Source organism: Kamptonema formosum PCC 10802 (assembly GCF_000332335.1).
Classification (GTDB): domain Bacteria; phylum Cyanobacteriota; class Cyanobacteriia; order Cyanobacteriales; family Oscillatoriaceae; genus Oscillatoria.
The window spans coordinates 3,175,840-3,233,510 of record NZ_KB235948.1; the positions used below are offsets into that span (position 1 = coordinate 3,175,840).

The 57,671-nt window shown below is 52.6% G+C and carries 44 protein-coding genes, 1 other RNA gene and 3 pseudogenes (1 of these 48 running past the window's edge); 17 read left to right on the forward strand and 31 right to left on the reverse strand.

The window, feature by feature from the left end:
• Together OSC10802_RS54400 and OSC10802_RS0113630 are read right to left on the reverse strand one after the other, a co-directional pair.
• Positions 1–1,474: DUF4114 domain-containing protein (locus OSC10802_RS54400; RefSeq protein ID WP_044170126.1), on the reverse strand; the 1,474-nt coding region annotated here is incomplete at its 3' end.
• Positions 1,443–1,760 carry a PPC domain-containing protein gene (locus OSC10802_RS0113630; protein WP_017717317.1) on the reverse strand — a complete coding sequence of 106 codons (318 nt, stop codon included), beginning with the start codon at positions 1,758–1,760 and terminating at the stop codon, positions 1,443–1,445. The genes OSC10802_RS54400 and OSC10802_RS0113630, both read right to left, overlap by 32 nt.
• A gap of 1,001 nt (positions 1,761–2,761) precedes the next feature.
• Here OSC10802_RS0113630 and OSC10802_RS54405 point away from each other — a divergent pair.
• Positions 2,762–3,538 (forward strand): annotated as a pseudogene (locus OSC10802_RS54405) (IS4 family transposase); the annotation flags it as partial.
• A gap of 131 nt (positions 3,539–3,669) precedes the next feature.
• Here the strand turns inward: OSC10802_RS54405 and OSC10802_RS49750 are convergent.
• The 4 genes from OSC10802_RS49750 to OSC10802_RS0113660 form a co-directional block, all read right to left on the reverse strand.
• Complete coding sequence (locus tag OSC10802_RS49750; protein WP_155967708.1) at positions 3,670–3,939, reverse strand: hypothetical protein; 270 nt, start codon at positions 3,937–3,939, stop codon at positions 3,670–3,672.
• A gap of 9 nt (positions 3,940–3,948) precedes the next feature.
• Positions 3,949–4,149 (reverse strand): hypothetical protein, encoded by a 201-nt coding sequence (locus tag OSC10802_RS0113650; protein ID WP_017717321.1) that lies wholly within the window; start codon positions 4,147–4,149, stop codon positions 3,949–3,951.
• Positions 4,150–5,203: 1,054 nt separating this feature from the next.
• Positions 5,204–5,374, reverse strand: a complete 171-nt coding sequence (locus tag OSC10802_RS52935; RefSeq protein ID WP_017717322.1) for a hypothetical protein — start codon at positions 5,372–5,374, stop codon at positions 5,204–5,206.
• A 124-nt stretch (positions 5,375–5,498) separates the two neighbouring features.
• Positions 5,499–7,070: a glycosyltransferase family 39 protein gene (locus OSC10802_RS0113660; protein ID WP_017717323.1), complete on the reverse strand. Its 1,572-nt coding sequence runs from the start codon at positions 7,068–7,070 to the stop codon at positions 5,499–5,501.
• 89 nt (positions 7,071–7,159) lie between these two features.
• Here OSC10802_RS0113660 and OSC10802_RS55620 point away from each other — a divergent pair, with 89 nt between their 5' ends.
• Entirely contained in the window at positions 7,160–7,285 is a 126-nt protein-coding gene (locus tag OSC10802_RS55620) for a hypothetical protein (protein WP_255349138.1), read from the forward strand.
• 160 nt (positions 7,286–7,445) lie between these two features.
• On the opposite strand, the gene OSC10802_RS0113670 is transcribed toward OSC10802_RS55620, so the two are convergent.
• Positions 7,446–9,731: a GumC family protein gene (locus OSC10802_RS0113670; protein ID WP_017717325.1), complete on the reverse strand. Its 2,286-nt coding sequence runs from the start codon at positions 9,729–9,731 to the stop codon at positions 7,446–7,448.
• Positions 9,732–9,756: 25 nt separating this feature from the next.
• A complete protein-coding gene (locus OSC10802_RS0113675) occupies positions 9,757–11,259 on the reverse strand; it encodes an SLBB domain-containing protein (RefSeq protein WP_017717326.1) in 1,503 nt (500 codons plus the stop codon).
• Positions 11,260–11,692: 433 nt separating this feature from the next.
• On the opposite strand from OSC10802_RS0113675, the gene OSC10802_RS0113685 reads away from it, so the two are divergent.
• The 7 genes from OSC10802_RS0113685 to OSC10802_RS0113710 all read left to right on the forward strand — a co-directional run bounded on the left by OSC10802_RS0113685 (position 11,693) and on the right by OSC10802_RS0113710 (position 19,483).
• Positions 11,693–13,036 carry an O-antigen ligase family protein gene (locus OSC10802_RS0113685; protein ID WP_017717328.1) on the forward strand — a complete coding sequence of 448 codons (1,344 nt, stop codon included), beginning with the start codon at positions 11,693–11,695 and terminating at the stop codon, positions 13,034–13,036.
• Positions 13,037–13,202: 166 nt separating this feature from the next.
• A complete protein-coding gene (locus OSC10802_RS0113690; RefSeq protein WP_017717329.1) occupies positions 13,203–14,546 on the forward strand; it encodes a flippase in 1,344 nt (447 codons plus the stop codon).
• A gap of 42 nt (positions 14,547–14,588) precedes the next feature.
• Positions 14,589–15,524: a hypothetical protein gene (locus OSC10802_RS0113695; protein ID WP_026098454.1), complete on the forward strand. Its 936-nt coding sequence runs from the start codon at positions 14,589–14,591 to the stop codon at positions 15,522–15,524.
• A gap of 34 nt (positions 15,525–15,558) precedes the next feature.
• Positions 15,559–16,008: a glycosyltransferase gene (locus OSC10802_RS56460; RefSeq protein ID WP_155967713.1), complete on the forward strand. Its 450-nt coding sequence runs from the start codon at positions 15,559–15,561 to the stop codon at positions 16,006–16,008.
• A 71-nt stretch (positions 16,009–16,079) separates the two neighbouring features.
• Positions 16,080–16,694 (forward strand): CP12 domain-containing protein, encoded by a 615-nt coding sequence (locus OSC10802_RS0113700; protein WP_017717331.1) that lies wholly within the window; start codon positions 16,080–16,082, stop codon positions 16,692–16,694.
• Between the two features lie 310 nt (positions 16,695–17,004).
• Positions 17,005–18,012, forward strand: coding sequence for a pentapeptide repeat-containing protein (locus OSC10802_RS0113705; RefSeq protein ID WP_017717332.1), 1,008 nt, complete (start codon positions 17,005–17,007; stop codon positions 18,010–18,012).
• A 544-nt stretch (positions 18,013–18,556) separates the two neighbouring features.
• Positions 18,557–19,483, forward strand: coding sequence for a pentapeptide repeat-containing protein (locus OSC10802_RS0113710; RefSeq protein WP_017717333.1), 927 nt, complete (start codon positions 18,557–18,559; stop codon positions 19,481–19,483).
• Between the two features lie 94 nt (positions 19,484–19,577).
• Here the strand turns inward: OSC10802_RS0113710 and OSC10802_RS49765 are convergent, their stop codons facing one another.
• A complete protein-coding gene (locus OSC10802_RS49765; RefSeq protein ID WP_155967719.1) occupies positions 19,578–19,742 on the reverse strand; it encodes a hypothetical protein in 165 nt (54 codons plus the stop codon).
• A 70-nt stretch (positions 19,743–19,812) separates the two neighbouring features.
• Between OSC10802_RS49765 and OSC10802_RS40085 the strand changes: the two genes are divergently transcribed.
• Both OSC10802_RS40085 and OSC10802_RS0113725 read left to right on the forward strand, forming a co-directional pair.
• Positions 19,813–20,619, forward strand: a complete 807-nt coding sequence (locus OSC10802_RS40085) for a fasciclin domain-containing protein (protein WP_017717335.1) — start codon at positions 19,813–19,815, stop codon at positions 20,617–20,619.
• Positions 20,620–21,478: 859 nt separating this feature from the next.
• Positions 21,479–22,270 (forward strand): DUF5131 family protein, encoded by a 792-nt coding sequence (locus OSC10802_RS0113725; protein ID WP_026098455.1) that lies wholly within the window; start codon positions 21,479–21,481, stop codon positions 22,268–22,270.
• A gap of 82 nt (positions 22,271–22,352) precedes the next feature.
• Here the strand turns inward: OSC10802_RS0113725 and OSC10802_RS0113730 are convergent, their stop codons facing one another.
• The 6 genes from OSC10802_RS0113730 to OSC10802_RS0113750 form a co-directional block, all read right to left on the reverse strand.
• Positions 22,353–26,204, reverse strand: a complete 3,852-nt coding sequence (locus OSC10802_RS0113730) for a hydantoinase B/oxoprolinase family protein (protein WP_017717338.1) — start codon at positions 26,202–26,204, stop codon at positions 22,353–22,355.
• 183 nt (positions 26,205–26,387) lie between these two features.
• Positions 26,388–28,241, reverse strand: a complete 1,854-nt coding sequence (locus OSC10802_RS0113735; RefSeq protein WP_017717339.1) for an alpha-amylase family glycosyl hydrolase — start codon at positions 28,239–28,241, stop codon at positions 26,388–26,390.
• A gap of 403 nt (positions 28,242–28,644) precedes the next feature.
• A complete protein-coding gene (locus OSC10802_RS0113740; RefSeq protein ID WP_017717340.1) occupies positions 28,645–29,085 on the reverse strand; it encodes a hypothetical protein in 441 nt (146 codons plus the stop codon).
• Between the two features lie 205 nt (positions 29,086–29,290).
• A complete protein-coding gene (locus OSC10802_RS0113745; RefSeq protein ID WP_017717341.1) occupies positions 29,291–29,698 on the reverse strand; it encodes a phasin family protein in 408 nt (135 codons plus the stop codon).
• 50 nt (positions 29,699–29,748) lie between these two features.
• An RNA gene (gene ffs, locus OSC10802_RS45410) (signal recognition particle sRNA small type) lies at positions 29,749–29,845 on the reverse strand.
• Between the two features lie 23 nt (positions 29,846–29,868).
• On the reverse strand, positions 29,869–30,135 hold the full coding sequence (locus OSC10802_RS0113750) for a YciI family protein (RefSeq protein WP_017717342.1): 267 nt from the start codon (positions 30,133–30,135) through the stop codon (positions 29,869–29,871).
• Between the two features lie 85 nt (positions 30,136–30,220).
• Here OSC10802_RS0113750 and OSC10802_RS0113755 point away from each other — a divergent pair, with 85 nt between their 5' ends.
• Positions 30,221–30,808 carry a 2'-5' RNA ligase family protein gene (locus OSC10802_RS0113755; RefSeq protein ID WP_017717343.1) on the forward strand — a complete coding sequence of 196 codons (588 nt, stop codon included), beginning with the start codon at positions 30,221–30,223 and terminating at the stop codon, positions 30,806–30,808.
• 182 nt (positions 30,809–30,990) lie between these two features.
• Here OSC10802_RS0113755 and OSC10802_RS0113760 read toward each other — a convergent pair whose 3' ends face one another.
• A complete protein-coding gene (locus OSC10802_RS0113760; protein WP_017717344.1) occupies positions 30,991–32,286 on the reverse strand; it encodes a RuBisCO small subunit-like domain-containing protein in 1,296 nt (431 codons plus the stop codon).
• Between the two features lie 532 nt (positions 32,287–32,818).
• Between OSC10802_RS0113760 and OSC10802_RS49770 the strand changes: the two are divergent.
• The 4 genes and pseudogenes from OSC10802_RS49770 to OSC10802_RS47615 all read left to right on the forward strand — a co-directional run bounded on the left by OSC10802_RS49770 (position 32,819) and on the right by OSC10802_RS47615 (position 38,290).
• Positions 32,819–33,622, forward strand: a pseudogene (locus OSC10802_RS49770) (Rpn family recombination-promoting nuclease/putative transposase).
• Between the two features lie 205 nt (positions 33,623–33,827).
• Positions 33,828–35,465, forward strand: coding sequence for an NHLP bacteriocin system secretion protein (locus tag OSC10802_RS0113770; protein WP_017717347.1), 1,638 nt, complete (start codon positions 33,828–33,830; stop codon positions 35,463–35,465).
• Positions 35,466–35,611: 146 nt separating this feature from the next.
• Positions 35,612–37,855 (forward strand): annotated as a pseudogene (locus OSC10802_RS56465) (NHLP family bacteriocin export ABC transporter peptidase/permease/ATPase subunit).
• Positions 37,856–38,167: 312 nt separating this feature from the next.
• Positions 38,168–38,290 (forward strand): bacteriocin, encoded by a 123-nt coding sequence (locus tag OSC10802_RS47615; protein WP_017717351.1) that lies wholly within the window; start codon positions 38,168–38,170, stop codon positions 38,288–38,290.
• A gap of 398 nt (positions 38,291–38,688) precedes the next feature.
• Here the strand turns inward: OSC10802_RS47615 and OSC10802_RS0113790 are convergent, their stop codons facing one another.
• The 15 genes from OSC10802_RS0113790 to OSC10802_RS0113870 form a co-directional block, all read right to left on the reverse strand.
• A complete protein-coding gene (locus OSC10802_RS0113790) occupies positions 38,689–39,108 on the reverse strand; it encodes a type II toxin-antitoxin system VapC family toxin (protein ID WP_017717352.1) in 420 nt (139 codons plus the stop codon).
• A 4-nt stretch (positions 39,109–39,112) separates the two neighbouring features.
• On the reverse strand, positions 39,113–39,391 hold the full coding sequence (locus OSC10802_RS0113795) for a type II toxin-antitoxin system Phd/YefM family antitoxin (protein ID WP_017717353.1): 279 nt from the start codon (positions 39,389–39,391) through the stop codon (positions 39,113–39,115).
• Between the two features lie 296 nt (positions 39,392–39,687).
• A complete protein-coding gene (locus tag OSC10802_RS0113800) occupies positions 39,688–42,348 on the reverse strand; it encodes an NHLP bacteriocin export ABC transporter permease/ATPase subunit (RefSeq protein WP_026098457.1) in 2,661 nt (886 codons plus the stop codon).
• Positions 42,349–43,125: 777 nt separating this feature from the next.
• The gene (locus OSC10802_RS0113810; RefSeq protein ID WP_017717356.1) at positions 43,126–44,637 is read right to left on the reverse strand and encodes a response regulator; all 1,512 of its coding nucleotides are present in this window, start codon (positions 44,635–44,637) and stop codon (positions 43,126–43,128) included.
• 235 nt (positions 44,638–44,872) lie between these two features.
• Positions 44,873–45,901: a chemotaxis response regulator protein-glutamate methylesterase gene (locus OSC10802_RS0113815; RefSeq protein ID WP_026098458.1), complete on the reverse strand. Its 1,029-nt coding sequence runs from the start codon at positions 45,899–45,901 to the stop codon at positions 44,873–44,875.
• Between the two features lie 2 nt (positions 45,902–45,903).
• Positions 45,904–48,960, reverse strand: a complete 3,057-nt coding sequence (locus OSC10802_RS0113820; RefSeq protein ID WP_017717358.1) for a hybrid sensor histidine kinase/response regulator — start codon at positions 48,958–48,960, stop codon at positions 45,904–45,906.
• A 17-nt stretch (positions 48,961–48,977) separates the two neighbouring features.
• Positions 48,978–49,700, reverse strand: coding sequence for a chemotaxis protein CheW (locus OSC10802_RS0113825; RefSeq protein ID WP_198525116.1), 723 nt, complete (start codon positions 49,698–49,700; stop codon positions 48,978–48,980).
• 224 nt (positions 49,701–49,924) lie between these two features.
• Positions 49,925–51,781, reverse strand: a complete 1,857-nt coding sequence (locus tag OSC10802_RS0113830) for a HAMP domain-containing methyl-accepting chemotaxis protein (RefSeq protein WP_017717360.1) — start codon at positions 51,779–51,781, stop codon at positions 49,925–49,927.
• 93 nt (positions 51,782–51,874) lie between these two features.
• Positions 51,875–52,111, reverse strand: coding sequence for a hypothetical protein (locus tag OSC10802_RS0113835; protein ID WP_017717361.1), 237 nt, complete (start codon positions 52,109–52,111; stop codon positions 51,875–51,877).
• Complete coding sequence (locus OSC10802_RS0113840) at positions 52,092–52,568, reverse strand: chemotaxis protein CheW (RefSeq protein WP_017717362.1); 477 nt, start codon at positions 52,566–52,568, stop codon at positions 52,092–52,094. The genes OSC10802_RS0113835 and OSC10802_RS0113840 overlap by 20 nt, the downstream gene beginning before the upstream one ends.
• Positions 52,569–52,630: 62 nt before the next feature.
• Positions 52,631–52,897 (reverse strand): hypothetical protein, encoded by a 267-nt coding sequence (locus OSC10802_RS0113845; RefSeq protein WP_017717363.1) that lies wholly within the window; start codon positions 52,895–52,897, stop codon positions 52,631–52,633.
• A 29-nt stretch (positions 52,898–52,926) separates the two neighbouring features.
• Positions 52,927–53,802 carry a ParB/RepB/Spo0J family partition protein gene (locus OSC10802_RS0113850; RefSeq protein WP_017717364.1) on the reverse strand — a complete coding sequence of 292 codons (876 nt, stop codon included), beginning with the start codon at positions 53,800–53,802 and terminating at the stop codon, positions 52,927–52,929.
• Positions 53,803–53,968: 166 nt separating this feature from the next.
• Positions 53,969–54,301, reverse strand: a complete 333-nt coding sequence (locus tag OSC10802_RS0113855; RefSeq protein ID WP_017717365.1) for a ribulose bisphosphate carboxylase small subunit — start codon at positions 54,299–54,301, stop codon at positions 53,969–53,971.
• Positions 54,302–54,421: 120 nt separating this feature from the next.
• Positions 54,422–54,832 (reverse strand): RuBisCO chaperone RbcX, encoded by a 411-nt coding sequence (gene rcbX, locus OSC10802_RS0113860; RefSeq protein WP_017717366.1) that lies wholly within the window; start codon positions 54,830–54,832, stop codon positions 54,422–54,424.
• Between the two features lie 306 nt (positions 54,833–55,138).
• Positions 55,139–56,569, reverse strand: coding sequence for a form I ribulose bisphosphate carboxylase large subunit (locus OSC10802_RS0113870; RefSeq protein ID WP_017717367.1), 1,431 nt, complete (start codon positions 56,567–56,569; stop codon positions 55,139–55,141).
• 440 nt (positions 56,570–57,009) lie between these two features.
• Here OSC10802_RS0113870 and OSC10802_RS0113875 point away from each other — a divergent pair, with 440 nt between their 5' ends.
• Positions 57,010–57,671, forward strand: the 5' end (the start) of a protein-coding gene (locus tag OSC10802_RS0113875; RefSeq protein WP_017717368.1) for a serine/threonine protein kinase. The gene runs 1,099 nt beyond the window's last position; the window shows 662 of its 1,761 coding nt (coding positions 1–662); it begins with the start codon at positions 57,010–57,012; its stop codon lies beyond the right edge, outside the window.

The following is a 57,671-nucleotide window of genomic DNA, read 5'->3' on the forward strand; positions in this document are numbered from 1 at the left end:
CTTCTAGAGCGCCAGGAGCCACCATTACCATCGAGCCATCAGAAGCTCGCACCACACCCCCAGTATCTCCCAAAGTTGCCGGTCCGAGTTGCGGATTTTCTACCCGTATTGGAATAACTTCCACCGCAGAACCGTTGCTAACCGTTACAGTGGCGTCCCCCGACTTCAATGCAGTAACTAAACCGTCCTCACTCACGCTCAAAACTGAGGGGTCACTCACCTCATATCGCGTCCCCGACTCATCAGTGTTTAAGTTAGACGAATTGGATAATCCGTTTACCTTCACCGACAATTGCCGAGTCCCCCCAACCGGCAGAGAAACCGCATCGGGATAAGGATCTAACCCATAGATTTGAGCCAGCGCCACACTAAATTCTACTTCACTGACAGCACTGCCTGAATCATTGGTCGCCGCCGGCTCAAGGGTGAAGCGAATCCCCTTAAACTCCGACACATTGCCATTTTCATCTATCGCCCGCAAATAAAGGGCGTGACTTCCCTCTGGCAGCGCCCCGCCAAATATTTCCTCTAAGGCGTCGCGGTCTAATAAAAACGTTCCATCCTCATTGAGACGGCTGGCAATCTCAGTAAAACTCTCCACCGGCATCCCTTCAAAACCGGCACGCAAGCTGAAAATCCCGCTGACATCAATAACAGTACCCGCAATCGCCGGGTCAGAGGTAATCCCATCTGCAGACTCCTCACCCGTATCGTTCTCTAGATATGCCGCAATTTCTGGCGGTTCGGTGTCCGCTGAATTGATTTCATCTAAAATTTGTCCCCCCAAAACTGTCCCGCGCCAGTCTAGGGATGGTACAATTACATTATTTACCGATGGGGCTGTGCCCGTCGCACCGGCGACCTGAAACATCACATCGTTGTAATCCTTATCCGCACCGGCATTCACCTGCATATCTTCAAAAGCGAAAGCGTAACCAGTGCCGGTGACATCAGCTATTTGCCCTGAATTGAAAGCATCCCTGGGGTCAGCTGTGGCTAATGAAAACAGGGGGCGTCGCGTGCCGGTCAGTGCCGGATTGTTAAAGACATCCTGTATCCTATTCCGGGGGGCTAATATAATCCCAAACTCATCCCCGGGATTCATAGATACTGTCTTGACGCCCTGATATGTCCCCTTATTCCAATTTTGCGGCTCAGCCCCCAAAATCCCGGCCAACTTAGCCCCTTCTGTGAAGTCAGAGATGACGGTATGCCCCTCAGAAGAATTACTCAGCGCCCGCCGCGCGGCTTCTTTGGCAAAGGCACTGTAATCGTTCAGGAAAGCCGACATGCCCTTTAGGTTAAAGATGCCTACCTCTCCCTCATAGAAGCCGCCATCAAATAGATAACTTATATCGACTTTACCTGTTGGGCCTACTTTAAACACTCCCGACTCAAAGGGGTTATTATTGCTAGGGGATAGTGACTGACCTGTGAGCGGGTCAGTGTTGGTTTTGGGACTCACTTCCAGCATATACGTCGCCGCTCACCCGAGAGATTTCAATCGAGTAGTCCCCCGCAATTAAGGCATCGGCATTAATCACTTCTGGACTTGTTCCGCTATTAGATGATGTGCGCAGTACAGAGCCGGTGCTGTCCAGCAATTTTATATCGGCATCGGCGCTCAATTCGCCCACAGACAGACTGAAACTCCCCGGTGCGTCCAGAGTAAGCCGGTAAATGTCTGTTGGGTCGGCGCTCAATACATTGCCGACATATGTGGAGCTGCTGTCTAACGAGCCAATGTTGAAGTCGGACATCACTCACCTCACCTGCAAAGTACGCACCATCAAGTTGCAGTGTCAGTAACTGCTCGAATCTCTCCGTCACACCTGTCGGGAGCGGCTGACTTGTTTTTTACTGTAGCGAGTTTTTTTTTGGCTGTCAAACTTCTGCGCTCTCCCCCTCTGACCCTGGGATTTTAATAATTTATCTTTTTGATTAGTATTTCTAATCTTTGCGGGTGAGCGCCTGAAGCCCCGGTCTTTGTTATGATTAAACAGCCGTAAATTAGAAATATACCCCGCACCGGCACCCCCTCCGCACCCCCTGAGGGAGCGTTTTTAGCACGCCTGAGGGCGGAATCATTAAAAAATTAAATAATTCTTAAGCGGAATTATTAGAAATTTCTATAGCCGCCCGCCATGCCAGCCGGCACACTGCTGCATAACACCCAAAAGGTGCCGGTGTCAAGGGGGAATCTCTTAAAAAAGACTCTTCTCAATCAGCTCTTGCCGCTAGAGCACCTGTCTAAAGGGCCATCGACCGCAGGCGCGGCGCGTCTATAGCGCTGCTGCACGGCGGCAGGGATGGTAGGGGCAACTCCCGTCGCGACTGTCCCGAAAGGATGACAGGGCGGTCTGGTGCCCGGTCCGCGCCGGTGTTAGGAGGCCGGCCACGGGGGGCATCGGTGTCAACTTAAGCAAAAAGAGGGGGAGCTGCGAAAATTGGGCCAAAGCCTCTCCTCATCGGGGCAGTTACCCTTCGCCTCGCAGTGCCGGCGGCACGAGAAGCTGCGAAAACTGGGCCAAAGCGTCTCCCGAGCGGGGCAGTTGCCCTTCGCGTGGGAGTGCCGGCGGCACGAGAAGCTACGAAAACTGGGCCCAAGCCTCTCCTGCAAAGCAGACTATAGCGATATTTTGCGTGAAGCATCACGCTAATATAGAAAGCCGGTGTCAATAACCTCCTTTCTGTCCAAGTTCAAGATAAAATTCACTCTTTTTCGGGAGACACTGACTTGGGGTTTTGGCTGGATTTATAGATGATGGTGGTGTCAGCCAGAAACCACTGTCCGGTAAGTGTATGGTATACCGAAGATGCGGCAGCCAATGAGAAAAAGTTCACCGACCAATTGCTGAACTGGCTCCCAGTGGGGGGACTACTGATTTTCGATTTAGGCTTTTTTAAGTTTCCTGGGTTTGATGCCTTTACCAATGAACAAAAATTTTTTGTCACCCGGCTGAGGGAGAGAGCAGATTAGCGTGTCATCCGCTGCCTGTCGAGTTACACTACAGGGATGAGATTATCCCAATGGGGCAATATCGTTCTAATCCCTGCAAGCATCCCGTCCGCTTAGTTTCGGTGTGGTGGGGTCAAGCTTGGTACAATTATCTTACAAACGTACATAACCCGAAGTTTTTATCTCCGCAGCAGGTGTGTGAATTATATAGGCGTCGCTGGCGTATTGAGGATGCTTTTTTGTTGACTAAACGTCTTTTAGGGTTAGCCTATCTCTGGATGGGGGATAGCAATGGGATTCAAATTCAAATCTTTGCTACTTGGATTTTATACGCTGTTCTCAATGACTTGTGCCTGCAAGTGGCCCTGGCCCTCAATTAACCTTTGGAACGGATCTCGGTCGAGATGGTGTTTCGGGGTTTGTACCATTATGCTCAAGCATGCTTTGCGGGATTCAGATTGTGAGTTACTTAGCTATCTAGTGGAACGTCACAAACTTTTAGGGCAGGTATTGCAGGAGCGCAAGCGTCATCGAGATAATGTCGCTCGCGCTGCTGAAATCTGGGGCGAGGCTCCTTAAGTTGACACCAATGGGAGTTCCCCCGCCCCTACTGGCGATGGGAAAACCGGTTGGTTTGGCGAGATCAGTGCTACAGCTGTTATGCCAGGTTGACATAGATAGTATTTTTTCCCGGCGACCAAATGCAAAAGTCAGGGGCGATGGGTTTTGCCGGCATAATGAGCCGGCGCTCTCGATGCTTGTGAGAGGGGAGCGCTGCTGGGGCGCAGCAACTGCTGACTTTTCTCAGTGGGCCCACTGGAATTGAGGGAGGCGATCACAAGGGTTGCCCCCGCGCCGGCGTCCCTGAGTGGGGCCAACTTGGAGCGTGCCGGCCTGATGGAAGGCGCAGCGGGCCGGTGCCAATCTGAAAGGGGCAAGAATGCCGGCAGGGCACCGACTGGGGACTTCAGGCATTTCAATCCACAATCTCAATCCACAATCCTCACCCATCCCCGGCGCACGTTGTAGATCAGCCGGTTGATGATGTCGTGTTCATTTTCGCTAAGGGAGCCCTTTAGTAGTGCAGCCTTGAGCAGTTGCCGGTCAGTGCGAGTTACGACATTAGAGAACATGACCTGACCGTACAGTTCTTCGAGCGTGACTTGGTAGAGATAGTTGGGAAATTGCATTGTTCTTACGGAAAGTGGTTATTTCCAAGACACCGGGCGATCTTAGTAATTTGGGCGGTTTCCCCATGAGCCTGGGCGATGGAACCAGTTGCGCAGGGGCGATAATATACATCTATTTTGAGGGTTGAAGTCTTCAGCTACTGTGATATTAATCCTTTCATTTTGTGATTCACATCGCCCTGACCAGTGACATAAATCCTGAGGTTTTGTGATTTCAGTCGTTTAAGGTTGGTGAGAGGAATCATCTGCGTAGCTGATTTGAGTCCTTGCAAATAGGCGACACCAGTGTTTGGGGTGGCTGATGTCTGCCTCTGAGGGCTTCAGACCAATTACCTTCGTTGAGTTGAGCGTTATTAATTGCAGGCTCCGGATGTAAAGTTGCCGCACGCCCAACACCGGGCACTTGAGCCGGCAACACCAAGAAGCCGGCATGGTAGCATTCGCAAAAACACTGGTGGGTGAGGCAACCGGCTGTGATTGCTGTGCGCTACAGCCCCCTTGGGTAACTGTGGGTAACGCTGGGGGTGCCGGCGCTCTCGCTACTGGGGGCTGCCCCACAGAAACAGAGAAAGCCGCTCTCGATATTAGCCTTATTAATTGTAAGCTCCGAATATAAAGTTGCCGCACGCCCAATATCGCACCGGGCACTTGAGCCGGCAGCACCTAGAAGCTGGCATGATAGCATTGGCAAAAACACAGGTGGCTGAGGCAATCGGCTGTTTTGCTGTGCGCTGCACCCCGCTTGGGTTGCTGTGGGTATAGCACTAGGCACTTAGGTTCGTACATTTCGGCCTCTTTTGCACCCCCCCAGTCCTGCTCCTATTGTCCTAACCCATATTACTACTGGAATATAGACGTAGGCCAGCGTCTGGCTGCCCTGAAGGTCTAATGTTCTAACCTAAGTGCATACTGCTATAAAGGTAGGGGTGCCGGCTCTCCTGCTCCCGGAGGCTGCCCCACTGAGACAGGGAAAGCTGCTCATAGATTAGCAAAGGAAGCGAATATCCTTAAGGTTCCGCCACCGCGCCGGTCAGACAGATCCGCCGGTAGCAGGTTATTGAAGCTGACCGCACATCAGTACGGCCAGCCCGGACATGACGCGACATCTGCCTGACTTCGCAGTTTGGTAAAGCGTCAGGGGGAGCATCCCAGGTTTGTAAATAAGCTCTTTGCGTGCGTTATCCCTCTCCTGTCGCTTTGGGGCAATTTGACGAATTTGCGTCATTTCAGACAACGACAGATCGGGCTTTGACCCCGGGGAAGACAAAAGGGGGATACAGCAAAATTAGCTGCAAGTGCCGGCTGGCCATAAGTCTTGACCTGCGAGCGAGAAACTGAATCTAAATGGCTCAGGAGATTTTGACTAATTTCCACAGCCAGATTCTCGGCTTTTTTGGGTAAATCGGCTCTATCTTAGAATTCGGATTGACTTCCAAAATTTGGGTGCGGAAAGTCAGGGAAGGTCTGTAGACAAAGACGTTTGTGAACTCGGGAGAAATCTTAGGTGTGTTTGGGTTAACTGCCAGCTGAAACCGAGAGTTATGGTTGAGCAGATAGCTGAGAGAAACCACATTACCGAGACTGGCTTCAGAGAGGTTGCTTATCACCAGAGGGGCAGGTGCTTGGTTGATGATGCGAGCGATTTTTGGATTGTAATATCCCCATTCCTTATTCCACCAGGTGTCGGCTTGGGAACTAATCGCACAGGAGAGGACTCCACTCGATAGCAGCGCAACCGCGAGTATTTGCCACAGCTTCTGTCGCCGGCTGTTCCAGGAGCTGAGTTTAGTGGCGAAGAAGTAAGCAACAGCAAGCTGAAGACCTAAATAAGAAGGGAGGAGATACCGGCTCTTGGTTGAGCGGATACCTCCCCAAATTATATCTGGCAGGATTAGGGCTAGCGCCGTTACAGCGATCGAGGTCAGGATAAAGAGCCAAATGTGTTTGGGGGTGTGGCGGCAGAGACAATAAATCGCACAGGCGAGGAGAGCTAATATAATTAAAATGCCTGGAATGAGGGGGATAAGATATATTAATGGGGCGTCAGATTTCAGGCCAAAATCAAAAAAAAGGCGGCTGATATTAGCCGCCCAGTTTATTATCAAAAACTGAACATTGGTTTGGAGGCCAAGCCAGCTTGTTGTAGTAGCAACTTTTGCTGAGTTAGCGATGGCGATGGCAATCCAAGGCAGGAAAGTTAGTAGCGCAGCGCCAGAGGCTAGCAGGAAGGCAGTTCCCCTCGCACTCACTCGCCAGCGTTCGCCGAACCCGACATATATTCCATGTCCAATTACAACCAGCACGGACAAAAAATGAGTGTAAAGTCCCAGGGAAACTGTAGCGGCATAGATGCCCCAACTGGAGACTCGTTTAAGCCGCATCGCTCGGAGGAGTGAGGCGTTTGCTAGCAGGACTGTTACTGTCCACAAACTGTAGGGTCGGGCTTCTTGAGCGTACAGCACGTGGAAGGGGGAAACGGCTAGAAGTGCGCAGGCGACCCAGCCGGTCAGAGAGGACTGAAATAATTCTAAGCACAGCCAGTAGATGCAAGGAAATGCTAGCAAACTGATCAGGGCAGACAAACTCCTCGTGACGGCCACAGAATGGCCAAAACCCTGAACCCAGAATCGCGCTATCACAAAATAGAGGGGCGTCAGCTGAGGTTCTTCTTGCGCCAGTCCCTTAATGGTATCGGTGACGCTTTTTTCTGGATTGGGGCGCTGATATTTCTGTAAGTCTTCGATGGTTATTACCTGACCCCGGGCGACTTGCTGAACTGCTTCTGCCTCGGTGTAGCCAGAAATCCGCAATGAGGTAAAAACTTCATCGTACCAGTAGAATTTTCCGTCCAGATTGAAAAATCGGAAAAATATTCCGACGGCCAACAGGACGGCGATTAGAAGCCGTAATTTGCTTGTCATGTATAGCAGTAGCCACTTAGGTGAGGACATTCCGGCTCCAAAAGCTCCCCCGCTCCAAAAGCTCCCCCGCTCTTCTGGTCCTAACCAATATGACTGCTGCTATATCAGCTGTAAACTGCGGATTGGCAATCAGAGGGCATGGGGCCAGTCTGCAGGCGCAGCTGGGGGAGCGGGGGGAACCTGGTGGCGGCGGTGCGGACCGAGCGCCGCATTAGAGGCGACACCGGCGTTCGTAGATGCGCGGCAAGTCGAGTGTCGTGTCCAACGGGAACTCACCCACGATTCGCCGGTGGAAAATCTGCCCTGATTGGCATGGGGTCTGGGGTTTTTGCCCGCTCGATCTGGCGCAGGGATGCGGTGCCTGCTTCGATGTGACTAGCGGTGATAGGAAGCGGAGGCTCTAGGGGTGTACCCTTTAGCGCCATTGGCCACTACACCTAAGACTGAGGCTCCAGAAATTTTTAATCCATCGAGTGCTTTATCTACCATAGAGCGGTCTGTTTTGTCAAGCCCGACAACCATGACCATGCCATCTGTGTGAGCGGCTAGGATGTTTCCGTCTGAGAGGCCCGCGAGGGGGGGTGTGTCGTAGATTACCAAGTCAAAAAAGGCTTGAAATTGCTCCATGAGATAGAGCATCTTTTTGGATGAGAGGAGTTTGATCGGGTCATTAGGGATCGGGCCGGCAGTCAGGACAAAGAGGTTGTCCTCTCCGGGCAATTCTTCTGACCAGACGCTGTGGGAGCGCTGGATAACATCATTGAGACCGATGTCTGAAATGATGGCATCGCTGAGCCCCCGGACGTTGGGTATGCCCAACCGGGTGTGGAGCTGAGGCCGGCGCAGATCGGCGTCCACCAGCAAGACGCGCTGACCGATTGCGGCTGCGGTCTTGGCCAGGTGGATAGCAACAGTAGATTTACCATCTCCGGGTGCGGCGGAGCCGATGGCCAGAGAGCGGACAGGCATCTGAGGGCTCAGCAAACGGATATTGGTGTAGAGAGAGCGGAAAGCTTCCAAAAGGGGAGAGCTGGTGTACGGCACCGCCTTGCGGGCCTTGCCGAGCAAGAGAGTGCGGCCAGAGGCGGGGGCCACACCGGCAGCCTCTGGGACAGGAGCGATTTTATCGAGTCCCTTGGCCAAAGGAATCACCCCCAGTAGGGGCAGTTTAGTTGCGCCTTTCACTTCTTCGGGGGTGTGGAAGACGGTGTTGAGAACCTCTACGAGGAAACCGACCCCGATGCCCAACAGGGTGCACAGGATCACGGCGATAGCTAGCTGGCGGGAAGTTTGTTTAACGGTAATAGACACTGGCTGGCCTGTTTCATCGCGGATGATATCGGGCTTGGCAATGATTTGCCAGTTCACTTGCTGCTGGGCGGCACCGAGCTGCAGGGCCTCTCGCTTTTCTAAAAATAGCTTCAGGCTATCCGTTGCCACGGACAGTTCTCTGTCTAAATCGCCGTACTGGCGCAGGACGGTTGGAAATTGTGTGATTTGTTGATTTAGAGAGTCCTCTTGTTCGGCCAGGACTTTCTCGCGAGCCTCTAGTTGCTCTACTTGGTCTGCAATATTTTTGACGGATCTTTCAGCTTCTCGCTGCAGCAGGAGGCGCAAATTTTGCTGCTTTTCCCGCAAATTCTGCATGGGCGGGCTGTCTTCACGAAATTGGGCTGAATCTGCTGCCATTTGAGCTTCTACTGCATTTAGCTGTGCTATTAAGGTTTCGTAAGCCTTTGGGTTTATCGCTAGTAGTCCGATAATGTTGCCGCTATCTAGCTGCTGTTTTGCATTCTGGTAAAACTGTCTTGCCTCAGCGAGTTGAGCCTGAACGTCGATTCGCCGCGTCTGCAGAATGCTCACTTGATCGGCCTGGCTTCTGCTGGTTATTTCAGGAAGGGTTAGGCGGGACTCCTGCCGCAGCTTTTGCATCTGTCCTTGGAGTTGATCCACTCGCTCCTGCAGTTTTGGAAGCTGGGAGTCTATAAACTTTATTGCCTGATTGATGGTTGTCAGGCGCTCTTGTGTGATGTAATTTAGGTAATAGTCAGCCACTTGCTCCAAGACCCATTTTATTTTTTTCGGATCTTCCTCTTGGTAGCGGACATCTAGAAGTTTTGTGCCAGCTTGTTTCCCATCTCTTTCATAATTGACACGGCTAATCATCAGCGCTGACACCAGGGATTTATAACTAATGTCTGGATACTTTGCTTTCATCTTTTCTACCAGGGGTGTCAGAATTTCTGGGCTTTTTAAAACCCGAATTTGAGTTTGGTAATCCACCAAACTTGTTTCTTCGACCGAGGAGCCTATTTTGCTCAGGTCTGCCACCCCTTCATTAACGCTTTGAGCCTGCAAGTAGAGCCTAGCCAACCGGCCTTCAGCAGTGACCGGCTCAACCAGGACCCTAAACGCGCCTTCATACACTCTAACAATCTTCTTCGATTTATAGATGATGACGCTGCTGGCGAGCGCGGTCATGGCGATCGCCACGCCGGCCATGACCAGTGCTCTGCGGCGCACGACACCAAACAGCCAAGCCATGTCCAGCGTTTGCTGGTCACTTTCTTCGACAGCCGGTGGGGAGAGCTGAGGCAAGGAGCGAGGCTGCTGGCCATTCCGCTTGCTGGAAATTGGCTGAAACTGGTAGTCTGTATCCATGTTTTTTTTATCTCCTCCCTGAAAATTAATTGGTATTCAGCTTAATAATTCCCAAATTGTTAAGCAGCCCCAAAACTACATTAGGAATGCTGAACAGTGCCAGTACGCCCGAAGCTGTAGGATTTACTGCAGCGTTCACGCTGTCCACGAACCGGGTCATGCCAGTTCGTCTTACGACTATTATGTCGTTATTGCGCATTACGGGATTGGTTCCCTCACTGATTCCTTGGGCAAGATCGATTTCCACAGTGCGTTTAGAAACCGTGCCATCAAAATTGAGGCGAATCAGTTCCACAGACTCCTTCTGAGCTCGACCGGGCGAGAATCCTCCCGCTGTTAGCAGCGCTTGATTCAAGGTTGTGTTCGGTGGGACTCTCAGCACTCCGGGACCTCTAACTTCTCCTATTACACTCACTTGAATCACAGGGGGAGAAAAGCTAGCCTCAGCTAATTGAGTTATTTCTGCCGGGTTTACCGCAGTTGCAGTGGGAACGAGAATTGAATCTCCGCTTTGAACGATGGTGTCTTGATTGACATCCCCCGTCTGCAACAGCTGCCACAGGTCCACATTAAAGATTTGTTCGGCACCGGCTTTTGTGGGCCGGCGTATCTGAACCTGGCGAATATTAGCCAGTGGCTTGATACCCCCAGCCAGCTGAATGGCCCGTGTCACCGTTGGCAGCCCAGCGTTTCTGATGTCCACTGTCGTGTTTCCTCCGAGCAAGACATAGTTGCCTGGACGGAATACTTCCCCCAACACAGCCACATTGCGAGGTTGGTCTACGGGGGTGGCGAAGCTAGCATCTGCTAGTTGGCGTGCTTCTCCCAGGTTGATGCTGGTTGCCGTGGGCACAAAGATGGCGTCCCCATCCCGCAAGGTGATGTCTTGAGTCAGATTGCCGGTCTGCAGGTATTGCTGGAGGTCGAAAGAGATGACTTGCTCTGGCCCTAATCCGGGCCGCCTGCGCAGCTGCACCCTGCGAATATCGGCGGCTAGGGTAACACCCAGAGCCTTTTCAAGGGCCTGCACCAAAGTTGGGAATTGAACCGAAGGTCTGTTGCCGCCGCCGGATGCCAGGGGGAGTGAGTAGGAGCCTGGACGGTTCACCTCCCCGGAAATCCAGATATTTAAAGGACGTGTGGCCTGGAGGCTCACCGTAATCAGGGGACGTTTGAGGAAGCGTGAGTAGGCGGCTGAAACAGCATTGGCAGCCTCCTCCAGTGTCAGGCCCTGGACGGATATGCTGCCAATCAGGGGCAGCTGTATTGCGCCACCTGCCGGAATCTGGTACTCGCCACTGAACTGGGGCAAGTCGAATACATCAATGCGGATGTTGTCACCGCCTCCTAAGGTGTACGTTCCCGGCGGCTGTTGGGCCGGGCTAGCATTAGGTGGTGCTGGGGGAGAGTTTGGCACAGTTGGCAGCTGAGCCAGGACAGGAGATGGGCCAGATGTGGCCATGAATGCCATGACGGTCAGAGCCGCAACCGGTTGGGTGATGGGTTTAGGGAAACCTGCACCGACCATACGCTACATCCTTTGCTTGATTCTTTCAATTTAACCTCCTCTGGAGGAAACTGCCAACTTGGGGCCACAGGCAGTGGCGCACCGTTCTCGGGCCGGTGAAATAGGGTACACTGTAAGGAGTGCGTCAAGTGGCCTCAAGATAGACCGGCTTGACTCTCCCTGACAAACTGCGCCGTGGTTCCTCGCAACTAATGGCGCAGCGGGATCGAGCATATACCTTTTTCCCCAACCCTTGCGCGGTCAGGGATTCTCTCTTGGCGTTTCCCCTGGAAATTGCTAGCATTTTACGGGGCGTGCGCAAAGCGTGCATAGCAGTGAGCGAGCCGGTAGAGAAGGGGGGGTTAGGGCTAGCATGCGAGCCAGCCTCCTTTATTACTCCTATCATAATTGTCGCCGATGATTTCCCCAATTTACAGGATGAGGGCCCGGGGTTATGAAAGAAATTCTTAAAGATCCTTTTCTCCTATCTATTATAATAGGTATGTCGGCTATTTATATATTGCTAACATATAATGCTGCAGCGAAAAACCCCAGGATGTCTTTAGGATTGGGTAGATTTTTTGCGGGCATATTTCTGTTTGCAATATCCGGTGCTACTGGGGTAACAGTAATGCCTTTCAAGAAGTTGCACCCCCAAAACCTTGCTAATTTTAATACCACGCCGATGACTATAATTATGCAGCTCGGCATATATGCGGTATTTCTTATTATTTTGTCTCCCCGACTTAGCCAGACGTTTAAAAACCTACTTCAAGTAGGAGTGAGCGTAATTATATCCGCCCCATACCTGGCAGTTATTTTATCCCTTATCAGCCTATCGTTTTTTTGGTCTGACACCCCAACACACACTATTAAAGCTAGTTTGGTTATTTTAGAAACAGCTGGAGTAGCTATTTATATTGGCAAGCAAAACAAGTGGGATGAACTCTATCCTTTTATCCGATATGTAAACTTATTTGTGCTTCTATACAGTCTGACAAAAACCTCGCCAACTGCTGAGGGGAATTGGACGGGTATATTGGGTCACAAAAACCAGTTTTCATTTTTCATGGCTCAAACTGCTGTTTTGTGGCTTGTGCACGCCATATATTCACCGAAGCAGCGAAATTTTTCTATTATTATATTTATGCTGGCATTGATTGGTCTGCAAAAAGGAGGGAGTGGGGCGAGTAAAGTTTTAGTTCTTGTATTATTTAGCCTGTGGGGCTATCTTGGGGGGATCAAAAAAATGCCGGTCAGGGTGGCTTTTGTGTCCTTCATACTTTTTCTCATAGTAAGCATTTCTTTGGGGATGGTGATATTAAACAACTTGGAGGCAATTGTTGTAGATGGTCTCGGGAAGGATATGACGCTGACTGGGCGCACGGAATTTTGGCCCCAGATAGTTGATAAGATAAACCAGCGTCCATTACTAGGCTATGGGGTGGGTGGCTTTTGGCAACCTTGGCGAGGTATTGACAATCCTGCTGCTAACATTATAATAGTTAAAAGCCAATTTAAGCCCCCCCACTCTCACAACGGCTTTTTAGATTTGGCCTGTGACTTGGGGTGGGTGGGGTTAGGCTTATTTGTTATTTCCTTCTTCATTAATATTGCTAGGGGAGTTGTCTATCTGACTCGCGCTAAAATGCCTGAGGCTGGCCTGCCGCTTCTGCTGTTAACGTATATACTTATGACGAACCTTACCGAAACCGGTGTTTTTGCGGTGTCCAGTGTTTGGTTTTGGTATATAGTAGTAACAGTTCGCTTGAGCCTGGACACTGCAGGGAAGACATAAGCGCGAAAATTGCTCCGGAAACCAGTTTTGCTATAATTGGGGCACGCACCGGACAGGCCAAGCTGCAGCCGCCGAAAGGGCCGGTGATGGCAGAGCCGTTCCTGTGCGCAGTTGGTGCCCGCTCATCCAGTCCTCAACTTTTTTTGTACCAAATTGTAAAATTCAGATGTTAGACAAGCTCACTAGGGTAAGTCAAAAGTTCAGCCCGGGTCTGCGCAAGATTATCAGCAACACAGCTTGGCTGTTTGGGGAAAAAATCCTACAGATGGGCCTGGGTCTGCTGGTTGGGGTCTGGGTTGCTCGCTATCTCTCACCGGAAAAATTTGGCCTGCTCAACTACGCCATCGCCTTTGTGGGGCTGTTCAGTCCGATTGCTACCCTGGGGTTGGGTCAGATCGTGGTGCGCGACCTGGCCAAAGACCCGTCCTGCAAGGAGGAAACTCTCGGTACAGCCTTTGTGCTAAAACTGCTTGGCGGCATCGTGACATTGCTGTTAACGGTTGGGACGGCTGTCCTGCTCAAGCCTGAGGACACCCTGACTCAATGGTTGGTGGGGATTGCAGCAACAGGGACAATTTTTATGGCTTTTGAGTGCATAGATTTCTGGTTTCAGTCCCAAGTTCAATCAAAATATACTGTTTGGTCTACGAATTCAGCATATTTGCTGATTAACGGGGTCAAGATTGCACTGATCCAGATGGGAGCGCCGCTAATTGCGTTTTCTTGCGCCCTGACGGCAGAGAAGGCTATGGGAGGGGTGGCCCTGGCGATTACCTATCACACAAAGGGCCATTTCCTGAAAGCTTGGCGATTCAGTTTTGCCCGGGCCAAGTACCTGCTAGTGCAGAGCTGGCCGCTGATTCTGTCCGGCTTCGTGATTATGATATATATGCGGATAGATCAGGTGATGCTGGGGCAGATGAGAGACAATACCGAGGTGGGAATTTATTCGGCAGCGGTGAAAGTGTCCGAACTGTGGTATTTTATTCCCGGGGCCATCGTCCAGTCCGTTTTCCCGTCGATTGTGAAAGCCAAGGAAATTAGTGAAGCTGTGTATGAGGAGCGGCTGCAAAAACTTTTTGATATAATGTCGTTAATATCTTACTCTGTGGCCATCCCCCTTACCATTTTTTCTGGCCAGATTGTCACACTCCTGTATGGACAAAAGTACGCGGCATCGGCTCCCTCATTAGCGGTTCTCATTTGGGCGGGACTGTTTGTCTCTTTGGGGCTAGCAAGAAGCCCTTCACTAATAACAGAAGGTTTGATGAAGTTTTCTGCGGCCACAGCAGCAGTGGGTGCTGCTGTTAATATGGTATTTAACTTTTTGTTAATTCCCAGCTATGGAGGTCTGGGGGCAGGGATTGCTACTGTAATCGCCCAAATGGTAGCTGCTTACGGAGCGCACGCACTTTATCCAAAAACGAGAAAGATTTTTATTAAGCAGACCAGATCGCTGCTCCTGCTCGATCTGATTAAAGATTTACTGAAAAGAGCGCGATCCAACTAGATGACCCTCCTGCGCCTAGGTAAAATAGAGGAGTATGCTAACATGTCTGATTGGCAGTTGAAAACCCCTGTCGTCTTCATCATCTTCAAACGGCCAGATACCACTGAGAAAGTATTTGAGGCCATTCGCCAAGCTAAACCAACCAAGCTTTTAGTAATTGCTGACGGCTCCCGCGAGGATCGCCCCGGGGAAGCGGAAAAGTGCGCTGCTGTGCGTGCGATTATTGACCGCGTTGATTGGGACTGCGAAGTTTTGAAAAATTATTCGGAGATTAATTTAGGCTGTAAGGATAGGGTTTCCACTGGTTTAGACTGGGTTTTCAATACAGTTGAAGAAGCTATTATCCTGGAGGATGACTGTTTGCCCCATCCTACCTTCTTCCGCTTTTGTGAGGAGCTACTGGAGAAGTATCGAGATGATAAACGGGTGATGTCTATCTCAGGAACTAATTATCAGTTTGGTCGTATCATAACAGAGGAGAGCTACTATTTTTCGATTTACAGCCACTGTTGGGGGTGGGCTAGTTGGCGCAGGGCATGGCAATACTATGATATAGAAATGAAGCTATGGCCAAAGCTTCGGGAGGGATATTTTCTGATGAATATATTAGGAGACTATCATGCAGCCCAAGCTTGGGACAGCGCCTTTCAATGCTCATATGACGGCACAGTAAATAACTGGGGTTTTAGGTGGACATTCTCTTGCTGGATTCAAAGTGGACTCCATATAATTCCGGATGTTAATTTAGTTTCTAATCTGGGATTTGGGCAAGAAGCAACTCACACTGGAGGGGAAAGTAGCGTGTACAGTAACATGCCGGTGCAAGCTATGACATTTCCTTTAAAACATCCACCCTGTATGCTCCGAAATTTTCAAGCTGATCGATTCACACAGAATACATATTACGATTACAAGCCGAGCTTGTTCAGGCGGATCGAAAGGAGAATCAAGAAAATTTTAGGATTAAAAAGTCTTTGATTTTTTTTAGTTCCCTGTGCTGACTTACTCCTAGATAGTTTGGGAGAGTAGATTTAACGCAACGGGATTAAAAGATATCGTCGAACACCGGCAAACCGGCTACCTAGCGCGACCTTATGAAATTGAAGACTTAGCCCTAGGAATTGCCTGGGTGCTAGAAAACCCAGACCGGCATCAAAAACTCAGCCAGCGCGCCCGCCAAAAAGCCGAACAAGAATTCACACTAGAACTGCAAGCTCGCCGCTACTTATCTCTCTTTACCGAAATCCTCTCACCGGCTTGCTTCCCCAGCCCCGAACTAGGCCAACTTCCGGGGATCGTATTTGCAGTAAAGACTTTTATTCCTTACAAAAGCCGGTCGCTTATAAAGACACGCCAGTCGCCTCCCGAAAGCCCAAAGAAAGCGAACCGTCAGTGCCACCTTAAACCGGCACCGGCACCCCCCACCGGCACCCCGCACGCAAGAGGTCATTTTTACCTATGATCTAAACATGCCCGATCCGGGATCTGCCGGCACACCGGCCCGCTCCCAAAACTTCCTATGGAGAAACAGCCATGATGAAAGCCCAAGATATCATGACCGAAGACGTGGTCACCATTCGGGGCTCCGCTACCGTAGCCCAAGCGGTGGCGCTGATGAAACTGAAAAAACTCCGCGCCCTCATCGTGGATCGCCGCCACGAACAAGACGCCTACGGGATCGTCACCGAAACCGACATTGTTTACAAAGTCGCCGCCTACGGCCACGATCCCAAAAAGGTGCGGGTCTACGAAATTATGACCAAGCCCTGCATCTCGATCAATCCCGACCTCGGCGTGGAATACGTAGCCCGGCTGTTTGCCAACACCGGCATCCGCCGCGCCCCAGTCATCAAAGGCGAACTGCTCGGCATAATTTCCGTCACCGACATCCTCACCAAGAGCGACTTCGTAGAGCAGCCGAAAAGCCTCCTGCTCGATCAGCGAATCCAGAAAGCCGTCGAAGAAGCCCGCGCCACCTGCGCCGAGAAAGGCCCTACCTCCAAAGAGTGCGCCGCAGCTTGGGATATTGTAGAGGAACTGCAAGCCGAGGCATCTCACCAGCGGGGCCAAAAGCTCGTAAAAACGGCCTTCGAGGAGTATTGCGACGAGAATCCCGACGCTGCAGAAGCTCGCATTTATGAGGTATAACCTCCAACGCGCCTAAAAACAGGCCGGAAAATTGGCACCTGGCTGGCACCGGCTCCTTGAGAGGGCACTTCTCCTTTGGCCACTGCTGGGTGCCGGCAAGCCCGGACGGTGCGCTAAGTCTGAATTGCACCGGCAACCGGCAATCGACTAGCAGCCAAATGCCCACCTTACCAAGCTAGCTTCTCGATCCCCTCTGGCTGCGAAGCCTCTCCACTCCCAAATCTCTTGCCGAACCCTGCGATCCCCGCTCGATATTCGGGAATCCTAGAAATTACATAGAACTATCGCGAGTGAGTCAGAGGTAAGCAGTATGGATGCGGATGAACTGCTGAAGCGATATGCAGAAGGGTACAGGGATTTTAGGGGAGCAAATCTGCCAGAGGCCAACCTGATCGGGGCAAATCTGATCAGCATCAACCTCACACAAGCCAATCTGAAAGAAGCTTCCCTGGCCAGGTCAGACCTGAGCCGGGCCTTCCTCATGGAAGCAAAATTAATGGGAGCCTTCCTCTACGGTGCCGACCTGAGTTTTGTCAAGCTCAAAGGCAGCAACCTCATGGAAGCCGACCTGACAAAAGCGGATCTCAGAGGCGCTCAACTGGCCAATGTGGATCTGGCAGGCGCTAAATTGAGCGGCTCTATCCTCAGCTGGGTCACTCTTTATCGGGCTAATTTACCGGGTGTCAACCTGTGCGGTGCCAACCTCAATGGCATCAACCTGCGCTCGGCCAACCTCACCGGCGCTAACCTCAACTGGACGAACCTCAGTGGGGCCAGATTGAGCGGAGCCACACTCAAAGGGGCGCAGCTCAACGGAGTCAAACTGAGTCGGGCATTTCTCAACGGGCTCAACCTGGAAGGCATCAACCTCAGCGGCATCGATCTGAGTTCCGCCAAATTCAGCGGGGCCAAATTGCACGGTGCCAACCTCATCGGTGCCGACCTGACGGAGGCTCAAATGCGGTTTACCGACTTGGACGAGGCAAACCTCAAAAATGCCGACCTGCATCAAACCAACCTCAGAGGCGCTCATTTCAATGAAGCCAACCTGATGAAAACCGACTTGCGGGAAGCGGACTTGAGGAACGCAGACCTGAGAGGGGCCAATCTGAACTTGGCAAACCTCACCGGCGCGGACCTGAGTGGGGCGAACTTGCAGGGAGCTTACCTGTGGGGGGCAGAGCTGGATGGGGCCAACTTGACCGGTGCGGACCTCCGGGGGGCCAGCCTGCGGGACGCATCCCTGACCGGAGCAAACTGGCGGGATGCTATCCTTGATGGGGCCGTGATGCCGGCTGGCACGCTCCGCTGCGCCTAAATTGCATAAACACGCTTTCGCAGAAGTTAAGGGGTTTGTCAAACCCGCTCGCGCCGGCGAGCGGAAAGCCATACGCTAAGAAGCTCGCGGCGCAGGCCAGTGGGGGCGGAAAGCCGGCTCGGGAAGCAAACTCCTTGCCGGTTAAAGTCTGACGCCACAAGTTTAAACTCATTTAAAGTGACCAGTAATTTAAGAGGATAAGGTAGGCGAATTAATTGTAACATCTTCCCCGCCGGTGAACCCTGTTTCTTTCATACAGCTGGCTTGTTTGCGCTCTGTTTTTTTCTGCCTACCTGTTTATATCACTTTCGGGTGCGTAGATTTTGGCCGTAAGGGGCGGGTCGTTCCAAAATTCCGAAATATATGCCGGTGGCAAAAGTTTGCAGTGAGGTTCAGGTTTGTAGGGAGAAATGTCGGGGAATGTCCGGCGATTCAATTATCTAATCGTCACACCGGCTCGAAAAGTTAAAAAATTGACTGCCCTCGACTGGGGCAACATCAGGGCTGAACTGACGAAGGTTGAGCTGAATTCGGGGAAAATAATATGGAACCTGTGGAATTGCTGCAGCGGATCGCAGCAGGAGAAAGAAATTTTAGTGGGGCAAATTTAATCGGGGCTAACCTAGAAAGAGCCTGCCTGTTCTGCGTCAATTTGTCGGGGGCAAATCTTGCGGGGGCGAACCTCAGTCGAGCTTTTCTAACGGGGGCAAATCTCAGTGGGGCATTCCTGCAGCGAGCCGATCTGAGTTATGCCAAAGTCAACGAAGCCAGACTGACCGGCGCAGACTTGACAAAAGCCAACCTGAAAGGAGCTTTTGCGGTTAAGTCGGTGTTCTCAGGCTGCTCCCTCAGTGGGGCAAACCTCGCGGGGGTCAACCTGCGGCTGTCTAATTTGGAAGCGGTTAACTTCTGCGGGGCGGATTTGCGGGGAATCAATTTGCGCTCGGCTAATCTGAGGCGAGCCAATCTGAATTGGGCCAACCTCTGTGGGGCCAGATTGAGCGGTGCCACTCTGCGCGGAGCGCTATTAAATGGGGTGAAATTGAGTGGAGCTTACCTGAATGGAGTGGATCTCAACGGTGCCGATCTCGATGGGGTGAACTTGAGTGAGGCAAAACTGAGTGGAGCCAATCTCAGTAGGGCAAATCTGTCAGCGGCTAACCTGAGTTCCGCCTATCTGCGCGTGGCGTTCCTGTCTCGCTCGAACTTTCACGCCGCCAACTTGCACCGGGCGTCGCTGACTAAGGCCGATTTGTGCGAAACAGATCTCAGCTTGGCAGATATCTCGGAAGCGAATCTGAGTGATGCGGATTTGACTGGGGCCAACCTGACGCTGGCAAATTTGTCTGGAACAGACCTGACTGGGGCTTGCCTGCGGGACGCCGAGCTGTGGGGCGCTAGTTTGAATACAGCGCAACTGCGCGGTGCCGACTGCAGTCGGGTGGCGCGGGGCGCAGATGGAAGTGGCTGACTTTTTTATTTGAGTTGTGAAACCGCAGAAACCCGGTTTCTTTAAGAAACCGGGTTTCTGGCCCCCCACAGTTCTCACAAACCATTTAGAACCGCTATATCTGCCCCGCTGGCGTCTCAGGAAATTGGGCCACCCAACCGGCATCTGGCGGCGTACCGGCGTGCGAGCGCCCAGTCGTCACGCGCAGAGCAGATTTTACCAGAACGCCGGCGGGGCTGCTGTTGCCCAGATTGCAGAAAAAACAAAAAAACAATCGCACTGCTTGACTTTTATATTAATCTTTGTAAAATCGTCTGCATAACACTCTCTCGGCACAGAAGCCAGCCTTTATGAAACCCATCAACCAGATGGCCAAACTGATTCTAGTTGGACTCCTCAGCTTGAGCAGCCTTGTGGCTCTCTCTGCATGCCACCAAGATGTCTCCGAGAGCTCCAGCAAGCAGGCCACTGAGAATTCTACTGCTGAGAGTCAGCCAGCAAGCACCGCCTCGTCTGCCGCAGCCGGGACTACAGCCGCTGCGCCGGCAACTGCACCGGCAGCTGGGATCAAAACAGCAACCACCGCAACCACCGCAACCACAACCCCAGGAAGCACAACCCCAGGTATGGCAACCGCGCCGGCAGCCACAGCCACCACAGCCGCTACCCCGGCAGCCACAGCCACCACAGCCGCTGCGACAGACGCCGGCAAGACAAATGTGGTGGATCTAGCAGCGTCTAGCGGTGAATTTACAACTCTGGCAAAAGCAATCGAAGCTGCGGGACTGACTGATACATTAAAAGGAGCTGGCCCTTATACCGTCTTTGCCCCCACAGATGCAGCTTTTGCGGCTCTGCCGGCAGGAACCCTAGAAAAATTATTGCTGCCAGAGAATAAAGAAACATTAAAGAAAGTTCTCACCTACCATGTGCTGCAAGAGCAAGTGACTTCCAAGGACATCAAGCCTGGAGATGTGGCCACTGTGGAGGGAAGTACGGTTAAAGTCGAGCAAACTGGCAGTGAAGTCAAAGTCAACGACGCCACAGTCACTAAGCCAGACCTACAGGCGAGCAACGGAGTGATTCACGCCATTGATAAGGTGATTATCCCTCCGGATGTTAAGGCAACTCTCGAATCTGGCAGCCAATCTAACTAAAAGCTTTAGCGTTAATAACGCCTCACCTAACCCCCCACACCCCTCTTCCCGACAAAGGAAGGGGGGTTTTGACTTCCCTCGGTGCGACAGGAGTCTTTGAGGGACTGAGAAACCCGGTTTCTCAGTCCCTCACTAATATGAGAAAGGCTATATTTGACTCATCGTCCAGGCAGCTGACGCTCACAACCTAAACGGGGTGCCTTTCGAGAAACCGCCAACCGAGATCGTCAACTCGCCGCCATATGCGAATCGCTACGACTGCACCAGCACCTATTCCCTGGAACTGTAAAGAAAAGCTAGCGCAGCAGATAAGCCGGTGGGAAGCAGAAAATGCCAACAGTCAAAGTTGAATTACAGCTGTCTCTCGAAGCGGAGGGAAATCGTTCGCGCTCGCAGATTTAAAGTTATAGCAGTAGGCAGTTAGGTTAGGACGTAGGACAGGCGTCTCGCCTGTCCCAGATATCTTCAGGCCCGGCGTTAGCGCAGCGGCGCGTAAGCGCTACGCCGTACCTACGTCTAGACTTCGTATCAAGCGTGTCCTAAACAGACTGTTTATTGCTATACAATCTACCAATTTTGAGGATTAAAAATTAGCCCAGGCACGACTTAGCGGTTTGTTCGCGATGTGGCGGCGGATTTATTTCGGGGTTCTGCCGGTGCCAGGAGTTATCTGTGAGCCCGCCCCTACGGACAATTTAGCTGAGAAACACGGCTAGCAGCGTTGATTTTTGATTCAACTTGAGATAGACTTGAGATAGAGTAGTGCGATTACTGCGGAACTTCTAAGGATTGCAGAGCGGCCCAAACCGTTCTCTTCCCGTAAAAGAAGAACCTACTGTTTTAGTGGTAAAATCAGTGTATGTCTAGCATTCATACGGGTATCGAGTGGACTGATAGAACATGGAACCCCACGACTGGCTGCAACAAAGTGAGTCCGGGTTGCACGCACTGTTATGCGGAAGCGCTGACGAAACGTTTCCACACAAATTTCCCTCAAGGCTTTAAGCTGACGCTGCACCCAGAGCGCTTAGAAGAGCCTAAACGCTGGCGCAAGCCGAGCCGTATTTTCGTTAATTCGATGAGCGACCTCTTCCACGAAGAAGTGCCGGTTGAATTCCTCAAACAAGTCTTTGATATCATTCGTGAAACCCCTTGGCACATCTATCAAATTCTGACCAAACGGCATGAGCGCCTGCTTGAGCTAGCCGGTCAATTAGATTGGCCTGAAAATATTTGGATGGGCGTGTCTGTGGAGAACCAGCACTATGTTCAGCGTGTTGATTGTTTGCGAGAAGTGCCCGCAACGGTGCGATTCCTGTCATGCGAACCGCTTTTAGGCCCTTTGCAACTGGATCTTACAGACATTCACTGGGTTATTGTTGGTGGCGAGTCTGGGGTAAAACACCGTCCTATGAAAGTAGAGTGGGCGCAGAGCATCCGCGATCAGTGTCAGGAAGCTGAGGTGGCCTTTTTCTTCAAGCAAGTTGGCGGAAGAACACCCAAAGCTGGAGGGCGGCTTCTGGATGACAGAATTTGGGATGAGATGCCAGAAGCCTGGGCTCTGCACCGCCAGCAATGGGAAGGGCGCACTGTGGGAGGGTTGCGGAAATCAAATAAAGCCGGTCTTACGGCTTCTTCGGTGGGAATGTAACTCTCACCTCGTCTCCAAATGTGTTCTTCCGTCGTTGAGTACCAGGTGGATCGGCTGTGATTTTCCCTTGCTGCTCGACTGCCTACTCCTTCAGCACGCCATACCCCCCACCGCCTGGCGTCTCAATCGCAAACACATCACCGGCACCCATCTCCACAACCCCCGAACTCCCCAATTCCCCCACAGATCCATCCCGGCGCTCAACATAATTCCGCCCAACAGCAGCATCACCCCCTCCATTCAACCCGCAAGGCGGAATAAGGCGACGCCCCGATAAAATCCCAGCCGTCATTGGTTCCAGAAAACGCAGCCGGCGGATCGCCCCATTCCCGCCACAATAGCGCCCAATTCCCCCACTATTTGGGCGAATCGCAAAACTTTCCAAAAGCACCGGGAAACGCCATTCCAGCACCTCCGGATCGGTGAGGCGAGAATTCGTCATATGCGTGTGAACCGCATCCGTGCCGGCGAAATCAGCCCCCGCACCCGACCCCCCGCAAATCGTTTCATAATATTGATAGCGCTCATTCCCAAAGGTAAAATTATTCATCGTTCCCTGCGACGCAGCCATCACCCCCAGCGCACAGTACAGCGCATCCACAATATTCTGCGAAGTCTCCACATTTCCCGCCACCACCGCCGCCGGATAGCGCGGATTCAGCACGCACCCCTCAGGGATAATAATTTCCAGCGGCTTCAGACAGCCGGCATTCAAAGGAATATCGTCCCGCACCAGCGTGCGGAAAACATACAGCACAGCCGCCTGACAAATAGCAGCCGGTGCGTTAAAATTGTTGGGGAGTTGCGCGGACGTGCCGGTGAAATCAATTTTGGCGCGGCGACTCGATTTGTCGATAGAAATCGCCACTTTAATCTGCCCACCGGCATCCATCGGATAACTAAACTCCCCATCTTTCAAAACCTCAATCGCGCGGCGCACCGACTCCTCAGCATTGTCCTGCACATAACCCATATAAGCCCGCACAGTCTCCAACCCATAGCGCCCCACCATCTTGCGCAGTTCCAGCACTCCCCGCTCATTCGCCGCAATCTGCGCCTGCAAATCCGCAATATTTTGCCCCGGATTCCGCGCCGGATACTTGCCAGATGCCAGAAGTTCCAGCACCTCTTTTTCCCGGAAACACCCCTCCCGAACCAGCAGGAAATTGTCAATCAGAACCCCTTCCTCCTCCACCGTCGTGCTGTGCGGAGGCATAGATCCCGGAGTAATCCCCCCAATATCCGCGTGGTGCCCGCGCGACGCCACATAAAACAGAATTCGCTCACCGGCATCCTCAAACACCGGCGTAATTACCGTAATATCCGGCAAATGTGTCCCGCCATTATAGGGATTGTTCGACACATAAACATCCCCCGCCTTAATCGTATCACCTTTCGCCGCAATCAAAGCCCGCACACTCTCACTCATCGAACCCAAATGCACGGGAATGTGCGGCGCATTCGCAACCAGCTGCCCGCCCCCATCAAAAATCGCGCAGGAAAAATCCAGCCGCTCCTTAATATTCACCGAAGAACTCGTATTTTGCAGCGCAATCCCCATTTGATCCGCAATCGCCCGGAACAAATTATTAAAAATCTCCAACATCACCGGGTCGGCTTTTTTATTCTCGTTCCCAGGCTCAGCCGGGAAACGATGTTTCTGAGGCTCCGCCTCCTCTAAGGCAACTGAACCCTGACTGAGAAACCGGCTTTCTTTCCCCAGACTCCCCTCTTCCTTAATAGAAAAAAAGTTGGGAGTGAGAGTCACACCGGCATTGCGGTTCAAAATCAAATCATTGCGCTCAGTCAATTTCGCTTGCCAGCCCAATTCAAGAACATTCGTCCCCGTCCCCTCTACAATAATAGCCGGCCCAATAACACAATCTCCCGGCTGCAAATCCTCCCGCCGAAACACCGGCGTCTCCCGCCACCCACCTGCCGCATACATCCGCACCATCTCCACCGGCACAGGCGAGACGCCGGCACGGCGAGACATACGAGGCACAGGCGTTTCGCCGACGCTGCGGGACACCACCTCAACCGAAACCGCCTCAACAATCAGCCTCTTCTCCGGGGCAACAAACCCGTAACGCTGCAGGTGCGCCCCCTCAAACCGCACCCGCATCTCCCCAACATCCCCAAAATCCACAACCAGAGGCGCATCCGTCCCCTCATACCGCAAATGCACCCTGCGAAAAACCTCTTCCTTGGCACTCTTGGTGTTTTGCCGGTTTAATTCCCGCCTCCCCTCCGCTTCCAACTCAACCAAAACCCCATCCAACACCGGCACCAATTCCTCAGACAGCCTCTCCTCAACCGCCCGCTGCCGGATTGCCCGCACATCCGCCAAACCCATCCCATACGCTGACAGCACCCCAGCAAAAGGATGGATAAACACCTGTTTCATCCCCAGCGCATCCGCGATCGAACAAGCGTGCTGGCCGCCCGCACCCCCAAAGCAGCAAAGCGTATATTCCGAAACATCATACCCCCGCTGCAGGGAGATTTTCTTAATCGCACTCGCCATTTTTTCCACAGCAATTGCCAGAAACCCAGACGCCACTTCCTCTGGCGTTCTTCCATCCCCAATTTCCGCCGCCAGTGCCGAGAACTTTTGCCGCACCACCTCAACATCCACCGGCAAATCCCCATTTTGCCCAAACACCTTCGGGAAAAAAGCCGGTTGAATCTTGCCCAACATAACATTGCAATCCGTCACCGTTAATGGGCCGCCTTTGCGATAGCAAGCTGGGCCAGGATTGGCCCCCGCAGATTCTGGCCCGACGCGGTAGCGGGAGCCATCGAATTGCAGAATCGAACCCCCACCGGCAGCGACCGTGTGAATGGCCATCACCGGTGTTCGCAGGCGCACACCGGCAATTTCCGTCTCAAATTCCCGCTCGTACTCCCCGTTATAGTGAGCGACATCCGTCGAAGTCCCGCCCATGTCAAAGCTGATGATTTTCTCGAACCCCGCCAGGCGAGAAGTCCCCACCGCCCCGACAATTCCGCCTGCCGGTCCCGACAGAATACTGTCTTTTCCCTGGAACTGGCCGGCATCCACCAACCCGCCGTTAGATTGCATAAACATCAGGCGCGGTGCCAGAAACCCGGTTTCTTCAAGAAACCGGGTTTCTTTGTCTTGCGGAGATCCCAGAAACCGGGTTTCTCCCAGAAACCGGGTTTCTCCCAGGGTTTCTCTGTCCTGCGCTTGCGCCTGAAGCTCACCGGCAACCCGCTCCACATACCGGCGCAGAATCGGCGACAAATAGGCGTCAACCACAGTGGTATCCCCCCGGCTCACCAGTTTCATCAGGGGGCTGACTTCATGAGAGACGGATACTTGACTAAACCCTATTTCTTGTGCTATAATCTTTAATCGCTTTTCGTGGTCGGGGTAGCGATAGCCGTGCATCAATACAATGGCGCAGGAGCGGATACCGGCATCGTAAGCTTCTTGCAAAGACGCCAGAGCAGTCGTTTCGTCTAGCGGCATGAGTTCCTCGCCGCGAGCGGTGTAGCGTTCTGCGAGTTCAATGACGCGCTCGTAGAGCATTTCTGGAAGCACAATCTGGCGGGCGAAAATATCTGGCCGGTTTTGATAGCCAATGCGCAAAGCGTCGCGGAAACCTTTCGTGATGGCTAGCACCGTGCGGTCGCCTTTGCGCTCCAGCAGGGCATTCGTGGCCACCGTGGTGCCCATTTTTACCACTTCAATCTGTTCTGCCGGCACCGGCACTCCAGGGGGAATTCCCAAGATATCCCGAATCCCCTGCACCGGCGCGTCAGTGTAGCGTTCGGGATTTTCCGAGAGCAGCTTGTGAATTACCAATTGGCCATCAGGGCGTCGGGCCACGATATCGGTAAATGTCCCGCCCCGGTCGATCCAGAATTGCCAGCGAGTTTCAGTGTGCGAGCCGGTCGTTGAATGCATGGCAGCCAATCATCACCCCTATTATCTAGCAAAAGTTATTATAGCGTTTTTCAGTTGGATGAACGTGTTTGCCTAGAAACCCGGTTTCTTTCAATGCGTAAGTTATAAAATTGTTACGCATATAATGGCGCGGACACGAGGAGAGCGCTCCCCGTGTCTGCTGCGAGATCGCCAAACTGTTCTCTAAGCGGTTTTCACCGTCCAGATGCGTCCGTAGTGGCTGGGGATCTTCAACCAGTATTCAGAATAACTTGGGACATTGGGCAAGTTATCTATTCCGTGCAGTTCTTCCTGATAATCGCCACTAATTGGGAACCAGAACGGCACCCACTGTTCCGAATCGCCAAAGTTGTGAGCTACCAGGCTGAAGCTGTTGCCGTGTTGGCGAGAGAAAAGCAGGACGTTCTTGGACTGGTAGCGGTCATAGTGGTTGTAGAAGAAATAGTTGCCATATTGGAATTGGGGCTGTTCGCGGCGCAGTTTAATCAGCTTGCGCACTAAGGAAATCACGATCTTGCCAATCGAATCGTAGAAATAGTCCCAGCGGACAGGGCGGAACAGCATCACCCGCCCAGAACCAGCCTCCGGGAGGTAATAGTTCTCACCGAGCTCCTGACCTTGCCAGAGCATGGGAATTCCTTTGCCGGCGAGCATGGCTATCAAGTACGGCTGGACTTTGTACCACAGGTCGCGATTGCCCTCTCGCAAGAGATCGCTATCGCGATTCATCGTGCCGAAGTTGCAGACAAAGCGGGAGTGGTCGTGATTCTCAATATATTGCAGCGCGGTTTTGGCGATTTTGTCACTGTTGGCTGTGACTTCTGCCGGATAGCCGTCAAGACCGAACCGAAAGCCGAGATCGGTCACGCGATCGCGATCTCCATAAGCCACCGCCTTAGATGCTCCCAGTGTCTCGTTTTGCCAGGTACAGTTGCTATAGGTACTCCAGAGAATTTCCTGTGGCGCTTCCAACTGCTCAGCACACTGAATGAGATGGATAGCACCGCTGTTAAAGAACTTCTGCCAGTGTCCGCTGTCGTCCTTCTTTTCTTTGACCGTTTGGTAGGTGTGATAAGTCAGGTTAGCGTAGCCTTTTCCCGCAGCGCCGTCCCAGTAATTGGGCACGCAGTCGTAGCGGAAGCCATCGACGTGATAGCAGTCGAGCCAGTGGAAGTTGACTGTGAAGAAAAAGTCCTGGGTTAACTGCCGGTTAAAGTCGGTACTTTCGCCAAAATAATCCTTAGCGAAGGCACCCATGAATGGGTTATTATTGTAACCCAGGTTCCTGTAAACGTAGCTGTAGGGAAAACTGTCGCTGGTGTGACCGTAAACAGCATCCAATATCACGGCAATCTTTCTTTGGTGCGCCGCGTCAATGAATTTTTGGAAATCTTTCCTCTTGCCAAATCGCTCATCCACGCCAAAGTAGCCAATGGGCAAAAATCCCCAGTCTACGGTCATGGCCACGTTGGAGACCGGCATCACCTCAATGCAGTTAATTCCCAGATCCGCCAGATAATCCAGCCGCTCAATTGCCCTGTCGATATCTCCGCCGAACTCGCTAATCATCAATTCGTACATCACCAGCTCGTTCAAGGCAGGAGTTTTCCAAACCTGTTCGCTATCGCTCCACACATAGTCTTGATATCCCAGGGTGAAGGCGGACAGCTTGCCGGTGCCAAACTCTCTGGCAAACGGGTCGATAATCCAGTCGATTTCTGGGTTATTGGGGTTATTCAGGCAATACCGGTAGACGTACCTTCCAGGACTTCCCCATGCAGATTTGGGGTGCCGCTTATCGCGGCTATTTATCTCTACTTTTACCGCCCAATAATCCCCATACTCTTCCTCTATTGAATCAGCGAGATCGAACTCACTTGGCTGTATATCTTGCAGGAATTGATCAGCTTCGTGGATCACTTTTACCCGCAGCTTATTTCCGTCCTTACTGGAAACCCAAGGCAAGAAAAGTCCAAATTCCATGACGCCACTTTCGACTTCTCGCGCCCCAAGTTTATTCAAAGGCAGAAGTTTCATTGCCAAAATCCTTTGTTAGCTTCTTTTGTTATTGTTGCTCCCCTCTTGCAGGGGACAGTCATTTAAATTGAATGCAACCCCGAGCTTCCTGTAGCGCCAGCAGGATGATTGCTGGAGCTAGTAAACCCCACACACATTCTCCCTGTGCGGTTGAAAGCACCCCGGCTCTAAAGATAGATTTTCCGCGATCGGAAGGCGACAGTTTCGCTTTCCTATAACTCTAGCATATTGCTGCCGCACAGTTAGGTGCTATTGCTAAAATAAACCTTAAGAATTCTGAAGTTCATTCTTAACCGCCCCCACTCGCAAGAAGAGTGACGCCGCGCCGGCACGAGCGCAGCATTGAAGGCGTTTGGGCTAAAGCCCAACTACAAACCTTCCTGCTGCGGTTGCCATTTCCAGGTTAAAATGGATTGTCTGGAGAGTCATCTGGATAGTGGGATTCCCAGTCGGGGCAACTCTCACCTTCCCAACCGTAGGGGTGCATGCCGCAGACAAGCAAATTGCCCCCATAGACATAACCGTGGTAGTGCCGGCAGCCCATACAGACAGGATTTTTGTCCAGTTGTGGCTCCACATAGCTGACGAACTGCTCCGGCGGGGAAGCCGTGTCAAATTGTTCGATTTCTAGATAAACATCAATCACCGGCTCGACGAGCTGACTCAAAAACTGGTCAAGCTCTGTTACCAGGGTGATTTGCACTTGTTCTGTGATTTCTTCAGAGATCTCGAAGAGCGAGTCTACCACTTCGATAACTTCTTCAGTCACTTCTTGGAAAAACTGCTCTACCTCGCGAGATGCTGTCTCCAGTATCTCAAAGAAACTTTTTTGCCACTCTTCCATTGGGATCTGACGGTTGCTCAAGAAAGACTGCGAGAAGGTGCGGTAGCGCCCACCTGAGTGGGTTCCCCAGCACCTCTGTATCCATTGTCAGCGCTGACTGGGCTAGGTGGGGCGTTACATTTCTTCACAGAGCCCGTCCCCCACAGAGGGGGAACTTGCCGGCCTGTTTTGTGCCACCGGCATCTCTGAGCTGCGTGGGCCAATCCTAATCCCGCTGCAGCCGGCGCAGTTCCTCCTGCAGCGCTTCTACCTGCTGGCGCAGGCTGTCCACAGGTTGCCCCTCTGACTTTGAGGGATCTTCATCATCGAGGATCTCAATGCGGCGGGGCTCAGTGCGGGTTTCTCCCTTTTCTGGCTCAGCTTGCGGCTGTTGGGCGCGGGCGATCATGTCGTCAACGAACTTGCGCCCTTCTTCTGCAGTCATCTCACCCCGCGCCACCATTTCATCTGCCAGCTTTTGCGCTTGGGTTCGCAGTTGCGCCAGTGTGCTGCCGGCTTTCTCACCGGCATAGGAAGCTAGCCCAACGCCCAGGTAAAAAGCTTTTTGAACAATATCTCCTAAACCAGCCATTGCAACCGAGGCTCCTGAAGGAATATCTGATGATTCCAGCATACGAGGAAAGCTGGCCAATTGCCCACCGGCCTCAGCAGGGCGTAAAAAAAAGTGGCCCGGAGGCCACGCCTATCCCAAGCATCCCGTATTGCTGCTACCTTCCGGTCCTGACAAGGTTTGGGCGTTGAAATCGCGTAGATCCGAGCCACTCTTAATATAGCACAGTTTTTTCACTCCGCAACCACTCGCCACTCAAAAAGTTGATATTTTACGCAGCCATTTTTTACCAGCGGGTCTTGGGCCACGATCTCCTGGGCCTCTGCTAGGGACGCCGCCTGGAACAGCAACATGCCGCCGCCCCCCTGGGCCCAGTAGCCGGTGCGCGCCTTGTGGCCCTTGGCAATCAGCTCGCGGACATAGGCTTTGTGCGCCGGCACGTGCTCGTCAAAGGCCGGCTTATCGACGACGCCCTCTTCAATCTTGACAAACCAAGGCATTTTGGATTTTGGATGCAAGGATTTTAGATTTTAGATTTTAGATTTTAGATGGGGGACTTTTCCCTCTCCCTTAAGATATCAGCCTATGGACAGGTCTAGCCGCCTCTTCTTTATCGCCCTCCTGCCGCCGCAGGACTTTCAAGAGCGCGTCACCGGCATCAAGCAGCACTTTGCCGACAGCTACAGCAGCCGCGCCGCGCTCAAGTCCCCCCCCCACATTACCCTGCAGCCGCCGTTTGAGTGGCCAGCTGACAGGCTGCCGGCGCTGGGAGAGTGCCTGAGTGTTTTTGCTCAACCTCGTGTGCCGGTGCCGGTGATCCTCTCCGGGTTTGCAGCCTTTCCCCCCCGCGTCATCTATATAAATGTCCTCAAATCACCGGCACTGCTCACCCTGCAAGCCGAGTTAATGGCCCACCTGGAAACCGAACTGGGGATTACAGACCCCAAGTCGAAAGGACGCCCCTACACTCCCCACATGACGGTTGGCTTTAAAGACTTGAGCAAGCAAAACTTCAAGGCAGCGTGGGCAGAATCTAAAGACCGGCCCTTGGAATATAACTTTATGGCCAGCGAGCTGGTGCTGCTCACTCACAATGGAAGCAGGTGGGACATCTGCGCCGAGTTTCCCTTTCCACCGGCTTCCCAGGCGGAGGCTGGGAATCCCCCCCTTTGAGGCCAAACTGAACAAGGTGAAATATCCGCGTTTTGGCTTTGGGACAGGCGAAACGCCTGTCCTGCGGGGTATGTTCGCAGAATGTCTAAAGTACATGCCAGAAACCCGGTTTCTTTAAGAAACCGGGTTTCTCAGTACCTCAAAAAGGATGAAAACGGCTATAAACAATTTGGCTAGTGCTATTAGCCATTCGGTCTTTGGACAATTGTCTCCACAACCCGCCGCTTGGCTTTGGGTTCGATGCCAATTAAGCGCACATACTCCCCGCTGTGCTCGCTGAGGCACTGTTCCAGAGCGGCGATCGCTTCCGACTCCTGACCGGCAGCTATCGTCGCGCAACTGTTCCAAGAATTCGTCCGGAACCGGCGCTCATCCACATACTCGACGCCAATCCGGTAACCGCCGGTCACAAGCTGCTGCACCTGCTGCTGCACCTCTGCGCTCAGTCGCGAACTCTGTGCGTGTCCATTACTCGGCTGTCCGTTTGCCGGTGCCGGGTGGGGGGTGAGCGGGCCGGCAGAACCATTACCCGCGCCTGACTGCGGCGCTATTTGAGTGCTGGGCGCACTGCCTTGCTGAGCGCTCTGTGCACCGGCTCGCAGCACTTGATTGTACTGTCGGGCTAGCCCCATTTCCCGCACGCGATCCTGTTCCCGAACCATCAAATTGCCAAATTCGACTAAGCGAGACAAACTGAAATTCGGCTTGGGAAATGTTGGCGGGCCGTCGGCACTCTTTACCACACGAAATGATACTTTGTCAAGCCCTACTTGGTAGATAAACTGGCGGATTTGTTCGTCGTAAATGCGAGATCGCAGTGCGCCGAAAAAGTCAATCGCCTGATTGGGGAAAGTATCCACAAGTTGTTCAATTTCGCTGGCAGAGAGTCCGTCTGGGGCAAAAATGCCGGCGACAATGCCTATTTTATCTTCGCGGTCGGGCTCCCAGTAGAATTTTTCCATCCGCCCGTCGCGAATCAGGGGTTCGTAGAGGGTGGAAAAGTCATTGCCGGTGACGAGAATGGGGACGCGGTGGATGGGGGTTGCGTCATAACTGCCGGGGAGTTGCACGTTGGTGGGGTTGTCGGCAATATTCATCAGCGTGCCATTGACAAGCTGGGTGTTGACGGTGTATTGCGTGGTGGCGTCGAACCGCCCCGCACCGGCATCCAAGTCGTTAATCATCAGCACGGACATTTTACCGCGCACTTTAATCAGTTCGGCAGCTTCCCGGTAGCGCAGGCGGATCAGGCGTGCGGGATCGCCGGCATCTGGACTTTCCAGTTCGCCGGCGGACATGTGAACCACCTCGACGCCCATTTTCTGGAAGATGAGCTCGCACTGAAAAGATTTGCCCTCTCCTTTGCGCCCGTGAATGCCGAGGATCAGGGGAACGCGCAATCCGGGAAGGTCCAGGAAGTTTTTGGTGATGTGAACTGCTATTTTGTCAAGAAAGCGGGGCGAGATGTAATAGGTCATTGCGATCTGCTGTTAGTGAGCGCTGGAAATACCCTTCTTGTTATGATTTTATGACATAACCGGCACGGCTGGGAGGGAGTCTCCCATTTTCGCACATATATCCTGGGGATTAGAAAGAGACTGTTGGCGAATTAATGAGTGATTGTACCCCCGCGCCCGTGGGATATCGCTTAATTGGTTGGAGAGAAGGGGGCGGAGCCTGCTTTCAGGCGTTCCCAGCATCAGGCTGGGAACGAGGCAAAGACTAAGCCGAAATCATGGAATTTGTTGGCGCACAGAGATGCCGGTCGTGACGGGCCGCGAAGTCGAGAGTAGTTCAGGATGATGTTGTTAGGGTCAGCCCGCAAGCTACTGCGAGTGCCAGCCGGTCGCCCAGAGGTTGTCAACTTTTGTTAATAGGCTGCCGGCAGTATAAATTTACATATATTCGTTGTTTTTTGCGGTTCGCACTTGGTAAAATAATCAATAGAAATAGAGGGCGTCAGACCTTAAAACGATAGTAAAGTGAGCGGATATAGTTCAGGGGTGTAGTGTGAGAACTGACTCAATTTTTTATCGGCTGTTCCAGACTTTACCGGGCAGCTTCTTTGAACTGATTGGCCAGCCGGCTGCCGAGGCGGCTGCCTATGATTTCGCCTCTGTTGAAATCAAGCAAACGGCTTTCCGGATTGATGGCGTGTTTGTGCCGGTGGCCGGCACTGAAGGCTTGCCGGTTTACTTCGTGGAAGTGCAGTTTCAACTCGACAGTGACTTCTACCGGCGCTTTTTTTCGGAAATCTTCCTTTACCTGCGCCAAAACAGAGTTGCAGACCGCTGGCGTGCTGCTGTACTGTATCCCAAAAGGAGTGTGGAGTCAAGCGACACCGGCCCCTATGAGGAGTTGCTGGGGAGCCGGCTCGTGCAGCGCTTGTACCTGGATTAGTTAGGAGGCGCAGCGGACCGGTCGGTGGGACTGGGAATTGTGCAATTAATTGTAGAGGCGGAAGCCACCGCTGTTGACCGGGCTCGCCGGCTAGTCTCCCAAGTCCAGCAGGAACTGGAGAGTGACGCCAGCCAGCGAGAAATTGTAGAATTGATACAGACTGTCCTGCTGTATAAATTTTCAAAATTAAGTCCCCAGGAGGTACAACAGATGTTGGGATTAGAGGAGTTTAAACAGTCAAGGCTGTATCAAGGAATCAGGCAGGAAGCCTTGGAAGAGGGCAAGCAAGAAGGCCGCCTACAGGCCAAGTTAGAAGCTGTGCCCCGGCTGCTAGAGCGCGGCTTTAGCGTGGGGGAAGTAGCCCAGATATTGGGGTTGGAGGTGGAGCAAGTCAGGCAAGTGGCCCCACAGTAACCGGCTGTGGGCTGTGGTAAGTTGAGGGGCGACCGGCGAGTGCTAACCCGCCGGCTTGCAGCTTTCCTTCACCTGAAGCTCACGCCACAGGTTGTGAAATTTTCTTAAGGGACTGCCGGCTGCAGGCATTTTGGGATATAATCGGGCGATATCATAGAGTTCAAGCAACTTTTAAAATAGAGCGCAATGATTTCCGAAGTGTACAATGGGTTTTAATCCAGACAGCCAAAACAAGGACACAAAAAGGAATATTTTCCGACCGGCGTCTCTAGAGCGCCTGTCTTCGCCAGAGCGTCTCGACCAGCTGATGCAGGTGCTCGCTCCTCAAGATTGGCTGGCTGTCGCGGTTTTTGGGGGTTTGGCAATTATCGGTTTGGGATGGAGCGCTGTCGGTCGCATTCCCATCACTGTGGAAGGTCGCGGTATCTTTATGCAGCCCCGTCAAGTTGTCGAGCTGCAATCTTCTATTGGCGGACAGTTAAAATCTGTAAATGTTAAGAACGGACAGTGTGTTAAGAAAGATGAAGTGCTGGCGACTGTCGAGCCGGTGGAGCTGCTCGAACAGTTAAGGCTGGCTAAAGAAAAGCTGGAGCTGTTGCAAAGACAAGAGCGGGATGCAACACTGGTTTCTGGGCAGCGGATGGAATTGGAAAAAAGCGCGATTTCGGCGACGCAAGCGAGTTTGCAAAAACGCTTGCAAGACGCTACAGCGCTGACTCCTGTTCTCAAAGAAAAAAGTGCCGGTGCGATTGAAAAACAGCGCCTTAGTCTGGAGCAGCGCTTAAAGGAAACTCAAGCTTTCGCTCCCGCACTGAAAGAGAAGGGACTGACAGCGCTCGCGCAACAGCGAATCTCTCTGCAGCAACGCTTAAAAGATGCAGAAGCTCTAGTGCCCCTACTCGAACAAAGACTCCAGAAACGCCGCGAACTGGCCAATTCAGGAGGCATATCGACAGACTCGCTTTTACAGGTTGAGCAAGAATACAAAGAGGGAATGCAGAAAATAGCTGAGTTGCAAACTCAGTTGAAAGAGCTGGATTTGACTGAAGCTCAAACTCAGCAAACCTACGAAGATAGCGTCAATAAAATAGGCGAGATGCAGGCGCAGTTGCAAGAGCTGGAAGTGCAGCGGGCCAAAAGTGAGCGCGAATATTTAGATAACCTGAACGCAATTAGGGACATAGAAACTCAATTGCAAGAACTGGAGACTAAAGCCAAACGCCTGGAGCAAGAAAGTCTGGAAACGTCAAGTCAGCGGCAAAAAGAAATTCAAGAAGTCAGCCGAGGCATTAGTAAGCTGGAGCGGGATATCTCCGAAAACAGCCGCATTTTAAGCGCTCAAGAGGGCTGCATTTTAGAATTCAGTGCTGCTCTGGGACAAGTGGTTCAGCCTGGGAGTCGATTGGGCAATATGCGGGTAGGAGGTGAGGAGAATATGGGGCTAGCACTGGCTTATTTTATGATTAAGGATGGCAAGCAGATTAAACCGAAGATGTCGATTCATATAACTCCGGATACGGTACAGCGAGAGCGATTCGGCGGGATTGTCGGGAAAGTGACTGGCGTTTCCCCTCTCCCCGTGACTCCAGAAGGAACGGTTGCTGCGATTGGCAATTCTCAGGTGGTGAAAAATCTCATCGGCGAGGCGGGTACGGCTATTGAAATTACGGCTGAGTTGGAAACTGACCCCCGCACGCCTAGCGGGTACAAGTGGTCTTCTTCTAAGGGACCGGACTCGAAAATTACGTCAGGAACGACGGCGACTGTGCGGGTGACAGTTGAAGAGCGAGCGCCGATTACTTTCGTGCTGCCTTTCTTGCGCGAACTGGCTGGGATGAATTAATATTAACCTAAGGAAAGCACCGAATGAGGCAGAGCCTCCAAAGCAGCGTTCCCAGGCAGAGCCTGGGAACGAGGTTATTGGCCATAAGAAGCGTTTTGCCAGTTCGTGCAGTTCAGACAAATCAATATTATTTGAAGACTCAAACTATGCAATCTGTAAAAAATCTATTCAACCCAAACAAAAAACCAAAATACTACAACACTCGCGCTAAAACTCCGACTGTATTGCAGATGGAAGCTACTGAGTGCGGGGCGGCGGCTTTGGGGATTGTACTCAGCTATTACGGGCGAATTGTGTCTTTGCCGGAACTGCGAATTAGTTGCGGCGTCTCTCGCGATGGTTCTAACGCTTTGAACCTGATTAAGGCGGCTCGCAGCTACGGAATGGTGGCGAAGGGCTTAAAGAAGGAAATCGAACCTCTGCAAGAGTTAAAGCCGCCTTATATCGTGTTTTGGAATTTTAATCACTTTCTGGTGGTGGAGGGGTTTGTCGGGAATCGCGTCTGGCTCAACGATCCGGCAACAGGTCCCCGCAGTGTGACGATGGAGGAGTTTGACGAGAGCTATACCGGCGTTGTCTTGGTGATGGAACCGGGGCCAGATTTTGAAAAAGGCGGGCGCAATCCCAGTATTGTTAGGGCTTTATATTCTCGCCTGAAGAATTCCTGGAAGGAACTGCTGTTTTGTGTTATAATTGGGTTTCTGTTGGTGATTCCCAGTTTGGCGCTGGCGGCTATGAGCCAGGTGTTTGTCGATAGCGTGCTGATTCAAAGGCGCTACGAGTGGCTGAAACCTGTGTTGCTGGCGATGGGAGGGCTGGCACTGGTGCAAGCGGCGATGAGTTTTGTGCAGTTGCGCAAGCTGAGATACTTGAATTTGCGCTTGTCCATCAGCATGACGGGGCAATTTTTCTGGCATATATTGCACTTGCCGGTGAGTTTCTACGCCCAGCGTTTCGCGGGATAAATTAGCAGTCGGATTGGGATTAATAATAAAGTTGCCCGGGTGCTGTCGGGGCAGTTGGCGAGAACGGCAATCGATGCTGTGATGGTGTTTTTCTATGGGGCGGCGATGCTGGCTTATGACTGGGTGCTGACTTTAATCGGTGTGGCGGCGATTGCGGTTAATATAACTTTTGTTCAGCTTATGGCCCGCCAGTGGAAGGATTTAAGTTTGCGGCTGTCTTACGATAGCGGCAAGCTGGCGGGGGTGGAAATTGCGGCGCTGCAAAGTATTGAAACGATTAAGGCGGGGGGGCTGGAGTCGGATTATTTCGCTCGCTGGGCGGGATATTACTCGAAAGTAACTACAGCCCAGCAAGAAATGAGGCAAAATCAGCAGTGGCTATCCCTGCTGCCGCCGCTGATGTCGTCTCTGAGTTCGATGGCGCTGCTGGTGGTTGGGGGGTTGCGGGTGATTGACGGACATTTGACAATTGGCATGCTAATTGCTTTTCAGGGGTTGATGAGCCGGTTTCAAGAGCCGGTGAATACTTTGGTGGGGTTGGCGACGACAATTCAAAACCTGGATGGGGATATGAAACGGTTGGATGACGTGCTGCGCCACCCCACCGATCCGGCGCTGGATGTGGGGGAGGGTTCGCCAACTATCCACGCTACAGCAGATATTTCCGCTCAATCCGCCCCGACTTGGCCCGCAGACCGCTATCGCTTGCAGGGATATGTGGAACTGAGCAATATCACTTTTGGCTACAGTCGGGTGGATGCGCCGCTGATTGAAAATTTCAGCTGCACGCTGCAACCGGGACAGCGGGTGGCCTTTGTGGGCAGCAGCGGTTCGGGCAAGTCCACGCTGTCGAAACTGGTGACTGGGCTTTACGCACCTTGGGAGGGCGAGATTTTGTTCGATGGGGTGAGTCGGCAGCAGATTCCCCGTCCGGTGATGGCCAATTCTCTGGCGATGGTGGAGCAGGAGATTTTTCTATTTGAGGGGACGGTGAGGGAGAATTTGACGCTGTGGGATGAGACGATTCCCGATGAGCAGTTAATGAGGGCGTGTCGGGATGCGGCGATTCTGGATGTGGTGATGGCGATGCCGGGGGGGTTGAATGGCAAGTTGCTGGAAGGTGGGGCCAATTTGAGTGGGGGACAGCGGCAGCGGTTGGAGATTGCTCGCGCTTTGGTGAACAATCCGGCGATTCTGGTGATGGATGAGGCGACTTCGGCGCTGGATGCGGAGACGGAGAAGCGGATAGATAGGAATCTGCGGCGGCGCGGGTGCACTTGCATTATTGTGGCCCACCGGCTGAGCACGATTCGGGATTGCGATGAGATTGTGGTGCTGGAAGGGGGGAAGGTGGTGCAGCGGGGAACGCATGAGGAAATGAAGGGATGCGATGGCCCTTATGCGCGGTTGATTGGGGCTTCGTGATTTTATGGAGATATTGAGGGCGTTGTGTGAAGTTGCGGTAAAGTTCCAGAACGCTCATCCGGCGTGAAATCCTCGTGAGAGTCAGGTAGGAGAGGGGTTTTCATCTATGTAAAGTTTTTGTGAAGATGAAAAGTGCTTCGGAAGAACAGGGAACAGCCGGGTTGGGGCCGGCGGTTACTCAATAAAAATACTTAGGTTTGGCGAAGTTTCTGTAGGGAAAAGTTCAGTGAATTTACTGTTGTCGGGGGGGGGGAGCAGCCATAATTGGATGAACAACTCAAAAATAAATTCCATCCCACATAAGGACAAAACATGAAAGCACGCAATTCTAAAATCGAACAAAAGAACCTGTCAGCTAAAGAAGCCCAAGTAGAAGAGCTGTCGGAAGACCAGTTGGCAGCAGTTTCGGGCGGTGCCGCCCCTGGTCACTTATGATGATCCACACGATAGCATAATATTAAATCATCCCCAAGGCTTTTGTCAAGGACTTGGGGGTGATTTTTAATTTCCCCCCCTCCCTTTCCCATACTGGGCACTCCCCGATGCGCCACTTGTGGATTCCCGCATTCGCGGGAATGACATCCCTTTGTAGAATAAGTCATATTATGAACGGTTGCGACGGCATTGTAGAGATACGCGATATAGCGGTTCTCAGTTTGATGTACTTATGGTACATAAACCCGATTTCGTAGTGCCGGTGGCACTGTGCCCGCCCCTGCCGTTAGCGTAGCGGCTCCGTTAGGAGCGGTTTCTCCTTAGCACACTAATCTGAGAGACGCGATAAATCGCGTCTCTACAAGAGTTTTGCAATAAGGATGCCACCGGAATTGATATCAGAGATTGAACCAATTTTCAATTTTAAGATTTTCAAACCCCGCATAATCGACAACGTTGTTTGTTACCAACGTCAAATTATTTACCCGAGCGATAGCTGCGATTTGTCCATCTGCGTACCCCGGAGTTTTGCCGATTGCTGTCAGTCTGGCTCGTTCGCTCGCGAACCACTCAGCCGCTGCCATATCATAGGGGAGGATAGGAATTTTTTGTTTGACTTCTCTCAATAAATAGGCTTCAATAATCAGGCGTTTATTTGACTCGACTGGTAGGCGATAACAGCCAAATAACAATTCATGGAAGACAACTGTGGCGGTGGCGATCGCGCCCGATTCTTGCTGTAGCATCCTGAGAACGGCTGGATTTGGGCGAGGGCGCAGGGGTTCCGAGAGGATGTTAGTATCTAATAGAAAGCGCATAAATCTAAAAACTTGCCTCCCGTAATGGTGATTTATCCCGCACTCCAGCAAAAATTTCATCAGGGTTGATTTCTGCTGTCTCTACGTTATATTCCTGCCGAAAATGTTCTAGGGATTCCCCAAAACCCTGGCTGCGCCGCAATTTTTCATATTCGGCAGCGGAAATAATCACAGCAATTTGTTTGCCTTGCCGAGTCACTTCAATGCTATCGCCTTGTTCGACTTCCTGAACAATTTTATTGAAGTTGACCGAAATTTCTTCGATTGAGTATTGAGCGGACATAAGTTATTACCAGCATAGAAGTTGTTGCAGTTGCACCCGCGCTCCCGCGCTGCGGTGCAGGGGCGGTTTACTTGCTTTATTATAGCGTTTCTCAGATTAGTGTGCTACTGACCGGCACCCAGACAGGACTTACGCAGCGACCTTAATTGTGGTGCCGGTGACGAAGCACGCGTTCCCCACCCTACATATAGAGGCTTTGCGTAAGTCCTGCCAGAGTGAGACGAGCCGGTGCTTCTCACCGGCACCCATCATGGTGCGAGACGCGCCGGTGGAAGCACACTCCAGAAACCGGGGTTCTACATTATCTGTCGCGCCATCAAATCGGCAAACATTCCCGGCTGCGCCATCAATTCCTCAAAATTGCCTACCTGTACCACTTCCCCTGCTACAATAACATAAATGCGGTCGGCGTGGCGAATGGTACTGAGCCGGTGAGCCACCACAATGCGAGTCACTCGCAAACTATCCAAACTTTCGCTGACAGTCGCCTGCGTGCGATTGTCCAAAGCACTCGTCGCCTCGTCAAAAATGAGAATTTTCGGTTTGAGAACTAGCGCTCGCGCGATTAACAGCCGCTGGCGCTGCCCGCCCGAAATATTCGTCCCGCCTTCCGAAATTACCGTGTGCATTCCCATCGGCATCTGCTCGATATCCTCGGCAAACCCCGCCATCTTCGCCGCTTCCCACGCTTCGTCGAACGTCACCAAAGCGCCGCCAGAAATATTATTAAAAATGGAACTGGTATTAATCCGCCCATCCTGCAACATCACCCCCAACTGCCGGCGCACCGCCAAAATATCCAACTCAGAAAGATCCTGACTGTCATAGTAAATCTTTCCCTCCTCCGGCTGCTCGAACCCCAACAGCAATCTCACAAGTGTTGATTTGCCACTGCCAGAAGGTCCCACCAAGGCGATAAATTCTCCCGGCTTAGCCTCGACTGTCACCTTATTGAGCGTTAAGGGCGCATCTTTCAGATAGCGGAAACTGACGCGCTCTAGCTTAACCGCACCCGCCAGCCTGCCGGGATCGGTTTTTCTGTCGTCAACCTCCGGTTTTTCCTCCAGAATCGGCTTGACTCGCTCCCAGATAATCGCAACTTGCATCACACTCACAAACGCGCCGCTCAAACCAGTAACCCCGCCCACAAAAGTGCCGAAAGCTGCATTGCAGGCCAAAAAAGTGCCGGTAGAAAAACCCGTCTGTCCTTGGGCTTGCGCTTGAGCAATAAGCGTCACACCCAGCCCGTAAAGTAAAATCGAACTAACCGTGGGCAAAAAAATATTAAATAGCGTCACGGCATCTTCTATCGCTTCCGTACTGAGCATCAATTCCAGCTGAGATCCGAATTTTTTCGCCCAGTGAGAGAACGCCCGTTCCTCCGCATCCGCCACTCGCAGCTTCGACACGCCGGCAATCAACTGCACCGTCAGCCCGAATATTTCACCGCTCATTTCTTGCATGGGAATCATCTTTTTGCGGGAGATAAAGAAAGAAAACAGTGTTATTGCCAGATTAACCGCCGCGATCGATAGCGCCACGAGCGCCAGTTGGAAACTGTAGAAAAACAGCAAACCCAAATTCAACAGGGCAAACAAACTGTTTAATACAGTTGCCATCACGGTGTTGCTGAGGATTTGGTTGAGCTGCGCGATTCCAGAAACCCGCATTTGCAAGTCGCCGAGGATAAACTTGTGAAAGAAATTGGCCCGCAACTTCAGGAGCCGGTCCCAAGTTGCCGCCTGAGTCTGAATTTCTGCGATAGTTTGCAAGCGAATCGTGGCGACATTTTGCACTAAATCTAGCAGCGTGCTGCCAAAACTGACCGCCAGCAACCCCAAAGCGAGTTGAAAAATAAGTCCGCGATCTGCGCTGGGAATGGCCTGGTCGATTAAAATGCCGGTCGCCTGGGGAGTCAGCATTCCCAACACCGATACAAACGCCCCCAGCCCCAAAATTATTACTCCGTCCCGCAGCGTCCACCGAGTGGCAAACTTGAGGATATCCAGGGCTTTCAGCACCCGGTCTGGGAACGGGCGATAGAAAACAAAGGCGAGGGGAGAAATGAGTTGAGCGGTGTCCGCAGTCAGCGGGATGCGGCGCTGAGTTTCTGGGTCAAAAATTTCATAGCGGTTTCTGCCTCGTGGTAGAATAGCAACAGGAGCTTCACCTTCTAAAGTATAAGCCAAAATTGGGCCGCAATCGAACTGCCACCAGCTCCCCCGCAAAATTATCCGGCGGGTGCGAATTTTGGAGGCGCGGGCGATTGCGGAAAGCGGATCTTTCAACCGCTGGAGGTCTTCCGATTTTGCCGGCGGGTGAATCTCGATACCCATCGCCCGCCCCACCGCTCCCGCCGCCACCAATAGCGCCGTTCCTTCTTGGGAAAAATTCTCTTGTTTGCGGCGAAAAACAGCGGTGAGGTGGGAGAGCGCCCTTTCGCTGGCGGCTTCGTTGAGCTGCTGGCGGGAGCGCAACTGTTCGGCTTGCAACAGTTCTTCCTGTCTGTCGAGTTGGTGCAAACCGAGTAAAAAGTCGGAGTGGAATTGTTCCAAACGCTCGCTGAGAGACTCCCGCGCCTGTAGCTGTCCAGCCTCGATATTATTAATAGTAATACCAGCCTCCCGCACAGCACCGGCGAGGCGCTCGCTCCACTCGCGCAAAGGCTGCAGGTCCAGCGCCTGCTCTATCCAATCTGACAGCGCCACCGGCACTAACTGCGTTTCTTCGTAAGCAACCGCAATCAGTTTGTGGGACTGACCCTCCCAAACCGGCGCTATTCCGAAAAGCACGTTCCCCGGACTGCCATCGAACAGATAGCGCCTAGCTCCTTGGGGTGCGCCGCTGATAGTGGGGATGGCAAACACCGCCATTGTTCCTGATTTCACGACCCACACCGTATCGGGTGCGTCGAGGGGGAAAGGGGTGTTGCCGGTGCAATTAATTAATGCTATCATTCCGCTACTGACTCGGTTCCCATCTCTTGAGGTGTTAGCTTTTTTTGCTAGTCTGCATATTACCACAAATTCAATCACTAAGAGGTCATTTAGCGCGGAAATGGACAGGCGGGACCTGTCCTACGTCTGGAAGGCGCAGGCGTCGAGAAGGCGGAACACCGGGGGAGCATCCCGTTTTTGCATTGGCAAGTGGGCCCAGGCGATTAGAAAGAGACTGTTGGCGAATTAACGGGGGGTTAGACCTCTGGCTAGTTGGCCAGGTTCCTGGCGATTGGAAATCGCGGCTATACAGACAAAGCCCGCCTTCGCGGGCTAAGAGTAGAGCGAGACTCTCACAATCTGCGCGGTTTTTTTCGAGGAAAGGAGAAGACAATGGTTCGCAGAAAGCTCCCCTCCCCGTTAACGGCTGCCGTTTATACACATCTTGGCTATGTGACGGCAGAAAAGCCCCTCACCCCCCCCAACCCCCCTCTCCCACAAGGGGGAGAGGGGGGAGAAAGAGGTTGTTCCAACTTCATGGAAAATTGGGCTCAGAGGGATTTGTGTATAAGCCGTAGCCCGTTAACGGGGAGGGGTTGGGGGTGGGGTAAAACCCCCTATCAATTCGCCAACACTATCTTAGAAATCGCGGCTATACAGACAAAGCCCGCCTACGCGGGCTAAAGAAAGAGGCGGGTAAACTTTCTTATGTCGGACGGAAAGCGGGAATACAAAAGTGGGATGCTCCCGAGCACCGGCGTCTCGCCTGCGCACCTTCGCCCCTCTCGCACAGGGGGGTTACTTTTCCGTAAACCGCCAAACCCCATCCCAATTTTCAGGCGCACCTCGCTCTAACAGGTAATTCGCCCGACTCAGATAAAGCTCGGCTGTTTTATCAGCATCATTCACCGCCAAAACCTGTTCAAAATAAAATTTTGCCTTCTCAAATGCCCCTTGGCGATATAAGTCTATCCCCCGCTCCAGAGCCGGCTGAGTTTGCAGTTTTAACTGTCTAACTCCCTCAAGTTCAGCATCCAGGACTTCATAAACCGAGAGGGGTTCATTTCTCCCCTTAACAACCACTCGATCCAGAAACCGGATTTGATACTGTTCAGCGTTGCTGAGATTCCGCAGCGCCTGCTCGGAAATCAGCAGAGACACGCCATAAAACTTGGTCAGCCCTTCCAAGCGAGCGGTGAGATTGACATTATCGGATAAAGCGTCTCCCTCCATGCGGTTTTCCTCTCCCACCATCCCCAACATCATGTGCCCGACATGGATGCCCATCCCGACTTTCAGGGGCAAGTAGCCTTTCTTTTCCCGCGCTATATTATACTCGTGAACTCGCCGCTGTTGGGCAACACCGGCAGCAACCGCATCATCCGCACCCTCAGGAAAAACCGCCATAATCCCATCCCCCAGAAATTTGACGATAATCCCATAATTATTGCGAATCTCCGGACCGACACGTTTGAGGTAGGCGTTGACAAAATCGAAGTTTTCCTTGGGAGTCATCCCTTCAGCCAGGGTAGTGAAGGAACGAATATCGCTGAACATCACCGCCATGATCTTGCTGACGTGATCGCCGAGCTTAACATCCGTAATGCTTTCCTTGCGGAGAAAGCCCAGGTATTCGTGAGGCACAAACCGCCCGTAAGCTTTCAGCAGAGATTCTTGCTGGAGGTTCGCATTTCTTAGCTCTTTCTCCCGCGCTTTAACGGTTTGAACCATCTGGGTGAACACCCTTGCCAGCTGTCCCAGTTCGTCGCTGCGTTTAGCGACTTCCGCCAGAAGATCGGGTTGAAACGCATCTCGCTCCACCTCTGCTGCAGCCGTCGTCACCTTACCTACTTGCTCGATGTAGGCGGCTTGACGCAGAATTTCCGCCTTGAAGAGAGCTTCAGCTTCCTGTCGTTTAAGAAAGTTTATATAAGCTTTGGAGTGATAGCGGATGCGGGCGACCAGCTCCACACGGTCAGGCAGTTTTACCAAATAGTCATTTGCCCCCAGGGCAAACGCTTTTGCTTTGATAACCGGCTCTTCCTTGCTGGAGATCACAATCAGCGGTATATTAGAGGTAGGCACGTCTTTGGCTCGCAGGTACTTCACCAGCAGCAACCCTTCCATTTGCGGCATTACCAGGTCTTGCAGGATAACGGTGGGCTTGCATTCTTTGGCTGCCTTGAGCGCTTTGGTGGGGTCATTACAGTAATGAAAGACGATATCCGCTTCCGGTTTTAGCATCCGGCCAATCGCTTCACCAATAATCGATTGGTCGTCAATCAGTAAAACGGTTATTTGCTCGTCCATAACAGTTATAATAGGTGGGGCAGGAAGAACAGAAACATGTCCGTCGGTGGGGCTAAAGCCCAACTACAAACCTTTTTAAGTCAGGACCGACCTAATTAGGCTCGCGGGTGGGGCTAAAGCCCAACTACAAACCTTTTTAAGTCAGAACCGACCTAATGAGGCTCGCAGGTGGGGCTAAAGCCCAACTACAAACCTCCTTGGCGGTTCATTATTAAACATGCTGCATGCTAGCAACTCAGGTTAACTTCTCAAGCAGGGTTGTGGCAATGGCTTCCAGAGATAGCACCTCCACAGCGGCATCCAACTCCACCGCAGCCTTGGGCATCCCGTAGACACTGCAACTCTCTTTATTCTGAGCGATCGTATGCCAGCCTTGCAATCGCAAAGCCCTCAATCCAAGAGCGCCATCCCGACCCATGCCGGTGAGCAGAATAGCAGTCCCCTTGCCTTTCCAGTTTTCGGCGAGACTCTTGAAAAACACGTCAACAGACGGACGGTAGGGGTAGCTGGCAGGATTTTTGGTGTAACCAAACGTTAAATCGGGTTTTAAGTAGAGGTGATCGTTCGTCCCCGCCACCAAAACCGTGCCTTTGCGCGGGCGGTCGCTGGCAGCAGCCAGCCGCACCGGCAGTGCGGTTTGCAGCGCCAGCCACTCAATAAACCCACTAGCAAATTGACCGTCAACGTGCTGGACAATGACCAGCGCAGCGCCAAAACCCGCAGGGATCTGGGACAGGATCGCCGCCAGCGCTTTCGGTCCCCCCGCAGACGACCCAATCGCCACTAATGGCACTGCAGGCGACGATTCCTGCCGGCGCTCTAAATTAGCGTAGCGAGAGGCAAACTTCCCTTTGCTGCCTGCCGGTGCCGGTTTCAGCAATTTGCGAATTCTAGCAATTTTTGCCAGTAGCTTGCTAGCCATTTCACCACTGCCGTCAGCACCCAAAACCGGCGTGTCAACCGCATCCAGCGCTCCGTATCCCATCGCTTCATAGACTTTCGACATATTTGTCTCAGTGCAAGCGGTCACGATCAGAATCGCGCAGGGATAGCATTTCATAATGAGCTGAGTTGCCTCGGCACCATCCATCACCGGCATCAGCAAATCCATGAGGATTAAATCCGGAGGATCTCTATGGCACTTCGCAACTGCTTCCGCGCCATCGCGAGCCGTCCAAACCACCTGACAGTCGGGCACAGCCTCCAGGACACGTCGCAGTCCCACTACAGCGGTCGTCATGTCGTTAACGATCGCAACTTTCATACTTAACGACCTATTAAATCAGCGACCGCATTAATCATCGTTTCGTCCTGAAAACTGCTCTTCGTCAAATAGTAATCAGCGCCAGCCTCCAGCCCCTGAATGCGGTCCTCTTCTCGGTCGCGGTAGGAGACGACAATCACCGGCACATAATGCAAGCGCGGATGGCTCTTCATTTGCCGGATCAGTTCAATTCCATTCATGCGCGGCATGTCAACGTCAGTAATCACCAAGTCGTAGTCCTTGGTGCGGACCGCATTCCATCCCTCCACACCGTTAATCGCAATATCCACATAGTACCCCCGATTTTCCAACAACTTGCGCTCCATTTCCCGCACCGTGATCGAGTCATCAACAACCAGAATCCTCTTGCGCTTGTCTGCGATTTCGCGCTCGCTTTGAACACTCACCTTGGCCAGCCGGCCCCCTTTCAGTATAGCATCCATCGATCGCACCATGTCCGACACATCCAGAATCAGAACCGGCGTTCCATCTCCCAGTAAAGCCGTTGCGCTGATATCGGGAACTTTCCCCAAGCGCGGATCGAGAGGTCTCACCACTAAATCGCGCTCGCCGAGAAACTTTTCCACGCTCAAGCCATAGGTGCTGTCTCGCTCGCTAATCACCACGACAGCAACTGAGCCTGGCTTGGGAGGCGGTTCCGGCAGTTCTAAAACCTGATGGGCGGCAATCAGCCCAATATTCTGCTCATTTCTTGTAAAATATTGGCGATTTTCCACATCGAAAATATCCTCGCGAACCAAAGTAACAATCTGGTCAATTCGAGCCAGTGGGATAGCGTAAGGTTTCCCAGAAATTTCAACCAGTAGCGTGCGAACAACCGACAGAGTTAGCGGCAGTTGAAAGTGAAAACTCATCCCTTTTCCTGGCGGGGACATCGCCCTGACCGTCCCTCCCACCTCATGGGCCATACTTTGCGCGATATCGAGTCCCACTCCCCGCCCAGAGATTTCCGTCACCTGTTTGGCGGTGGAAAATCCGGGTAAAAATATAAACTCCATCAACTCCGCATCGGTGAGCTGAGCCGCCATTTCAGCAGTTACTAAGTTTTTGCTGACGATCTTCTGGCGCAAGCGCTCGCGATCGATCCCTCGCCCGTCGTCGGTCACGGAAATCGCCAGCATTCCGCCCCGGTGAAAAGCTTCCAGACGAATCGTGCCTTCAGGAGGTTTTCCGGCTGCAATTCGCTCTTCGGGAACTTCAAGTCCGTGGTCAACCGCATTGCGGAGAATGTGGGTCAGAGGGGCTTCCAACTTCTTGAGAATGTCGCGATCGACCGGCGTTGACATGCCAGCAATATCTAACTTGACTTGCTTGTCCTGCTTGCGCGCCAAATCGCGAACCATTCGGGGAAAACCCTGTATGCCGTCGGCAAAGGGGCGCATGTGGGAGCTAATCACCTCCCGGTAGAGCCGGTCGGACAAATTCGCAGTCCGGCGCGCATATAACTCTAGCTCATCAATGCGAGCGCCCAGCAGCTGAACGCACTCCTGTTCGCAGATCCGCGCTTGTTCTAGGTATTCCTTTCCCTCTTGGCGCTCCAAATTGCGGTCGAAGGCATCCTGCAACTGTTCTAGGTTTCTGGAAAGTTCGCGCAGCCGGGATTTCAAGGACATCATAGAATCGGCAAACGGTTGCAGCCAGTTGGCTTCAATTAATGACTCTCCGGCTAGCCCCATGATGCGGTTCAAGTTATCCGCACTGACTCGCACCACTCGATCCTGAGCTGCGCTTTTTTCTGAGGCGGAACTGGATTTTTTGCCTCGCTCCGGACGCTTCCTGTCTGGCGGGAGTGCCCGCGGGGGAGACGAGCTGCTGGCGGCTGCTATCTCAGGAATTGGCTGGGGGCTGACTTTGCTGGGAATTGCCACTACAGGGGTTGCGGAAACAGCCGGAACCAAAGACGCGGAAGATGCGGGAGTTTCCCGAATAACCTCTGCCGGTTTGGCCTTCTCCCTGACGCTTTGGGGTTTGGCTTCGGGGTTAAAAATTGCAGCAATCTCCGCTTGCGTCCCCTCAAAATCTGCTTGATGTTCCGCCAGCCAGCCGGCCATTTCAGTGTCGCTGACCTGACTGATATTGGCGAACAAATCCACGCCCTGAAGCAGCACATCCACATCATCGGGATTCAGGGTGATGGTTTTATTTTGCGCGGCGGCAAAACAGTCTTCCATAACGTGAGCCAGGTTGACTGCCACATCTAGCGCCACAATCCGGGCGGCTCCTTTTATGGAGTGAGCCGCGCGCATCAAGGCTTCCAATTCCTGTCCCGATTGGGGCTGGATCTCCGCAGCCAGCAGTCCGTTATTGAGGATAGCAACTTGCGCCTCCACTTCCAGGCGGAACAAATCCATCATGGAACTGTCCTCCTCACTCAAAATAGGAGCTGGAGTTGAGGGAGGGGCTGCAATTGAGGCGCTTTCTTCACGAGAGCCGGTGAGCGCACTTGCCTCTGGAAAAGAAGTGATTTCTGGACTGAGTGCCGGTGGCTGTAAAGCCGGCACAAACTCGCTAATCGCCTCGACGGCAGGAGCTGATATAGTTGCGGGCGGTGCCGGTTGGGAAACAGCCGGCAATTGAGGCATTGAAAGCGTTACCGCACTCTCTCCGACAGCCTGAATAGGCGTTGCCGCCGAAGCCGCTCTCCCAGCACTCAGGATGACGGAAATCGCTCTCTGCGCGATCGTCAGCTCCCAGCTATGGTCCGCCATCCAGCGCTCAAATTCGCCAAGAGCCGCAGCGCTCATACCCAACAGCAAATCGCTGGCGTGGCGCAACAGTTCAATCTGCTCTTCGCCCAGTATAATAGTCCCGTTCAGAGCCGCAATAAAACACTCCTTCATTAGCTGCGCCAAGGTGGACGCCGGATCAATTTCTACAAGTTGGCTGCTTCCCCAGAGCGAATGGACTGCTTGTGCGGCTCGGTCGAGTTCAGTCGCAGAGACTGGCTGCGTTCTGAGCGCCGGCAGACATTCCTTGATGGTGGCAACCTGAGTTTCAACTTCCTGGCGAAACAGTTCCAGAATCGTGTAATCGCTCATATCGGCTTTCCGCTGTGCTACAATATTTTATCACTGAGGGTGTAGAACAGCAATTCGCTGTCGAGATAATTGACTTTCTTGCCCTCCCAGTAAACAATCCCTTGGGTGTACCCTTCGTCGGCTTTGGTAATGACCACGGGTGCCGGCTGCAGCTCCTTGAGGTGAAACCGGAAAATCCCGTGCACCTCATCAACGGGAAAAACCCACTTGTCCTCGCCCTGTCCCGCCACGATCATTCGTTTGAGATCGAGCCGGTTGAGTGTGGGGGGAGTCCCCTCAGTTGACTGAATATTCAACAGATGACTGAGAGAGGCGCAGAGTAAGGTTTCCCCGCGAATATTTACCAGCCCCAAAAATAACTTGTTGCTCCGGTGAGGCAGGGGTTGAATGACGGAAGGATGGGTAACTTCTTGCAGCATCCGCACCGGCAGCGCCAATCTCTCATTCCCCAGCCGAAAGATAATGATGGAAATCGCATCTGGTGTGCGGATGATGGCTTCATTCGCTTCAGCGATGTCCTGACCGGCAGGCGTTTCTGCCAGAATCCCTAGCCACTCTTCCAGATAATCCTGCGCTGGTTCCCGTTCCAGCAAACTGTCGCCCACTGCAGCATAAACTGGACATTCATGGCAGTGGATTACGGTTGGTAACTGACTGCAGGAGCGATCCCCCATCACGCCTATCTGATTCCAGCAATCATTAAAAATGGGGCCATCGCTGCCAAGGTTTTCTTCATTCATAAGCATTTGGTTCCGCCTGAAGCTCTGACTTGAAAAGGTTTGTAGTTGGGCTTTAGCCCAAAAGTTTGTAGTTGGGCTTTAGCCCAAAAGTTTGTAGTTGGGCTTTAGCCCAAAAGTTTGTAGTTGGGCTTTAGCCCAAAAGGTTTGTAGTTGGGCTTTAGCCCAATACCCTTCCAGGCTCCCGCCTGGGAACGCCCTACCAGAGGCTCTGCCTCGTTTTAAACCTAATTTTGCACCTTAAATTTAGAAATTTCTTCCCGCAACGATCGGGCGGCATCGTCCAACTGCTCCAAGGCGCTGTTGGTTTCCCGCAAGGCATCCACGGTTTGCTGGGAAGCCTCAGTTAATTGCTCCATTGCTTCGCTGATTTGCTGCGCCGCCTGAGCTTGATCCTCCATACTGTGGCCCACCTGCTCAAACTGAGGGGGCAAACTTTGCACTTGACTGATCACTTTACCAATTTGGTGGCTGATCTTGCTCACCCGCTCCACACTATCCGTCACCGATTTGTTGAATTTATCCATTTCCATCACCCCCACCGACACCGCCGATTGCATGTCTTTGACAATTTGCTCAATTTCCAGCGTCGCCACGGCAGTCTGGTTAGCCAGCCGGCGGATCTCTCGCGCCACCACCGCAAAGCCGGCACCGTACTCTCCAGCCTTTTCCGCTTCAATCGCCGCATTCAGCGACAGGATACTGGTTTGATCGGCCACTTTGGTAATCGTCACCACCACATTGTTAATGTTGGCGGCTTTTTTATTCATCACTCCCAGTTTGGACGTGATCGAGTTGGTCGCTTCTGTGAGCTGCCGCATCGTGTTTTCCATTTCCTCAAGTTCGTCTCGGCTGTCGCTCGCTCCCGCAGCCGTGTTCTGAGTCATGGTGGCGACTTGCTCCATCATTTTCACTAACTTTTGGGAGGTGCGGGCAATTTCCTGAGCGGTTGCTGTGACTTCATTGGTGGAAGCGAGCTGTTCTGTCGCTGTGGCTTCCAGTTCTTTGCCCGAGGCAGCAATTTGAGTGGAAGAGGTGGTAATTTGCACGCCAGACTTCTGAATGCGCCGAATCAAGGAATTCAAGTTCTTGTTCATCGTCGCAAAGGCTGTTTGCAATTTGCCGATTTCGTCGGAGCGGTTGGACGCCTGAATCTGCGCAGTCAAATCCCCACTGGAGATTTTTTGGGCCACCTCTACCACCTCACTGATCTGGCCGGCTAGGTTGTAAAATGCGGTTTGCAATTGGCCGATTTCGTCTTGCTGCTCTTCCGAGGACAGCACGCTCCTCCCCGTCACATTTTTGCTGCTGGATATTTGGCAAGAAAGTTTCACCAAATCCGCCACCTTGGCGGTTATTGATTTGCTGAAGTAATATCCAAAAATTACCGCAGTCAGAGGGCCAATCAGCAAAGCGACAATCAGCCAGAATGTGCCGCCAGCCGCCTTTTTTTTAGCACTCCCAGCTGTGTCCAGACCAAAATCTTCGTTGCGCTTTATATCTTCGAGCAGGTATTTTGTTGCCGCCTCAAAGGAGGGACGATTATTTTGGGCTTGCTGGTGGAGCTGATCCAAAACAGCACGGGCTCTTTTGACGGCTGCCATTTCAGGAGAGCTGTCTCTGCCTTGCCGGATCAGTTCAAGTTCTTTTGCCACTGGGTTGAGAATCCCCAAGCTCTCGAACTGTTGATTCGCTAGCATGAATCTTTCATGATTTTGTTTCCACTGATTCCAGGCCGTCTTTAGCTGTTCGTATATTCTCTTTTCTTCCTCAGTTTTTTCTGTTTTTTCATACTGGTTAAATCCGCTATCAATCTGCTGCCAAGCGCTTTTAATTCGGTCGATTTCCGCATTTCTTTCAGCTTGGGTTAGCTCAACGTCCAGTAAAGCTCGTTCTGAGGATTCTATTTGGGTTTGCCCTTCATTAATTTTCCACAAACTTATTACACTGGGCAGGCTATTTGTGCTGATCGTGTTTAGGGCTTGGCTCAGGCTGGCATTCACACTCCAACCCACCAAAGCCACAACTAACACAATTAAACCAATGAACATAAACGCGCCGGTCAGCCGCGTCTGTAAACTCATGTTCTTTAGCATACACTGCTCCCGATTCCTCTCTTAAGAAAAGTTTCGATATTCAGGCTTCGCAGTCTCATCTCCCTGATTTCGGAACTCGGCTTAGTTGCGCTCGCCTTTTTCAAGTTGCCCAAAGCGTTCTGCTCCCCAGTTTGAGGTCTGGCGCTCAAAGGGTTGCCGGTCAAAAACTTTGAGAAAAGCATCTAGCTCGGAACTCCCACAGAGAGAACAACGATTTTCCACTGCCCTAGCCATTTTGCCAAGCCCCTCAATCTTAGCATCGATGCCTGTTTTTTGGCGCAACCGGCTCTCAATGGGTTCAATGCGCGCCAGACTCACTCGCACAGTTGTCTCCCGCCGCCAGCAGGTAGGTATGTTTTGCGTCAGAAAATAGCTCCTCTAGCTGAATGCGCTGAATTATCCCTTTCTCATCCATCTTCATTGCACCTAAGTAAGGGGCTTCTGTGACTCGAATGCCGGAGTCTACAAAGTCCTTTTTTGGCGCGTTAAAGGTTTCTGTGATCCTTTCGGCGATTAAACCCAAGTATTGCAGCGTGTTATTCTTGAGAGGGCATCTCACCATAATAATCCGCGTACTCAGGCAGAACCGGCTGGGGGTCCCCCGAATCAAATGGCACAGATCGATGACCGGCACGATCTCGCCCCGATAATTAAATAAACCCGCTACATACTCCGATACGTGATAAATTTTCCTCAGCGGAACGCGCGGAATTACCTCAACAACGCTGGAACTCTCAATGGCGTACAAATCACTGCCAACGTGGAAAAGCAACATTAACACAGCTGTGACCTTTAATTTCTCTAGGGGAGTGACGCCCGAATTTTACTGACCAACCGCTACAAATCGAAACCCTCGATTAACACTCCCACCGGCGTCCCTTCATCCGCCGGCGTCGCAGCTTCAATTTCTGGCACCGTTCCCTCATTCAAACACTTAAACACCTCCGCCAGGATGCGAGCGATCAGTGACAGCTGTTTGCTGCACTCATAAAGTGCCGATTGATAAATAGCTCTCCTGTGCGAGTTTCTGGAATCGCCTATTTTCTGGGTTCTGGCGCAGATTTGGGCGATGCTACAGCCCGGTCTTCCATCAATCTTAACCAAACAAGCGCCGGCTCCCTTGAAAACAGGACTTACTCTCCCTCAGAAAGCAGCCGGTCTATCTGTGCGAGCAAAGATTCCAATTGCTGGCACTTCTCGGAATTTTCCCACACCTTTGACTTGCTGGCTTTTTTGTAAGTAGCTTCCAGCCGCGCCTGCAGTTGAGAGCGCTCTTTCGGGGGCAGCAATGCTTTCACCCGCTGGCGGATTTCCCCCAAGGATAGTTCCAAGGCGAGCGCTTCCGACAGCAGGACTTGACGCTCTGACTGAGATTTAATTTTGGCTATTTCTTTGGCCTTAGTGTATTCCAGGTGTCCAGAGCGCAAAGCTTCCAGAATGTCGGAGGGCAGATTGAGCAGCGGGAGCCGGTTGGTCACGAATGACTCCCAGGACATCAGCCCCAAAGACTCAAACACCCATTTGACCGTTTCAGCTTCCGGCTTACCCATAACGTTCTGGGGAGTTTTTCCTTTCACTTCGTTTTGCATTCGGTGCAGAAGTGACTTCGCACCGGCAGCGGAACACCGCAGGGATATGGCCAGCAGCTCCAGTATCCCTTCCGTCTGCTCAATCGGGTTTAAATCCTGCCGTTGCAGGTTCTCAATCAGGGCATATTGCACAGCTTGCTGTTCGGTCATCTCCCGAACCGTCACCGGCACTTCCGCCAGATCCGCAAGCTGCGCCGCCTTGAAGCGCCGGTGTCCAGCCACTAACTCGTAGTTTTCCCCCACAGGTCTGACTAATATCGGCTGAAGGATGCCTTCTTTCTTCACGGATTCTACCAGCGCCTGCATTGCAGTGGACTCAAAATAGCGGCGCAGTTGAGACTGGGGGGCAGTAATTTTGCTTATAGGAAGCCGATAGGAAACAGGGGATTCTTTGTCGGCTGTCGTAAGAACCGTTTTCAACTTAGGGCACTCCCAAAAAGAACTTCTGCCACTCATCCTCTAGAGTAAGCTAATGAAACCCCGGAATCAACAAATCTTGCCCCATGCCCCATGCCCAAAAACAAAATAGGGCCTATTTAATAGGCCCTACTTGACATTTCAGCAGAAATGTGCTACTGCAAATCTACTAACGGACACCGGCTGGCTTGTGGACGATGAAGCTGAGAACTTGGCACTGCTTCACGTTGTCAAAAGCCACCACGCGGATGTAGCAATTCGGGTACTCAGACCGGCACTGCTGCACTTCGCTAAGGACTTCTTGGGGGCTGCGGGCGCTGAACAGGGGCAGCTTCCACATCGTCCAGTAAAACAGAGTCGGATCGGAGTTTTCATTAAACTCCACCGCAGGAAAATAACCCTTATCCAAAACGTACTGGATCTGCTTGGCAATCTGCGAGTCCGTCAGGGGGGGCAGATAAGAAAGGGTTTCGTAACGGCGCTCTTTGGGTAGAGTTTTCATTGTTGCTTCCTTCGTCTGTTGCTGGAATCTACGGTAATTTTTGCGGATTTGGGACGCCCCGATTGGGGGATTTGGGCATTGACCTCACCCATTCCCCACCGGCTTAACGCCCACTGGCACCTAACTGGAGCGATTGTCCCAATTAGGCTCAGAGCTAATTTCAAATTCGGGATGGCTAGCAGAGTCAGGTAAGCTGGCGTGCGTCATGCGCTCCAGATGCTGCCGGCGATATTCCATATTTGCCTCACGGATGCCGGTGCGAACCAAATCAGGCAAAGAGTTGGCCACTTCCTCGACGAGGTACTCCCGCACGGTCATAATCCGGAAGGCCAGGTCTTGTTCCACCTGCAGCAGCTCCCGCAGGTACTCCTCTCCGTCCTGGATCTTTCCCGTGGAAGAAAAACCATTCAGCCAGATCGCCAAGGGCGGATTCGTCTCGCTCAGCTGAGCCATAACGGTTCGCACCGCTTGATACGTCAGGTAACTCGCCAGCACCTTGGCGGTCTCTTTGGCAATTTGTTTTACGTCCATGCTGTCGTGAGTTTTGATATAGGTGTTTGTCTTCTACCAAAATCCTTCATAAAGGACTGTTACATCCTTTACTAGGTACAACACTCTACCTATTTTCCCCTGGCATTTCCAGGCGACAGCCCAGAAGCTTTCGGGATACTTCAGACCCATGTCCGCAGGATTTTGCCAAAGATGGCCATTTTCAGCAGAGCGCCAGCCCTGTCCTGTCCCTGACTGTAGCTTTTCGCCCGTCTCGAATCCCCAGTCCTGAGTTCTGAGCGAGATTTTTCACTCAGCACCCAGCACTGGGCGCGCTCAAAGTCAAGATCAGACGGTATCCATCGCCTCGAACTCGAACTTGATTTCCTTCCACAGTTCGCAAGCTGCAGCCAGTTCAGGCGACCACTTGCAGGCTTCGCGGATCACGTCGTTGCCTTCGCGGGCCAGGTTGCGGCCTTCGTTGCGGGCTTGGATGCAGGCTTCCAGCGCCACGCGGTTGGCGGTTGCGCCCGGAGCGTTGCCCCAGGGGTGGCCCAGGGTGCCGCCGCCGAATTGCAGCACGGAGTCATCGCCGAAGATTTCCACCAGTGCCGGCATGTGCCACACGTGGATACCGCCGGAAGCGACGGCCATCACGCCAGGCATAGAGGCCCAGTCTTGGGTGAAGTAGATCCCGCGAGACTTGTCTTGCTCGACATAGTTTTCGCGCAGCAGGTCCACAAAGCCCATCGTGATGCCGCGCTCGCCTTCCAGCTTGCCCACCACGGTGCCGGTGTGGATGTGGTCGCCACCGGACATCCGCAGGGTCTTGGCCAATACGCGGAAGTGAATCCCGTGGTTCTTCTGCCGGTCGATCACAGCGTGCATAGCGCGGTGGATGTGCAGCAGCAGGCCGTTATCGCGGCACCACTTGGCCAAAGTCGTGTTGGCGGTGAAGCCGGCGGTGAGGTAGTCGTGCATGATGATGGGCATTTCGAGTTCTTTGGCGAACTCAGCCCGCTTCATCATTTCTTCGCAGGTGGGCGCGGTGACGTTCAGGTAGTGGCCCTTGATTTCGCCGGTTTCCGCTTGCGCCTTCTTGATGGCGTCCGCGACGAACAGGAAGCGGTCGCGCCAGCGCTGGAACGGCTGGGAGTTGATGTTTTCGTCGTCTTTGGTGAAGTCCAAACCGCCGCGCAAGCACTCATAGACGGCGCGACCGTAGTTCTTCGCAGACAGGCCCAGTTTGGGCTTGATCGTGCAGCCCAGCAGGGGGCGGCCATACTTGTTGAGCTTGTCGCGCTCTACTTGGATGCCGTGGGGGGGACCTTGGAAGGTCTTCAGGTAAGCAACAGGAATCCGCAGGTCTTCGAGACGCAGAGCCCGCAGGGCTTTGAAACCAAACACGTTCCCCACGATGGAGGTCAGCATGTTGGTCACAGAGCCTTCTTCAAACAGGTCGAGGGGATAAGCAACGTAGCAGATGAATTGGTTATCTTCGCCGGCAACGGGCTCGATGTCGTAGCAGCGCCCCTTGTAGCGATCCAGGTCAGTCAGCAGGTCTGTCCACACGGTCGTCCAGGTGCCGGTGGATGACTCAGCAGCCACAGCAGCGCCGGCTTCTTCCGGAGGAACGCCAGGCTGGGGCGTAACGCGGAACGCCGCCAGAATATCGGTATCTTTCGGCGTGTAGTCCGGAGTGTAGTAAGTCAGCCGGTAGTCCTTAACGCCGGCCTTGTAGCCAGTCTTTGCTTGTGTCTGAGTCGAGGCGTAGGTCATAATCCCCCTTCCTAGGAATCATGGAATGAGCAGGTTGCTTTTCTTAAGCTTTTATAAATATACCAGGGGATGCCATAAGTTAAACTTCAAATCTCTTTTTGTAAAACATAACCATTCTTTATCATTCACCACAATCCTTAACTTTTTGTTACGCCAGGGCGAGCGAGCGCTCAAATGTGCGTCGGGCTTGGGGTGTGGGGATTTTGGACGCCCCGGTTAGGGATGGGGCGGGCTCGCGTGGGGCGTGGGCCACGCGAGCGCTGGGCCACGCGAGCGTGGGGCGTGGGGTCAATTCTCACTTACCCCCTCACCCCTACCCCCTAACCCCCTACCGAGCCCCTGATCCCTAACCCCTGATACCGGCTTCCTTGGCGGTACAATCTATAAGATCGTGGCGCTAGTGTGGCGCTCGGTTTCCCCCTTGACGTTTGCAGCCGGTTGTGAATCAGTCTTTTCCGACTTCCGTCCACTGCATCAATCCCGACTGTCAGCGTCCCGCCTCTCAGATTGCGGGCAATAAGTTCTGCCAGAGTTGCGGGACACCCCTGCTATTGAACAATCGCTACATTCCCCTGCAAAAACTGGGCAGTGGCGGGTTTGCTGTCACCTACACAGTCTGCGACCTCAAGTCCCAAACTGAGCGGGTGCTAAAATTGCTGGTAGAAACCTCCCCCCAAGCGCTGCGACTGTTTGAGCAAGAAGCCGCCGTTTTGGCCAGCCTGCGCCATCCGGGCGTGCCGGGGGTGGAGTCGGGCAGCTATTTTCAGGTGCAGCTTCCCGCACCGCACCGGCGCACTCTGCCCTGTCTGGTGATGGAAAAAATCAATGGCCAGACTCTGGAAGACATTCTCGACCGCTATCCCAAAGGGTGTCCGGAATCCCTAGTCCTCGACTGGCTGTGTCAGGCAGCGGACATTCTCCAAGTGCTGCACCGGCGCAAGATTGTCCACCGCGACCTCAAACCGGCGAACTTCATGCTGCGCACCCCCCCTCACCCCGGAGGGGAAAGTAAATTAGTGGTCATTGACTTTGGCGGAGTCAAACAAATCGCCACCGCCCTCCAGCACTCTCAGCGGAGCTCCACGCGGGTGGTCTCTCCAGG

Bases quoted from the DNA above. Each gene is read 5' to 3' on its own strand.
- OSC10802_RS0113630 (WP_017717317.1), bottom strand. From the start codon at position 1,760: ATGTCCGACTTCAACATTGGCTCGTTAGACAGCAGCTCCACATATGTC.
- OSC10802_RS0113650 (WP_017717321.1), bottom strand. From the start codon at position 4,149: ATGCAATTTCCCAACTATCTCTACCAAGTCACGCTCGAAGAACTGTAC.
- OSC10802_RS52935 (WP_017717322.1), bottom strand. From the start codon at position 5,374: ATGACGCAAATTCGTCAAATTGCCCCAAAGCGACAGGAGAGGGATAAC.
- OSC10802_RS0113660 (WP_017717323.1), bottom strand. From the start codon at position 7,070: ATGACAAGCAAATTACGGCTTCTAATCGCCGTCCTGTTGGCCGTCGGA.
- OSC10802_RS55620 (WP_255349138.1), top strand. From the start codon at position 7,160: ATGACTGCTGCTATATCAGCTGTAAACTGCGGATTGGCAATCAGAGGG.
- OSC10802_RS0113670 (WP_017717325.1), bottom strand. From the start codon at position 9,731: ATGGATACAGACTACCAGTTTCAGCCAATTTCCAGCAAGCGGAATGGC.
- OSC10802_RS0113675 (WP_017717326.1), bottom strand. From the start codon at position 11,259: ATGGTCGGTGCAGGTTTCCCTAAACCCATCACCCAACCGGTTGCGGCT.
- OSC10802_RS0113685 (WP_017717328.1), top strand. From the start codon at position 11,693: ATGAAAGAAATTCTTAAAGATCCTTTTCTCCTATCTATTATAATAGGT.
- OSC10802_RS0113690 (WP_017717329.1), top strand. From the start codon at position 13,203: ATGTTAGACAAGCTCACTAGGGTAAGTCAAAAGTTCAGCCCGGGTCTG.
- OSC10802_RS0113695 (WP_026098454.1), top strand. From the start codon at position 14,589: ATGTCTGATTGGCAGTTGAAAACCCCTGTCGTCTTCATCATCTTCAAA.
- OSC10802_RS0113700 (WP_017717331.1), top strand. From the start codon at position 16,080: ATGATGAAAGCCCAAGATATCATGACCGAAGACGTGGTCACCATTCGG.
- OSC10802_RS0113705 (WP_017717332.1), top strand. From the start codon at position 17,005: ATGGATGCGGATGAACTGCTGAAGCGATATGCAGAAGGGTACAGGGAT.
- OSC10802_RS0113710 (WP_017717333.1), top strand. From the start codon at position 18,557: ATGGAACCTGTGGAATTGCTGCAGCGGATCGCAGCAGGAGAAAGAAAT.
- OSC10802_RS40085 (WP_017717335.1), top strand. From the start codon at position 19,813: ATGAAACCCATCAACCAGATGGCCAAACTGATTCTAGTTGGACTCCTC.
- OSC10802_RS0113725 (WP_026098455.1), top strand. From the start codon at position 21,479: ATGTCTAGCATTCATACGGGTATCGAGTGGACTGATAGAACATGGAAC.
- OSC10802_RS0113730 (WP_017717338.1), bottom strand. From the start codon at position 26,204: ATGCATTCAACGACCGGCTCGCACACTGAAACTCGCTGGCAATTCTGG.
- OSC10802_RS0113735 (WP_017717339.1), bottom strand. From the start codon at position 28,241: ATGAAACTTCTGCCTTTGAATAAACTTGGGGCGCGAGAAGTCGAAAGT.
- OSC10802_RS0113740 (WP_017717340.1), bottom strand. From the start codon at position 29,085: ATGGAAGAGTGGCAAAAAAGTTTCTTTGAGATACTGGAGACAGCATCT.
- OSC10802_RS0113745 (WP_017717341.1), bottom strand. From the start codon at position 29,698: ATGCTGGAATCATCAGATATTCCTTCAGGAGCCTCGGTTGCAATGGCT.
- OSC10802_RS0113750 (WP_017717342.1), bottom strand. From the start codon at position 30,135: ATGCCTTGGTTTGTCAAGATTGAAGAGGGCGTCGTCGATAAGCCGGCC.
- OSC10802_RS0113755 (WP_017717343.1), top strand. From the start codon at position 30,221: ATGGACAGGTCTAGCCGCCTCTTCTTTATCGCCCTCCTGCCGCCGCAG.
- OSC10802_RS0113760 (WP_017717344.1), bottom strand. From the start codon at position 32,286: ATGACCTATTACATCTCGCCCCGCTTTCTTGACAAAATAGCAGTTCAC.
- OSC10802_RS0113770 (WP_017717347.1), top strand. From the start codon at position 33,828: ATGGGTTTTAATCCAGACAGCCAAAACAAGGACACAAAAAGGAATATT.
- OSC10802_RS47615 (WP_017717351.1), top strand. From the start codon at position 38,168: ATGAAAGCACGCAATTCTAAAATCGAACAAAAGAACCTGTCAGCTAAA.
- OSC10802_RS0113790 (WP_017717352.1), bottom strand. From the start codon at position 39,108: ATGCGCTTTCTATTAGATACTAACATCCTCTCGGAACCCCTGCGCCCT.
- OSC10802_RS0113795 (WP_017717353.1), bottom strand. From the start codon at position 39,391: ATGTCCGCTCAATACTCAATCGAAGAAATTTCGGTCAACTTCAATAAA.
- OSC10802_RS0113800 (WP_026098457.1), bottom strand. From the start codon at position 42,348: ATGATAGCATTAATTAATTGCACCGGCAACACCCCTTTCCCCCTCGAC.
- OSC10802_RS0113810 (WP_017717356.1), bottom strand. From the start codon at position 44,637: ATGGACGAGCAAATAACCGTTTTACTGATTGACGACCAATCGATTATT.
- OSC10802_RS0113815 (WP_026098458.1), bottom strand. From the start codon at position 45,901: ATGAAAGTTGCGATCGTTAACGACATGACGACCGCTGTAGTGGGACTG.
- OSC10802_RS0113820 (WP_017717358.1), bottom strand. From the start codon at position 48,960: ATGAGCGATTACACGATTCTGGAACTGTTTCGCCAGGAAGTTGAAACT.
- OSC10802_RS0113825 (WP_198525116.1), bottom strand. From the start codon at position 49,700: ATGAATGAAGAAAACCTTGGCAGCGATGGCCCCATTTTTAATGATTGC.
- OSC10802_RS0113830 (WP_017717360.1), bottom strand. From the start codon at position 51,781: ATGAGTTTACAGACGCGGCTGACCGGCGCGTTTATGTTCATTGGTTTA.
- OSC10802_RS0113840 (WP_017717362.1), bottom strand. From the start codon at position 52,568: ATGTTGCTTTTCCACGTTGGCAGTGATTTGTACGCCATTGAGAGTTCC.
- OSC10802_RS0113855 (WP_017717365.1), bottom strand. From the start codon at position 54,301: ATGAAAACTCTACCCAAAGAGCGCCGTTACGAAACCCTTTCTTATCTG.
- rcbX (WP_017717366.1), bottom strand. From the start codon at position 54,832: ATGGACGTAAAACAAATTGCCAAAGAGACCGCCAAGGTGCTGGCGAGT.
- OSC10802_RS0113870 (WP_017717367.1), bottom strand. From the start codon at position 56,569: ATGACCTACGCCTCGACTCAGACACAAGCAAAGACTGGCTACAAGGCC.